The organism is Streptomyces sp. H39-S7, assembly GCF_027158205.1.
Classification (GTDB): Bacteria; Actinomycetota; Actinomycetes; order Streptomycetales; family Streptomycetaceae; genus Actinacidiphila.
In genome coordinates, this window is the sequence record NZ_JAPVLU010000037.1 from 1 (window position 1) to 56613 (window position 56613).

The 56613-nt window shown below is 73.0% G+C and carries 51 protein-coding genes (1 of these 51 only partly in view); 26 read left to right on the forward strand and 25 right to left on the reverse strand.

Going from position 1 to position 56613, the window contains the following annotated elements:
• The 6 genes from O3X23_RS29875 to O3X23_RS29900 form a co-directional block, all read left to right on the forward strand.
• The coding region (locus O3X23_RS29875; protein WP_269274971.1) for a glycosyl hydrolase at window positions 1-884 on the forward strand (884 nt) is incomplete at its 5' end.
• A gap of 48 nt (window positions 885-932) precedes the next feature.
• Window positions 933-1877, forward strand: a complete 945-nt coding sequence (locus tag O3X23_RS29880) for a glutathione S-transferase family protein (protein WP_269274973.1) — start codon at window positions 933-935, stop codon at window positions 1875-1877.
• Window positions 1878-1909: 32 nt separating this feature from the next.
• Window positions 1910-2359, forward strand: a complete 450-nt coding sequence (locus tag O3X23_RS29885; RefSeq protein ID WP_269274976.1) for a GNAT family N-acetyltransferase — start codon at window positions 1910-1912, stop codon at window positions 2357-2359.
• A gap of 289 nt (window positions 2360-2648) precedes the next feature.
• Window positions 2649-3827, forward strand: a complete 1179-nt coding sequence (locus tag O3X23_RS29890; protein ID WP_269274978.1) for a hypothetical protein — start codon at window positions 2649-2651, stop codon at window positions 3825-3827.
• Complete coding sequence (locus O3X23_RS29895; protein WP_269274980.1) at window positions 3824-5947, forward strand: tetratricopeptide repeat protein; 2124 nt, start codon at window positions 3824-3826, stop codon at window positions 5945-5947. The genes O3X23_RS29890 and O3X23_RS29895 overlap by 4 nt, the downstream gene beginning before the upstream one ends.
• 96 nt (window positions 5948-6043) lie before the next feature.
• Window positions 6044-6661, forward strand: coding sequence for a DUF6629 family protein (locus tag O3X23_RS29900; protein WP_269274981.1), 618 nt, complete (start codon window positions 6044-6046; stop codon window positions 6659-6661).
• 75 nt (window positions 6662-6736) lie between these two features.
• Here the strand turns inward: O3X23_RS29900 and snpA are convergent, their stop codons facing one another.
• Complete coding sequence (gene snpA, locus O3X23_RS29905; RefSeq protein WP_269274982.1) at window positions 6737-7396, reverse strand: snapalysin; 660 nt, start codon at window positions 7394-7396, stop codon at window positions 6737-6739.
• 258 nt (window positions 7397-7654) lie between these two features.
• Between snpA and O3X23_RS29910 the strand changes: the two genes are divergently transcribed.
• Window positions 7655-8641, forward strand: coding sequence for a LysR family transcriptional regulator (locus O3X23_RS29910; RefSeq protein WP_269274984.1), 987 nt, complete (start codon window positions 7655-7657; stop codon window positions 8639-8641).
• 16 nt (window positions 8642-8657) lie between these two features.
• Here O3X23_RS29910 and meaB read toward each other — a convergent pair whose 3' ends face one another.
• The 4 genes from meaB to O3X23_RS29930 all read right to left on the reverse strand — a co-directional run bounded on the left by meaB (window position 8658) and on the right by O3X23_RS29930 (window position 16083).
• On the reverse strand, window positions 8658-9650 hold the full coding sequence (gene meaB, locus O3X23_RS29915; RefSeq protein WP_269274987.1) for a methylmalonyl Co-A mutase-associated GTPase MeaB: 993 nt from the start codon (window positions 9648-9650) through the stop codon (window positions 8658-8660).
• 4 nt (window positions 9651-9654) lie between these two features.
• Window positions 9655-11904, reverse strand: coding sequence for a methylmalonyl-CoA mutase (gene scpA, locus O3X23_RS29920; RefSeq protein ID WP_269274989.1), 2250 nt, complete (start codon window positions 11902-11904; stop codon window positions 9655-9657).
• Window positions 11904-13808 (reverse strand): methylmalonyl-CoA mutase small subunit, encoded by a 1905-nt coding sequence (mutA, locus tag O3X23_RS29925; RefSeq protein WP_269274991.1) that lies wholly within the window; start codon window positions 13806-13808, stop codon window positions 11904-11906. Before mutA ends, scpA begins: the two co-directional genes overlap by 1 nt.
• 238 nt (window positions 13809-14046) lie before the next feature.
• Window positions 14047-16083 (reverse strand): ATP-binding protein, encoded by a 2037-nt coding sequence (locus O3X23_RS29930; protein ID WP_269275133.1) that lies wholly within the window; start codon window positions 16081-16083, stop codon window positions 14047-14049.
• 476 nt (window positions 16084-16559) lie between these two features.
• On the opposite strand from O3X23_RS29930, the gene O3X23_RS29935 reads away from it, so the two are divergent.
• Together O3X23_RS29935 and O3X23_RS29940 are read left to right on the forward strand one after the other, a co-directional pair.
• Window positions 16560-17501 (forward strand): sigma-70 family RNA polymerase sigma factor, encoded by a 942-nt coding sequence (locus O3X23_RS29935; protein ID WP_269274993.1) that lies wholly within the window; start codon window positions 16560-16562, stop codon window positions 17499-17501.
• A gap of 190 nt (window positions 17502-17691) precedes the next feature.
• Window positions 17692-18051: an STAS domain-containing protein gene (locus O3X23_RS29940; protein ID WP_269274994.1), complete on the forward strand. Its 360-nt coding sequence runs from the start codon at window positions 17692-17694 to the stop codon at window positions 18049-18051.
• Window positions 18052-18123: 72 nt separating this feature from the next.
• On the opposite strand, the gene O3X23_RS29945 is transcribed toward O3X23_RS29940, so the two are convergent.
• The 6 genes from O3X23_RS29945 to O3X23_RS29970 all read right to left on the reverse strand — a co-directional run bounded on the left by O3X23_RS29945 (window position 18124) and on the right by O3X23_RS29970 (window position 24349).
• Window positions 18124-19149 (reverse strand): LLM class F420-dependent oxidoreductase, encoded by a 1026-nt coding sequence (locus tag O3X23_RS29945; protein ID WP_269274996.1) that lies wholly within the window; start codon window positions 19147-19149, stop codon window positions 18124-18126.
• A 46-nt stretch (window positions 19150-19195) separates the two neighbouring features.
• Window positions 19196-20827, reverse strand: a complete 1632-nt coding sequence (locus O3X23_RS29950; protein WP_269274998.1) for an ABC transporter substrate-binding protein — start codon at window positions 20825-20827, stop codon at window positions 19196-19198.
• Window positions 20828-20905: 78 nt separating this feature from the next.
• Window positions 20906-21688 (reverse strand): ABC transporter ATP-binding protein, encoded by a 783-nt coding sequence (locus tag O3X23_RS29955; protein ID WP_269275000.1) that lies wholly within the window; start codon window positions 21686-21688, stop codon window positions 20906-20908.
• Window positions 21685-22503, reverse strand: coding sequence for an ABC transporter ATP-binding protein (locus O3X23_RS29960; protein WP_269275002.1), 819 nt, complete (start codon window positions 22501-22503; stop codon window positions 21685-21687). The genes O3X23_RS29955 and O3X23_RS29960 overlap by 4 nt, the downstream gene beginning before the upstream one ends.
• Window positions 22500-23402, reverse strand: a complete 903-nt coding sequence (locus tag O3X23_RS29965) for an ABC transporter permease (protein WP_269275004.1) — start codon at window positions 23400-23402, stop codon at window positions 22500-22502. Before O3X23_RS29965 ends, O3X23_RS29960 begins: the two co-directional genes overlap by 4 nt.
• Complete coding sequence (locus O3X23_RS29970) at window positions 23399-24349, reverse strand: ABC transporter permease (protein WP_269275006.1); 951 nt, start codon at window positions 24347-24349, stop codon at window positions 23399-23401. Before O3X23_RS29970 ends, O3X23_RS29965 begins: the two co-directional genes overlap by 4 nt.
• 647 nt (window positions 24350-24996) lie before the next feature.
• Here O3X23_RS29970 and O3X23_RS29975 point away from each other — a divergent pair.
• From O3X23_RS29975 to O3X23_RS30005, 7 genes are all read left to right on the forward strand, one after another.
• The gene (locus O3X23_RS29975) at window positions 24997-25923 is read left to right on the forward strand and encodes a response regulator transcription factor (protein WP_269275008.1); all 927 of its coding nucleotides are present in this window, start codon (window positions 24997-24999) and stop codon (window positions 25921-25923) included.
• Window positions 25924-26212: 289 nt separating this feature from the next.
• Window positions 26213-27067, forward strand: coding sequence for a hypothetical protein (locus tag O3X23_RS29980; RefSeq protein WP_269275010.1), 855 nt, complete (start codon window positions 26213-26215; stop codon window positions 27065-27067).
• A complete protein-coding gene (asnB, locus tag O3X23_RS29985; protein WP_269275012.1) occupies window positions 27067-28896 on the forward strand; it encodes an asparagine synthase (glutamine-hydrolyzing) in 1830 nt (609 codons plus the stop codon). The genes O3X23_RS29980 and asnB overlap by 1 nt, the downstream gene beginning before the upstream one ends.
• Window positions 28893-29471 (forward strand): flavin reductase family protein, encoded by a 579-nt coding sequence (locus O3X23_RS29990; protein ID WP_269275014.1) that lies wholly within the window; start codon window positions 28893-28895, stop codon window positions 29469-29471. The genes asnB and O3X23_RS29990 overlap by 4 nt, the downstream gene beginning before the upstream one ends.
• Complete coding sequence (locus O3X23_RS29995; RefSeq protein ID WP_269275016.1) at window positions 29468-31012, forward strand: 4-hydroxyphenylacetate 3-hydroxylase family protein; 1545 nt, start codon at window positions 29468-29470, stop codon at window positions 31010-31012. Before O3X23_RS29990 ends, O3X23_RS29995 begins: the two co-directional genes overlap by 4 nt.
• Window positions 31009-31872: a class I SAM-dependent methyltransferase gene (locus tag O3X23_RS30000; RefSeq protein WP_269275019.1), complete on the forward strand. Its 864-nt coding sequence runs from the start codon at window positions 31009-31011 to the stop codon at window positions 31870-31872. Before O3X23_RS29995 ends, O3X23_RS30000 begins: the two co-directional genes overlap by 4 nt.
• A gap of 52 nt (window positions 31873-31924) precedes the next feature.
• Window positions 31925-32797 (forward strand): helix-turn-helix transcriptional regulator, encoded by an 873-nt coding sequence (locus tag O3X23_RS30005; protein WP_269275021.1) that lies wholly within the window; start codon window positions 31925-31927, stop codon window positions 32795-32797.
• Window positions 32798-32857: 60 nt separating this feature from the next.
• Here the strand turns inward: O3X23_RS30005 and O3X23_RS30010 are convergent, their stop codons facing one another.
• From O3X23_RS30010 to O3X23_RS30035, 7 genes are all read right to left on the reverse strand, one after another.
• Window positions 32858-34099, reverse strand: a complete 1242-nt coding sequence (locus O3X23_RS30010; protein ID WP_269275023.1) for an MFS transporter — start codon at window positions 34097-34099, stop codon at window positions 32858-32860.
• Between the two features lie 359 nt (window positions 34100-34458).
• The gene (locus O3X23_RS30015) at window positions 34459-35688 is read right to left on the reverse strand and encodes an LLM class flavin-dependent oxidoreductase (RefSeq protein ID WP_269275025.1); all 1230 of its coding nucleotides are present in this window, start codon (window positions 35686-35688) and stop codon (window positions 34459-34461) included.
• Entirely contained in the window at window positions 35685-37079 is a 1395-nt protein-coding gene (locus O3X23_RS30020) for an NtaA/DmoA family FMN-dependent monooxygenase (protein ID WP_269275027.1), read from the reverse strand. Before O3X23_RS30020 ends, O3X23_RS30015 begins: the two co-directional genes overlap by 4 nt.
• A 21-nt stretch (window positions 37080-37100) precedes the next feature.
• A complete protein-coding gene (locus O3X23_RS30025) occupies window positions 37101-38342 on the reverse strand; it encodes an LLM class flavin-dependent oxidoreductase (RefSeq protein WP_269275029.1) in 1242 nt (413 codons plus the stop codon).
• Window positions 38343-38418: 76 nt separating this feature from the next.
• Window positions 38419-38547 carry a putative leader peptide gene (locus tag O3X23_RS44330; RefSeq protein ID WP_443048015.1) on the reverse strand — a complete coding sequence of 43 codons (129 nt, stop codon included), beginning with the start codon at window positions 38545-38547 and terminating at the stop codon, window positions 38419-38421.
• 110 nt (window positions 38548-38657) lie between these two features.
• Window positions 38658-39578: an NADP-dependent oxidoreductase gene (locus O3X23_RS30030; protein ID WP_269275031.1), complete on the reverse strand. Its 921-nt coding sequence runs from the start codon at window positions 39576-39578 to the stop codon at window positions 38658-38660.
• Window positions 39579-39629: 51 nt separating this feature from the next.
• Window positions 39630-40373, reverse strand: coding sequence for a GNAT family N-acetyltransferase (locus tag O3X23_RS30035; RefSeq protein WP_269275032.1), 744 nt, complete (start codon window positions 40371-40373; stop codon window positions 39630-39632).
• Between the two features lie 171 nt (window positions 40374-40544).
• Between O3X23_RS30035 and O3X23_RS30040 the strand changes: the two genes are divergently transcribed.
• On the forward strand, window positions 40545-40985 hold the full coding sequence (locus O3X23_RS30040) for a protein-tyrosine phosphatase family protein (protein WP_269275034.1): 441 nt from the start codon (window positions 40545-40547) through the stop codon (window positions 40983-40985).
• Window positions 40986-40996: 11 nt separating this feature from the next.
• Here O3X23_RS30040 and O3X23_RS30045 read toward each other — a convergent pair whose 3' ends face one another.
• Window positions 40997-41503: a DinB family protein gene (locus O3X23_RS30045; RefSeq protein WP_443048016.1), complete on the reverse strand. Its 507-nt coding sequence runs from the start codon at window positions 41501-41503 to the stop codon at window positions 40997-40999.
• A gap of 48 nt (window positions 41504-41551) precedes the next feature.
• A complete protein-coding gene (locus tag O3X23_RS30050; RefSeq protein WP_269275035.1) occupies window positions 41552-42628 on the reverse strand; it encodes a TetR/AcrR family transcriptional regulator in 1077 nt (358 codons plus the stop codon).
• Window positions 42629-42802: 174 nt separating this feature from the next.
• Between O3X23_RS30050 and clpX the strand changes: the two genes are divergently transcribed.
• The 4 genes from clpX (at window position 42803) to O3X23_RS30070 (ending at window position 47563) form a co-directional block, all read left to right on the forward strand.
• Entirely contained in the window at window positions 42803-44110 is a 1308-nt protein-coding gene (gene clpX, locus O3X23_RS30055) for an ATP-dependent Clp protease ATP-binding subunit ClpX (RefSeq protein WP_269275036.1), read from the forward strand.
• 14 nt (window positions 44111-44124) lie between these two features.
• The gene (locus O3X23_RS30060; RefSeq protein WP_269275038.1) at window positions 44125-44850 is read left to right on the forward strand and encodes a class I SAM-dependent methyltransferase; all 726 of its coding nucleotides are present in this window, start codon (window positions 44125-44127) and stop codon (window positions 44848-44850) included.
• 108 nt (window positions 44851-44958) lie between these two features.
• Window positions 44959-45657, forward strand: a complete 699-nt coding sequence (locus O3X23_RS30065) for a response regulator transcription factor (protein WP_269275040.1) — start codon at window positions 44959-44961, stop codon at window positions 45655-45657.
• The gene (locus tag O3X23_RS30070) at window positions 45647-47563 is read left to right on the forward strand and encodes a sensor histidine kinase (RefSeq protein WP_269275042.1); all 1917 of its coding nucleotides are present in this window, start codon (window positions 45647-45649) and stop codon (window positions 47561-47563) included. The genes O3X23_RS30065 and O3X23_RS30070 overlap by 11 nt, the downstream gene beginning before the upstream one ends.
• Window positions 47564-47988: 425 nt before the next feature.
• On the opposite strand, the gene O3X23_RS30075 is transcribed toward O3X23_RS30070, so the two are convergent.
• Both O3X23_RS30075 and O3X23_RS30080 read right to left on the reverse strand, forming a co-directional pair.
• A complete protein-coding gene (locus O3X23_RS30075) occupies window positions 47989-48792 on the reverse strand; it encodes a CAP domain-containing protein (protein ID WP_269275043.1) in 804 nt (267 codons plus the stop codon).
• Window positions 48793-49034: 242 nt separating this feature from the next.
• Complete coding sequence (locus tag O3X23_RS30080) at window positions 49035-49580, reverse strand: hypothetical protein (RefSeq protein ID WP_269275044.1); 546 nt, start codon at window positions 49578-49580, stop codon at window positions 49035-49037.
• A 35-nt stretch (window positions 49581-49615) separates the two neighbouring features.
• Here O3X23_RS30080 and O3X23_RS30085 point away from each other — a divergent pair, with 35 nt between their 5' ends.
• A complete protein-coding gene (locus tag O3X23_RS30085; protein ID WP_269275045.1) occupies window positions 49616-50332 on the forward strand; it encodes a response regulator transcription factor in 717 nt (238 codons plus the stop codon).
• The gene (locus tag O3X23_RS30090; RefSeq protein WP_269275046.1) at window positions 50329-51750 is read left to right on the forward strand and encodes a sensor histidine kinase; all 1422 of its coding nucleotides are present in this window, start codon (window positions 50329-50331) and stop codon (window positions 51748-51750) included. Before O3X23_RS30085 ends, O3X23_RS30090 begins: the two co-directional genes overlap by 4 nt.
• A 36-nt stretch (window positions 51751-51786) precedes the next feature.
• Here the strand turns inward: O3X23_RS30090 and O3X23_RS30095 are convergent, their stop codons facing one another.
• Window positions 51787-51993: a hypothetical protein gene (locus O3X23_RS30095; protein WP_269275048.1), complete on the reverse strand. Its 207-nt coding sequence runs from the start codon at window positions 51991-51993 to the stop codon at window positions 51787-51789.
• A 125-nt stretch (window positions 51994-52118) separates the two neighbouring features.
• Between O3X23_RS30095 and O3X23_RS30100 the strand changes: the two genes are divergently transcribed.
• Entirely contained in the window at window positions 52119-52511 is a 393-nt protein-coding gene (locus tag O3X23_RS30100; protein ID WP_269275050.1) for a signal peptidase I, read from the forward strand.
• A 22-nt stretch (window positions 52512-52533) separates the two neighbouring features.
• On the opposite strand, the gene O3X23_RS30105 is transcribed toward O3X23_RS30100, so the two are convergent.
• Window positions 52534-53388 (reverse strand): helix-turn-helix domain-containing protein, encoded by an 855-nt coding sequence (locus O3X23_RS30105; RefSeq protein ID WP_269275051.1) that lies wholly within the window; start codon window positions 53386-53388, stop codon window positions 52534-52536.
• Window positions 53389-53534: 146 nt separating this feature from the next.
• Here O3X23_RS30105 and O3X23_RS30110 point away from each other — a divergent pair, with 146 nt between their 5' ends.
• Window positions 53535-54152, forward strand: coding sequence for an NADPH-dependent FMN reductase (locus O3X23_RS30110; RefSeq protein ID WP_269275053.1), 618 nt, complete (start codon window positions 53535-53537; stop codon window positions 54150-54152).
• Window positions 54153-54340: 188 nt separating this feature from the next.
• Complete coding sequence (locus tag O3X23_RS30115) at window positions 54341-54796, forward strand: hypothetical protein (protein WP_269275055.1); 456 nt, start codon at window positions 54341-54343, stop codon at window positions 54794-54796.
• A 3-nt stretch (window positions 54797-54799) separates the two neighbouring features.
• Here O3X23_RS30115 and cas3g read toward each other — a convergent pair whose 3' ends face one another.
• Window positions 54800-56613: the 3' portion of a type I-G CRISPR-associated helicase/endonuclease Cas3g gene (gene cas3g, locus O3X23_RS30120; protein ID WP_269275057.1), read on the reverse strand. The gene runs 1114 nt beyond the window's last position; 1814 of the gene's 2928 nt are visible here — the last part of the coding sequence; its start codon lies off the right edge, out of view; it ends in the stop codon at window positions 54800-54802.

The window sequence follows — 56613 nt, forward strand, 5'->3', positions numbered from 1 at the left end:
CGTCCGCAGCCGCCACCCCGCTCTCCGCGACGCCGTCGGCCCCGCCGGCCGCGACGCCCACCCCCTCCCGCAAGCCCGCCCCCACTCCCACCGCGACCGGCACCCCGTCCCGGCAGCCGGTGCCCGCGGCCACCGTCCCCGTCGCGCGTTCGGCGAAGAAGGGCGTGGGCGTCTGGACGTTTCCCGGGGTGGACAAGGCGCTGCAGCAGTCCGGCGCGAGCTGGTACTACACCTGGTCCACGCAGCACCAGGGGGTCGCGGGCTCCAGTACCGCGAACTTCGTGCCGATGATCTGGGGCGCCGCCTCCGTCACCGACACCGCCCTGGCGCAGGCCCGCGCCGCCAGCCCCTACCTGCTGGGCTTCAACGAACCCGACATGGCCGAGCAGTCCAACATGACGGTGGAGCAGGCACTGTCCCTGTGGCCGCGGCTGGCCACGGCCGGCCGGACGCTCGGCAGCCCGGCCGTCGCCTACGGCGGCGACACCGCCGGTGGCTGGCTCGACCGCTTCATGTCCGGGGCCTCCGCGCGCGGCTACCGGGTCGATTTCATCGCGCTGCACTGGTACGGCGGGGACTTCTCCACCCCCAACGCCGTCAGCCAGCTGAAGTCGTATCTGCAGGCCGTCCACGACCGGTACCACAAGCCGATCTGGCTGACCGAGTACGCCCTGATCGACTTCTCGCACGGCACCCGCTTCCCCACCCCCCAGCAGCAGGCATCCTTCGTCACCGCCTCCGCCTCCATGCTCGCGTCGCTGCCCTACCTGCAGCGCTACGCCTGGTTCGGCCTGCCGGCCTCGGACACCGCGCCCAGCAGCGGCCTGTTCCGCAGCGGCGCCGTCGCGACGGAGGCGGGCCGGGCGTTCCGCGCCACGCGCTGAAGCGCCGAAGCGCGGCGGGCGGGTGGCGCACTGGGTACTGTCGGAGGCATGGCAGCACAGTTCGTACGGGAGACGGGCACCAAGGGCGAGTTCACCCGGCAGGCGAACCGCTTCACCGACCGGATCACCGCCGACGGTTCGAGCGGCCGCACGGCTGAGGCGGGCCGCTACCGGCTGGTCGTCTCGCTCGCCTGCCCCTGGGCGCACCGCGCGATCATCGTGCGGCGGCTGCTCGGCCTGGAGGACACGATCAGCCTGGGTGTGGTCGATCCGATCCGTGACGAGCGGGGATGGCGTTTCACGCTCGACGAGGGCGACCGCGATCCGGTGCTCGGGATCGGCCTCCTCTCCGAGGCGTACCTGCGGACGGATCCGGGGTACGAGGGCCGCGTCACCGTCCCGTCCCTGATCGACACGGAGACCGGGACGGTCGTCACCAACGACTACCCGCGGATCACCCTCGACCTCGAGACCGAATGGAGCGCGTTCCACCGGCCGGGAGCGCCCGACCTCTATCCGGCGGACCTGCGCCCCGAGATCGACGCGATCGGCGACGAGCTGTTCCGTGACGTGAACAACGGGGTGTACCGGTGCGGGTTCGCCGCCTCCCAGGAGGCGTACGAGCAGGCGTACGACGCTCTGTTCGACCGGCTGGACGCGCTCACCGACCGGCTGGCGGGACAGCGGTACCTCGTCGGCGACCGGATCACCGAAGCGGACGTGCGGTTCTTCACGACGCTGGTGCGGTTCGACGCGGTCTACCACAACCACTTCAAGTGCAACCGGAACAAGCTCACCGAGAACCCGGTGCTGTGGGCCTACGCCCGCGACCTCTTCCAGACCCCGGGCTTCGGCGACACGGTCGACTTCGACCACATCAAGCGCCACTACTACGCCACCCACGAGCAGCTGAACCCGTCCCGCATCGTGCCCAAGGGCCCCGACCCGTCCGGCTGGGCCACCCCGCACGGCCGCGAGGCACTCGGGGCCTGAAGCCGCTCCGATTCCCGTGTGAGGATGGCGCCATGGTGGAGATCAGTCCCTTGCGTCCCTGGGACCGGGTGAGGTGGGAAGCGCTGGCGCGCGGTTACAAGGCGTTCTACGAGACGGTGGTGCCCGACGCGGGGTACGAGGAGACGTGGCAGCGGCTCATCAACGGCGGTGAGCTGTACGGGATCGCCGCGCGGGTGGACGGCGAGGTCGTCGGCATCGCGCACTACCTGTTCCACGCCAACGTCTGGTCGGCCGGCGCCTGTTATCTGCAGGATCTGTACGTCGACGAGGCGGCGCGGGGCCGGGGGGCGGCGCGGGCCCTCATCGAGCAGGTGGCCGACGCGGCGCGGGAACGCGGGGTGCCGCGGCTGTACTGGCACACCCAGCAGGGCAACGCCCAGGCCCGCGCGCTGTACGACAAGGTGGCGCGTTTCCGCGGATTCATCTGCTACGACGTGCCGCTCGACGAACCCCGGAACTGACAGTCACCGTTCCTGTTTGACGGTACGTGTCCGGCCGCGCACACCGTGCTGAGCTGGGAATCCCGCAGGACCTGAGTGTTTCTGCAGTGTGAACGTACACGGTCATCACCTTCCGCCTGAGGAGGTGATGACATGAAGAAGATCACTGTCCGCAAGAACGGCCCGGTCAAGCTGACCTCGGCTTCGTCCCAGTACGGGACCTGGCCCTTCTGCTGATCCGAGTTCCGCTGTTGGCCCGTGCGCGGGAAGCCTCCCGTGCGCGGGCTCAGGCCGTCGCAGGAGACGTGTGATGACAGCACCGCATCCGGAATTCCATGAACTGACCTTCGTGGCCGAACGCGACGAGGTCACGGTGGGACGCCCGGACATCGAGTCCTACGTGACGTTCCCGGCGGACGGCGCCGAACTGCTGCGACGCCTCATGGACGGCATGGAGACGACCGCCGCGGCCCACTGGTACGAGCAGACCTACGGCGAACCGGTCGACATCACCGACTTCCTCAGCACCCTCGACGACTGCGGCTTCGTCCGCACCGAGGGCGAGGCCACCGCCCGTCCGGCCGTCGTGCGCCATCAGCGCCTGGGGCGGTGGCTGTTCTCCCCGCCGGCCTGGATCGTCTTCGCCGCGCTGACCGCCGCCGGAATCGTCGCGATGGTCCGCGAGCCGCAGGCGCGCCCGCACCCCCACGCGATCTTCCTGGCGGACTCGCTGCTGCTCACCCAACTCGTCCTGCTGCTGGGCCAGATACCGGGTCTGCTGTGGCACGAGTCGTTCCATGTCCTGGCCGCCCGCCGGCTCGGCGTCGGATCCCGGATGACCGTCGGGCGCCGGATGTACTTCCTCGTCCTGGAGACCCATCTCGACGGCCTGCTCGGCGTACCGGGCCGGCGCCGCTACCTGCCCTTCACCGCCGGAGTCCTCGCCGACGTCCTGCTCTTCTCGGCCCTGACGGTGGCCGCCGCGGCCGACGCCGCCTCCGGCGGCCTGTCCTGGCCGGGCCGCCTCGCCCTGGCGTTCGCCTTCCCCACCCTGTTCAGGATCGCCTGGCAGTTCTTCTTCTTCCTGCGCACCGACCTCTACTACATGGTGACGACGGTGCTGGGCTGCACGGACCTGCACGAAGCGGCGACCGCCCGGCTGCGCGGGCAGTGGCGGTGGGTGCCCGGGGTGCGCCCCCGGCCGGCCGACGCCGGGCCCTGGTCACCGCGCGACGCCGCCGTGGCGCGCTGGTACGCGCCCGCGATGATCGGCGGCGTCATCCTGCTGCTCGGCTGGGCGGCCCTCGCCATCATTCCGGCGCTGGTGGAGTTCGCGGACCGGATGGCCGCCGGGCTGACCGGCGACGGCGGCACCGACCCGCGCTTCTGGGACTCCGTCGGCTCCGCGACCCTGATCCTCGCCCAATTCGCCCTGCCGTTCCTCCTGCCGGCCAGGAAGAGCGCCCGCAGAGAGGAACGTCCCCTATGAGCAGCAACCGCCAGACGCCCCGCCACCGCTGGCTCAGCGGACCCGACCGCACGGTGCGGGTGGCGACGGCCGGAGAACTCGCCGCCCCCGGGCACCTCACCACCGTCGACAGCCACCGACGGCTGCGCGGACCGTACACCGCGGCGGGCAGCCTGCTGCGCGCCATCGTGCCCGACGTGCTGCGGAGCAGACCCGCGCTCGTCGCCCGGCACGCCATTGAGATCCTTTCGGTCGCGCCCGAACTGCAGGACATCGTCGACGCGCCACCGCAGACGCTGACGTCCCTGGCGTCGCCGACCGAACGGACCCGGTACTACTCGCCCCTGCGCACCCGCAGGATCGCCCATGGACTCACCGAGTTCCTCAACGCGTGGGCCCAGGAGGCCGGTACGACCGCAGGCCGCCCGCAACTGGTCCTGTTCGACAACCTGCACGCCGCCGACCCCACCGACCAGGAGCTGATCGCGGTCCTGCTGCGCCGCGCCAGGACCGAGGTCCTCACCATCGCGATCGGCACCAGCTCCGCCCCGGACCTCCCCGAGACCCTGGCGCGGGAACTGGACCGCCACGCGCTGCGCACCGAGCTGCCGGCCGCGTCCGCGGCACCCGACCCCCGTGTCCCGAACGAACTCCTCCAGGCGTACATCACCTCCGACGGCACCAGCGACAACCCGGCCGAGGCGGCCGCCTACCGGAACGCCGACCCGCGGGTGCGCGCAGGACTGCACCGCGTCCGCGCCGTCGAACTGGAGGAGGACGGTGCCTGGAGCCTGCGGCTCGGCGCCATCGCCTACCACCGCGCGCACGCGGGCGCCCGGACCGACGACGAGTGCCGCGACCTGCTGACCGCCGCCGACTACTGCCTCCGGATGGGCTACTACGACGCGGCCATCGAGCTCGCCGGCCAGGGCCGGGAGAGCTTCGACCCGGTGGAGCGGGAGCGGCTGTACTGCGTGGCCGGCGGCAAGACGGCCCAGGCGCTGGGCGCGCTGGGACGCACCGTCGAGGCCGAGGCGATCTACCGGGAGCTGCGCGGCCGGTACACCGACCCGGTGGTGCACATGGTCTCCAGCTATGCCCTGGCCATGCTGTACACGCGGATCCACCCCGAGGAGCTGCTGGACCCGGACCTGGCCAAGCAGTACGTCAACAACTCCATCGCCATCGCCCAGCAGCTGCCCGACCCCGCCGAGCGCGCCTTCCACACGGTCTTCCACCAGAACGGACTGGCCCTGGTCGAACTGCGCCGGGGCCACCCCGAGACCGCCCTGCGGCTGGTCACCGAGGGACTCGCCCGGCTGGACCGCGAGCTGGAGGCGGGGGCGCACTCACTGCACCGCTCGGTACTGCTGCACAACCGGGCCCAGGTGAACGTGGCCCTGGGACGGCTGGACGACGCACTGGAGGACTTCGACGGGGTCCTCGCCCTCGACCCGTACTACCCCGAGTACTACTGCGACCGTGCCGCGCTGCAGTACAGGCGGGGTGATCTGGAGGCGGCGCTCGCCGACTACGACACGGCCGCCACCCTCACCCCGCCCATCCACGAGCTGTACTACAACCGGGCCGACGCCCGAGCGGCCGCCGGGGACACCGACGGCGCACTGAGCGACCTGCGGTACGTGCTGGAGCTCGAACCCGACTACCTCGCCGCACGGGTCAACCTCGTCTCCCTGCTCATCGACGCGGGCGACACGGACCTCGCCGCCGTCCACCTCGCGCAGGGCCTGGAACTGCACCCGGACGAACCGGACCTGCTGTGCACGCGGGGACTGCTCGCCATGGAGCGGGACGACGCGGCCGAAGCCCTGCGCGCCTTCGACGCGGCGCTCGCCGCCGACCCGCTGCGCTCGGCGGCGCTGGCCAACCGCGCCGTCCTGCACTACGAGGCCGGTGACCACGCCGCGGCCGTCGAGGACCTGACCCGCGCCCTGGCGGTGTCCGGGGACGACGCCGATCTGCTGTACAACCGCGGCTACGCCCATCAGGCGGCCGGAAGTTGGCGGTCCGCCATCGCGGACTACCGGCGGGCCCTGGACCTGACCGGGGCCGACCGCGACGCGATCGAGTGCCAACTCGCCGAGTGCCAGACCGCCCTCGCGGTCGCGGTCGCGGGCTGACGGCGCGGGGCGCCTGATCCGTCCGGCGCCTCCCGGGTCGTACGGTGGAGAAAGTGATGATGTGACACCTTTCTCCACCGGAACCGGGATGACGCCATGTGCTGGAGCGCGACCGCCGACCTCGTGGCAGGTTCCGGTATCGCCGCGATCGGGGTGGCCTGTGTGGCGCGGGTACGGCGGGTCCGCGATCTGCCGATCGCGGCGCTGCCGCTGCTGTTGGGCGTCCACCAGGTCATCGAGTCCGTCGTCTGGCGTTCGCACGGCGACGCGGAGCCGGCGATCACGGCCTGGGCCGTCATCGCCCTGCCGGTGCTGCCGTTCTGGGTGCCGTTCGGAGTGCTGCTCGCCGCGCCCAGGAGCGCTCGGCGGCAGCTGCTGATCCCGGCCGCCGTGGGCCTGGTCACCGCCGTCACGCTCGCCTACCTCCTCGCCACCCGCCCCGTGAACGCCATCATCCGCGGGCACACCGTCGGCTACGGCATCGACCTGCCGCGATCGTCGCTGATCATCGCGGGCTATCTCGTCGCCACCATCGGTTCCCTGCTGCTGAGCGGCGACCGGTGGCTGCGGCTGCTCGGCGGACTCGTCGCGGCCGGGGCGCTGATCTGCCTGATGGCGTGGCGGTTGGAGTTCGTCTCCACCTGGTGCGCCTTCGCGGCCGCCGCCTCCGTCGTCATCCTCGCCTGGGTGCCCCGCAGGCCCGCCGGCCCATGAGACTTGGCGCGGGCGAACGCCGGAAGGCCCCCGCACCGTGCGTGCGGGGACCTTCCGGGCGTCAGGCGGGACGGATCAGCCGCGTGCCGCGATCCCGGCGGCCAGGCCGTTGACCCACAGCCGGTCCACGCGGGCGCGTTCCGTCGCGTTGGGAACCTGGTTGCGGCAGGAGGTGCCGGGGCCGCCGCCCGACATCAGTTCGCTGCACGGGCCCGAGTAGTGGTCCGGGAGGCCGAGCACGTGCCCGGTCTCGTGGGCGACGACCCGGGTCGAGTCGTACTGCTGGTTCTGCCGGTAGTCCAGGAAGATGTAGCCGTTGCCGTGTCCGTCGGTGCTGGCGTACGAACCCTGGCTGGAGTTGCCCTCGTAGTAGGCGAAGTCCGCGTTGCTGCCTTCCGCCAGCTTCACGTTCTTCTCCGCGGAGTTCCAGATCTGCGCACTGCGCGATATCTGGGACCGGAACGAGGGCGCGTTGCCGGTGCTGTAGATCAGCGTGACGGTCTGCAGGGCCGGGTTGGCCGCGCGCTTGGCCGCGACCGACCGCTGGACCGCTTCGAAGAACGCCTTGTTGGCAGCCGCGTTCTCGTTCGATCCGGCATAGGCGGCGTAGGACGCCGAGGCCTCGGCCGCGGAACGGTCCGCCTGGGGGGCGGCGGCGATGGCGGGCACGGTGCCCAGGCTCGCAGCGAGGCCGATGCCCAGCACTGCCGAGAGCAGCACCTTGGGGTATCGCATGGGGGGTCTCCTTCTCCTCCGAGAAGCCGTCGGTCGCCGTCGGGTGGAGCTGAATTGGGGGGAACGGCGACCGGGGCTGGGGGATGAACTGCTGATGCCGGTGAGTGTGCGGGAGGCGCGCACCGCCGCGGATGATGTCAGGGGCCGATAGGCCGGGGACATCACCCGATCCGGGGGGTCGACTCGTAGGTGAAAGACGGGTATTGCTGCGATTCGGGACCCTGGTGCGACGTACTGATGCCGCCATATCCTCCGCTCATGGAGCTCGAGGTGAGGCACCTTCGCGCGCTGTGCGCCATCGCCGATACCGGCAGTGTCCGCAAAGCGGCGCGGCAGCTGGGGATGACCCAGCCGTCCCTGACGACACAGCTCCGACGGATCGAGAGCGCGCTCGGCGGCCAGCTGTTCTCCCGGGAGCGCACGGGCAGCCGCCCGACGCCGCTGGGCCGGACCGTGCTCTGCCGGGCGCGGCCCCTCGTCGCCGAGATGAACACGCTGGTGGCCGAGACGAAGGCGGCCGTGATCAGGGCCGCGGGGCCGCACCTGCGGATCGGCGGCACGGCGAGCCGCGCCATGGCCGGCTGGGTCAGCAGGGTGCACGCCCGGCTGCCGGACTCGGAGACCACGATCCGGGTGGACGTGTCGGCCAACGCGCTGCTGCAGATGGTCGCGTTGAACCAGCTCGACGTCGCGTTCGTCCACGAGGTCGAGGGCGCGCCGCTCCGCATCCCGGACGGTCTCGAACGGCGGGTCCTGGTCGCGCGGGAACCGCAGTTCATCGCCCTGCACGCGCACCATCCGGCCGCGCGCAAGAGCGTGGTGTCGCTGTCGGACGTCGCGGGCGACCGCTGGATGGTCGACCCGAGCGTCGACGGCGAGTGGGACGGTGTCCAGCGGGCGCTACGCGCGTCGGGGTTCACGCCGCGCGTTGCGTACGGGGACTATCTCACCGCCGCCGACATGGTCGCCGCCGGTGAGGCGGTCGCGCCCTGCCAGCCGACCTCGCAGCCCCGGCACGGCATGGCCATCCGGCCGCTGCGCGGCGACCCGATAGCGGTCGAACTCTTCATGGCCTCCCGGGCGCTGCCCGAAGGCTCCGCCGGGGTCGACGCGCTCTACTCCGACCTGGTGGCGGCCTACCGGGAGGCGGCCGCCGCGGCCACCACGTACCGGCAGTGGCTGGCCAGGAACAACAGACCGCTGCTGCACGAGGACGAGCTGTCGCGCACCGCCGGCTGCGCCTGACGCCGCCGGAACAGGCTCAGGCGTCCGGCGGCTGGAAGGCCGCGAGCAGCCGTTCGGCGGCCAGTGTCGCGGTGAGGGTGCCCTCGCGGACCTGCCGTTCCACGTCGGGGGCGAGGGAGCGGACGTCGGGGTGCTCGCGCACCCGGGCGAGGAGTTGGTCACGGACCATGGACCAGGTCCAGTCGATCTGCTGGTCGCGCCGCTTCGCCTCCAGGCGGCCGTCGGTCAGCAGGACCTTCCGGTGCTGCTCCAGGCGCTCCCAGACGGCGTCGAGTCCGGTGTTCTCCCGCGCGCTGCAGGTGAGCACGGGCGGCGTCCAGCCGGCGTCCAGCGGCTGCAGCAGCCGCAGCGCGCCCGCCAACTCCCGCGCGGCCGAGGCCGCTTCGCGCTCGTGCGGGCCGTCCGCCTTGTTGACGGCGACCATGTCGGCGAGTTCCAGGACGCCCTTCTTGATGCCCTGCAACTGGTCGCCGGTGCGGGCCAGGGTGAGCAGCAGGAAGGAGTCGACCATGTTGGCCACGGCGGTCTCGGACTGGCCGACACCCACGGTCTCGACGAGCACCACGTCGTAGCCCGCCGCCTCCATGACGATGATCGACTCACGGGTGGCCCGGGTGACGCCGCCCAGCGTGCCGGAGGTGGGGGAGGGCCGCACGAAGGCCGCCGGGTCCACCGCCAGCCGCTCCATCCGGGTCTTGTCGCCCAGGATGGAGCCGCCGGTCCTGGTCGAGGACGGGTCGACGGCGAGGACCGCGACCCGGTGGCCGAGGCCGGTCAGCAGGGTGCCGAGCGCGTCGATGAACGTGGACTTGCCCACGCCGGGCACCCCGCTGATGCCGACCCGGCGTGCGGTCCCCGAGTGCGGGAGCAGCTCGGTCAGCAGCCGCTGGGCCAGCTCGCGGTGGGCGGGGCGGGTGGACTCGACGAGGGTGATCGCCCGGGCGATGTGCGGCCGCGACCCGTCGAGGACGCCCTTGATGTAGCCGTCGATGTCGATCGTGGGTGCCATCGGCTCACAACTCGTGGCCGAGAGCGGCGGCGAGGGACTTCAGCACGTCGTACGCGGCGTCCGGGATGACCGTGCCGGGCGGGAACACCGCTGCGGCGCCCGCCTCGTACAGGGTCTCGATGTCCTGCGGCGGGATGACGCCGCCGACGACGATCGTGATGTCCTCCCGGCCCGCCCCGGCGAGCTCTTCGCGCAGCGCCGGCACCAGCGTCAGGTGGCCGGCCGCGAGCGAGGAGACCCCGACGATGTGGACGTCGGCCTCGACCGCCTGCCGGGCCACCTCGGCCGGCGTCTGGAACAGCGCGCCGACATCGACGTCGAATCCCAGGTCGGCGAAGGCGGTGGCGATCACCTTCTGGCCGCGGTCGTGGCCGTCCTGGCCCATCTTGGCGACCAGGATGCGCGGGCGCCGGCCCTCCGCGTCGGCGAACGCGTCCGCCAGCTTGCGGGTGCGCTCCACGCCGGGTGACGTTCCTGCCTCGTCTCGGTACACACCGGTGATGGTACGGATCTGGCCGACGTGCCGCCCGTACACCTCCTCCAGGGCGTTGGAGATCTCGCCGACGGTCGCCTTGGCGCGCGCGGCGTTCACCGCGAGCGCGAGCAGGTTGCCCTCCAGGCCGCCGCCGGGCCGGTTCCCGTCCCGGGCGGCCGCGGTCAGCGCGCGCAGCGCGTCCTGGCAGGCGCCCTCGTCGCGCTCCGCGCGCAGCCGCCGCAGCTTCTCGATCTGCTGGGTGCGGACCGAGGAGTTGTCGACCTTGAGGACGTCGATCTTCTCGTCCGTGCCCACGCGGTACTTGTTGACGCCGATCAGCGCCTGCCGGCCGGAGTCGATACGGGCCTGGGTGCGGGCCGCGGCCTCCTCGACGCGCAGCTTCGGGATGCCCGCGTCGATGGCCTTCGCCATGCCGCCGGCGGCCTCGACCTCCTCGATGTGCTGCCAGGCGCGCCGGGCGAGGTCGTGGGTGAGCTTCTCGACGTACGCGCTGCCGCCCCACGGGTCGATGACCCGGCAGGTGCCCGACTCCTGCTGCAGGAACAGCTGGGTGTTGCGGGCGATGCGGGCGGAGAAGTCGGTGGGCAGCGCCAGCGCCTCGTCCAGTGCGTTGGTGTGCAGCGACTGGGTGTGGCCCTGGGTGGCGGCCATCGCCTCGACGCAGGTACGCGGCACGTTGTTGAACACGTCCTGCGCGGTCAGCGACCAGCCCGACGTCTGCGAATGGGTGCGCAGCGACAGCGACTTGGGGTTCTTGGGGTCGAAGCCCTTGACGAGTTTGGCCCACAGCAGCCTGGCCGCCCGCAACTTGGCGACCTCCATGAAGAAGTTCATGCCGATGGCCCAGAAGAACGACAGCCGCGGTGCGAAGGCGTCCACGTCGAGACCGACCGCCAGCCCGGCGCGCAGGTACTCGACGCCGTCGGCCAGTGTGTAGGCCAGCTCCAGGTCGGCCGTGGCCCCGGCCTCCTGGATGTGGTAGCCGGAGATGGAGATGGAGTTGTAGCGCGGCATCTTCTGCGAGGTGTACGCGAAGATGTCGGAGATCACCCGCATCGACGGCTGCGGCGGGTAGATGTAGGTGTTGCGGACCATGAACTCCTTGAGGATGTCGTTCTGGATGGTCCCCGCGAGCTTCTCCGGGGGCACCCCCTGCTCCTCGGCCGCGACGATGTAGAGGGCGAGGACCGGCAGCACCGCGCCGTTCATCGTCATCGACACGCTCATGCGGTCCAGCGGGATCCCGTCGAACAACTGCCGCATGTCGTAGATGGAGTCGATGGCCACGCCCGCCATGCCGACATCACCCGTGACCCGGGGGTGGTCGCTGTCGTAGCCGCGGTGGGTGGGCAGGTCGAACGCGATCGACAGCCCCTTCTGGCCGGCCGCGAGGTTGCGGCGGTAGAAGGCGTTGGACTCCTCGGCGGTGGAGAAGCCGGCGTACTGCCGGATGGTCCACGGCTGGTTGACGTACATGGTCGGGTACGGCCCGCGCAGGTACGGCGCGATCCCCGGGTACGTCTCCAGGAAGTCGACACCGGCCAGGTCGTCGGAGGTGTAGAGCGGCTTGACGGCGATGCCCTCCGGGGTCTGCCAGAGCAGGTCCTCGTCGTCCTTGCCGGTGCTCTCCCGCACGGCCGTCCGCCACTGCTCCGCGGTGACGCCGTCACCGGAGGCGGCACCGGCCGGACCGTCCGGGATCAAGTCGATGTCCGCGAAGTCCGGAATCGGTCCCGGCTGCCCCGTGCTGCCCTGCATCACGCCACTCCCATGCGGTCGAGGACGGAGGCGAGGACGGCGACCGCGTCGCCGCCCGCGAAGACGAACTCGTCGACTCCGGCCCGAAGATACGTTTCTCGCTGCTCGTCGCCGGGACGTCCCGCGAGGAAGACCCGCAGCGCGCCGGCCGAGACCAGGGCGGCCGCCACGTCCGCGGCCTGCTCGGCGTACAGCTTGTCGCTGGAGCACAGGACCGCCACGGTGGCGCCGCTGCGCCGGAACGCCTCGGCCGCCGACTCCGCGTCGACCGTCACCGGGTCCTGGACGGTTTCGATGCCGCCCGCCTGGAAGAGGTTGGCGGCGAAGCTCGCCCGGCCGGTGTGCGCCGCGGCCGGGCCCAGGGCGGCCAGGAAGGCGCGGGGGCGGGAGCCGGTGGCCGCCAGCCGGGCGTCGGAGCGGGCCCGCAGCGCCTCGAACGCGTCGTCGCGCCGGACCGTCGGCAGTCCGCCGCCCTCGCTCGTGAGGATCCCGGCCGGTTCGGGAGCGGCCTCGCGCTCCACCGACTGCTCGGCGAGGTTGGGGAACTCGCTGACGCCCGTGATCGGCTCGCGGCGGTGCGCGAGGTCCGCGGACCGCTCCTCCCAGGTGGCCGAAAGGCGCTCGGCGATCAGCCCGGAGCGCAGGGCCGCCGCCTGGCCGCCCGCGCGTTCGATCTCCTGGAACCACGACCAGGCGGCGTGCGCCAGTTCGTCCGTCAACCGCTCCACGTACCAGGAGCCGCCCGCCGGGTCGATGACCCGTGCCAGGTGCGACTCCTCCATCAGGATCGACGAGGTGTTGCGGGCGATCCGCCGCGCGAAGTCGTCCGGCAGGCCGAGCGCGTCGTCGAAGGGCAGCACGGTGACGGTGTCGGCGCCGCCCACACCGGCCGCCACGCAGGCGACGGTGGTGCGCAGCATGTTCACCCACGGGTCGCGCCGGGTCATCATCACCGGCGAGGTCACCGCGTGCTGGCGCTGCGCCCCCGCGGCGGGGGCCGCCCCGCTCGCCTCGGCGACCCGGGCCCACAGCCGCCGCGCGGCGCGCAGCTTGGCGATGGTCAGGAACTGGTCGGCGGTGGCGGCGTAGCGGAATTCCAGCTGGGCGCAGGCCGCGTCGACGGTCAGCCCGGCGGCGGTCAGCGTCCGCAGGTAGGCGACGCCGGTGGCGAGGGAGCAGCCCAGTTCCTGCGCGGTCGAGGCGCCGGCCCCGTGATAGGGCAGTGCGTCCACGGTCAGGGCCCGCAGTCCGGGGTACTCCCGGTGGCACAGCGCGGCCAGTTCCGCGGCCTCGGCGGACCGGGTGTCCAGGGCGGAGTGCTGTCCGGTGCGGACGGCCAGGCCCAGCGGGTCCGCGCCGAGGTTGCCGAGCGCCGAGTGCGCCGGCACCCCGCGCGTCCCGTAGAGGCGCAGCAGCTCACGGGCGGCGGCGTCGAACTCGGCGCCGGCGTCCAGGACGACCGGCGCGAGGTCGAGGTAGACGCCCTCGAGGGCCGCCGGGATCCCGGACACGGGCAGGCCGGTGCCGCCGACGAGGAGCCACAGCGAAGTGACGCCGTTCTCCAGGTCGGTGAGTACGGCCTCGTTGGTGCGCTTCGGATCGGGCCGTGCGTGGCGCTGGCGAACGTCCCATCCGGCGCGCGCCGTGCCCTCGGGCCGTCCGGCGCGGGTGAACGGCGGGAAGCCGGGATAACCGGGCTCCGCGGAGCTGTCCTGCGCGGTGTACAGCGGACGGGTGGCGATCCCGTCCTGAAGCGTGGTGGACAGCGTTTCCTCGGCCGGGGTGCCCGGGAGCGCTGTGCCCGCTTTGTGGAGAACGCCTTCGACAAGGCGTTGCCACTGCTCGCGGGAAGCGTCCGGGAACTCGTCGGCCAAGGGGAGTCCGTGATCAGGCAGGACCGTCATGGGGAAAGGCTAGGGCAGCCGCTAAAGGCAGGGCAGGCCCACGACTGTGACCTTGCCCTCGTTGGTCGTCCCCACCGTCCTGAACTGGGGCTTTTGGGCCTTCGCCGGAGGGATCCCGCGGACGGTCAGGGGGCCGGCCGGGTGCGTCCCAGGGGGTGAGTGGGGAACCGGAACGCGTCCGGGACGACGGGCAGCGGATCGTTCATGGGCCGAGGACGCCGTCCGGGGCGGGGCCGCGTCAGGCCTCTATCGGGGAGGCGGCGTCCAGTACGGAGGCGAGAGCGGTCTGCAGGTCGGCGGAGGCACCGCGCCGGAAGGCGCGCTCGTAGGCCTCGTCGCCGATGCCGGCGCGGGCGCTGCGCTCGCACTCCTCCCGGATCGGACCCAGTTCCGGCGTTCCGCGCTGGGAGTGGCCGACCGTGCGCCAGAAGGCCTGTCCGACGCCGAAGACCCCCGCGGCCCGTTCGGCCTCGCCCTGGGCCGCGATGGCGGCGGCCAGCACGTCGAGGCCCAGGGCGATGCCGAAGTTGTCGCGCAGCAGCCGTTTGCCGTCGAGCATCGTGCGGGCGTGGCAGGCCGCGGCGGTGGGGTTGCCCGCGAGGAGGGCGACTATGGAGAGCTGGTAGTCGAGGTAGGAGCGGGTCCAGCACTCGTCGAGCTCGACACACCGGTCGCGCAGCGCCTCCGCCTCGGCCCGGGCCTCGGGCAGTTTGCCGAGTCCGATGAGGGCGAAGACCCTGACCAGCCGGCAGCGGAACCGGGCGGCCGAGACGAAGGGCCGGCCGGGCTCGACCTCCAGCGCGTGGTCGGCCGTCACCTGTGCGGCGAGCGGCTGCCCGGTCAGCACGGCGATCAGGCCGCTGATATTGGCGGCGGCGACGACCGCCTCGTTGTCGCCGTCCTCCCAGGCCGCGCGGGCGGCGTCCACGCTCAGCCGGCGGGCGTCCTCGTACTGGCCCTGGAGCGTCACGGTCAGGCCCAGCACCCAGAGCGCCCGGGTCCGTTCGCGGCCGTGCGTCCGGTATCCGGCGAGGCCCTGTTCCAGGTAGGCGCGGGTCTCGTGGAGATGGCCGGATCCGCTCCAGAAGAAGCCGATCAGTCCCGCGAGGTCCAGCGCGTACCGGGGGGCCGTGACCAGCAGGTGGTCCAGGGCGGTGCACAGGTCGGTGCGTGCCGCGTTGACCCAGCGGTACCAGCCGGCCTGGTCGGCGCTGAGCCATCCCGCGTCGGCCTGACGTGCCAGCCGCAGGTAGTGGTAGGCGTGGCGGTCGGCCAGCGCGGATTCCTCGGACAGCGCCCGGAGCCACCACTGGCCGTACTCCCGGATGGTGTCCAGCATGCGGTAGTGCTCGCCGTCCCGGCGGACCACCGACTGGGCCGCCAGCCGTTGCAGCACCGGGCCCACGGCCTCGGCGCTGAGCGGACCGCCCGAGCACACCGACCGGGCCGATTCGAGGTCGAAGCCACCCCGGAAGACGGTCAGCCGTGCCCAGAGCAGCCGCTCCACCGGATGACAGAGCTCATGGCTCCAGCCGATCGTGGTCCGCAGGGCCCGGTGCCGTTCCGGCCACACGGCGAGGGACCGGCTCACCAGGTCGAAGCGGGAGCCGAGACGTTCGGAGACCTCCTGGACGGTGGCCCGGCCGACCTGGGCGGCGGCGAGTTCCAGTGCCAGGGGGATGCCCTCCAGCCGGCGGCAGATCGCGTCGACGGCCGCGTCGGCGCCGGCCTCCGTGAGCCGGCCGCCGGCTCCCGCGGCGGCGGTACGTTCCTTGAACAGGGACCGCGCGTCCTGGCCGTCGATCGCCATCGGCAGGACGTCCAGCACGTGTTCGGTGTCCAGGCCGAGCGGCTGCCTGCTGGTGGCGAGGACGGTCAGTCCCGGCACGGTGGTCAGGAGATCCCCCACGAGGTTCCGGTAGCTGTCGACCAGGTGTTCGCAGGAGTCCAGCACCAGCAGCAGCTCCTTGCCGGAGAGCCACTCGCACAGCGTCTCGACCGGCATGCGGGAGGTGTGGTCGGCGAGGTCGACCGCGTCCGAGACGGTCGCCAGCAGCAGCCGTTCCCCGTCCAGGGACGACAGGTCGGTCCACCACACCCCGTCCTGGTACCGGTCGGCGGCTCGGGCCGCCGCCCGTAACGCCAGCCGGGTCTTGCCCACGCCACCGGTACCGGTCAAGGTGACCAGCCGATGTCCGGTCAATGCCGTATCCAGGCAGGTCAGTTCGCTGCCGCGTCCGACGAAACTGGTTGATTCCTCGGGAATGTGCCCCATCACGGGCCCAGTCTGACACTCAGGGGAAGCGCGGGCGGGCGGGACGGGGAATCCACCTGTCCGGAACGCGGCCTACCGCTTGCGCGGCCGGCCCATCGGGAGGAATCCGGTCAGGACGAGCGCCGCCCGCGCTTCGCGCAGATGCATCGGGTGCGGTAACACCGCGGGCAGACCACGCGCACAACGGCGTTGAGCAACAGGCGGGATGAATCCACGGCACACCTCCGGGTCTCGTGGGGGACACTCGTCGCCCGTCGCGTACCCCCTTCCGAAGGGGTCACGCCCTCCCACGGTGCTTACTCGAACACCGGTGACGGCCACCGGAGCCGGCGTGTACGCCGGCCGGCGCGGGGTCGACGTCCGGGCGCGGCGATCCGCCGTCGGGGGCGGGGAGGCGCACCACGTCGGCCGGCCCGGATGTCACACTCCGGCCGTCCGCACCGCTCTCGGGTGGCACCAGCGACAGGAGACCCGCCATGTCCGACATCCCGCCCGCCGGCAGCGCCCGCGAAACGGCGGCGGACGAGGCCACGAAGGTCTTCGTCGACCACCGTGAGCTGCTGTTCTCCATCGTCTACGACATGCTCGGCAGCGTCGCCGACACCGAGGACGTCCTCCAGGAGACCTGGCTGGCGTGGACGTCCCGGGCGGGGGCGCCCGGCGCGGAGCCGATCGCCGCCCCGCGCGCGTACCTGGTGCGGATCGCGGTGAACAAGGCACTCGCCCGCCAGGCCGTGATCAGCCGGCGACGCGAGACGTACATCGGGCCGTGGCTGCCCGAGCCGCTGATCACCCCCCTGGCCGCCCCGCCCGCCCCCGGCGACGGGGCCGAGGCGGCCGAGCGCACCGAGTCGGTGTCGATGGCGCTGCTGGTCGTCCTGGAGACCCTGACCCCGCTGGAACGCGCGGTGTTCGTCCTGCACGAGCTGTTCGGCTACGCCCACACCGAGACCGCGGACATCCTCGGCCGCACCCCCGCGGCGGTCCGCCAGCTCGCCCATCGCGCCCGCGAGCACGTCCACGCCCGGCGCCCCCGCTACCGTGCCGACCCGCGGCTGCGGCAGCAGGTGACCGAGCGGTTCGCCGCCGCGGTGTCGGGGGGAGACCTGCAGACCCTGCTCGAACTGCTGGCGCCCGACGTGACGCTGTGGGCGGACGGCGGAGGCAAGGCCACCGCCGCCGGGCGGCGGCCGGTCCACGGTCGCGACAAGGTGGCCAGGGTGCTGTCGGCCGGCGCGGGCCGCACCGGCCGCGGACTGGACATCCGCTACGAGCGGATCAACGGGGGCCCTTCGGCGGTGCTGTTCCGTGCCGGATCGCCCTTCGCGGTGCTGGTCGTCGACCTGGTCCCGAACAGCGCCCAGGTGCAGGGCATCTACTTCGTGACCAACCCCGACAAGCTCTCCCGCGTCGGCTGACCGCGCGCGGCGCGGCCGGCGCGTCTGCCCGTCCAGCGCAGAGCGGACCCGCCTTTACCACGGTCGGCATCCTCGCCGCAGCTTTTCGGTGAACGAGGTCCGGATAGCATCGATCGCACGTACGGTGGCTCACGTCGACCCTGACCCTGTCGGTGCCCTGCACGATCGTCCCGTATCCGAGGGAGCCGTCGTGGAAGAGTCCAGCACGCCTGTGTTCATACCGGACCAGACCCACACCCACGGGGACTGCACCGTGGTGCCGCTCCGCGGCGAGATCGACCTGTTGACCGCCCCTGACCTCACCCTTTACCTGGACACCCTGACCGCGGGCCGCCACCCCGACCTGCTCATCGATCTGCGGCAGGTCGAGTTCCTCGACGGCAGCGGCATCACGACCCTGGTGCGCGCCCGCAGCCGGGCGGTCGCCCGCCAGGGTCGGTTGCGGCTGCTCTGCGACCACCCGCCGCTGCTGCGCGTCCTCCGGCTCCCCGAACTCCGGCTGGACTTCGACGTGCTGGAACACATGCCGGCACCAGAACCGGCCACGTAGCCCCGGGAGGGACACCCGGCCCCGCGGACTCCCGTCCGGCGGGGCCGGTGGCCGTGGACCCGAACCGCCGGTTCATCCGGCGGCGGGCCCCAGCCGGGCCAGTGTGTCGAGCAGTTTGGCGCGGCTGACGAAGACCTCCGGCGGCAGCGAGACATACAGCTGGATCGTGGTCACCCCGGGGAGGTGGTACCGCAGAATGCGCTCCCGGCACTCCTCGGGCGACCCGCTGATGAACAGACCGTCCACCACCTCGTCCGGCAGCGCCTTCTGGGCGCCCTCGGGGTCCCCGGCCTCCCAGCGCTCGTGCGACTCCCGCAGCAACTCGCCGTGCCCGAGCCATTCGTGGAATTTGCGGTACGGCTCGCGGTTGAGGATCCACGCCAGGAAGGGGCGGGTGGCGCGATGGGCGTAGTCGGTGTCCTCGGTGGGGCACACGAACACCTTGACCACGAGCTCCTTGCCGGCCGGCTGCGGCCCGACCGCGTTGAGCACGGTGGGCACGTCCTCCGGGAAGAGGAGATTGGTGATCGCCCCGTCCCCTTCGGTGAAGCCCAGCCGCAGCATGCCCGGACGCAGCGCGCCGAGAATGACCTTGACCGGCGCGGCCGGCGGGTGCGGCAGTTGGAAGCCGGTGATGGAGAAGGTGTCGAAGTCCCCGGAGACGTGCTCGCCACGCAGCGCCCGGGTGGTGAACCGCAGGACGTCCCGGGTGCGTTTGAATGGCTCGTCGAACGGGATGCCGTTGATGTCGGTGACATGGGCGGGCACCGAGGCGCCGATCCCCAGCAGTACCCGCCCGGGGGCGAGTTGCGCGAGGGTCGCGGCGGTCTGGGCGAGCACCGCGGGACCACGGGTGTGCACCGGGACGATGCCGGTGCCGATGCGCAGCGACGAGGACCAGGCGGCGGCCGCCGCCAGGGGGGTGAAGGCGTCGGTACCGCCGCCCTCGGCGCTCCAGACATCGGTGTAGCCGAGGTCGGGGAGCCGTTCGACGATGAAACGGTGCCGGTCGATGGTGAGCCCCGGCAGCGGCAGGGTGATGCCCCACCGCGGTGGGGCCGCCGCGGTGCGCGCGGGCGGTTCGTGCGGGGCGGTCATGGGACGACGGTCCTCTCGTGGCGGGTGAACGGTGGGAAGGCGCTGCCTACTTGACCCAGACCGTCGTCAGGTCCAGGAACCAGGACTGCGGCTGCACCAGCCCGCGCACCTTGGGCGACAGCGCCCGCGGGTTGCGGTCGTTGACCACGAAGAGCCACGGCGCGTCCTTGGTCACCAGATCCAGCGCCTGCCGGTAGTCGGCCCGCCGCTTTACCTGGTCCGTCGAGGCCGACGCGGAAGCGAGCAGGGTGTCCACCCGCGGGTTGGTGTAGTGGCCGGTCCAGAAGGGGCTCTTGCTGCCGATGAAGAGCGGCAGCAGCGCCTCGGACTGGAAGAGGGTGGTGGACTGCGCGATCGCGTCGGAACCGAGGGCGACCTGGCCCTTGGCCTCGGCGCTGATCAGCGTCGACCAGTCGGTGGTGCGGAGCTGCACCTTGATGCCGACGGCGGCGAGGTCGTGCTGGATCGCCTCGCTGATCGGGACCGGGAGCAGATTGCCCGAGCCGCCGGTCGGAACGGTGACGGTGGTGCTGAAACCGCCCGTCTTCCCCGCATCGGCCAGCAGTTGCTTCGCCTTGGCCGGGTTGTAGGAGTAGGCGTCGCCCGCCGGATCGAACGCGAAGGTGGCGCGCGGCGCGGCCTGGTAGGCCGGGTCGGCGGTGCCGTGCAGCAGCTTCTCCGCGATCGCCTTGCGGTCGATGGCGAAGTTGGCGGCCTGCCGGACCCGCGGGTCGTTCCACGGCGCCTTGGACGTGTCCAGGATCCAGTACCACAGGTGGTCGTAGCTGTTGGTGGCGAGCTGCACCCCGTCGGCCTTGAGGCTGTCGATGTCGTCGGGGTTGGGGTACTCGATCCAGTTCACGCCGCCGGAGCGCAGCGCGGCGGTGCGGGCGGCGACGTCCGGCAGCGACTTGACCACCAGCCGGTTGAGCTTGGGCGCGCCCCGCCAGTACCCCTTGTTGGCCACCAGGGTGATCTCCTGCCCGGCGGTCTGGGAGCTGAAGGCGAAGGGCCCGGTTCCGACCGGGTGCTGCCCGAAGTCGGCCGTCCCGTACTTGCGGACGGCGGTGGGGCTCGCGATCAGGACATGGGCGAGGTCTTCGGGGAAGTGCCCGTTGGGCGCGGTGGTGACCAGTTCGACGTGGTCGGCGTCGACCTTGCGGTAGGTGGCGATGTCCCCGGCGTACTCCTGTGCCGCCGCGCCGAGCGCGTCGGTGTACTGCGCGCTGTGCTTGTCCAGGTAGCGGTCGAGGTTGAAGACGACCGCCTCGGCGTCGAAGGGGGTGCCGTCCTGGAACTTCACGCCCTTGCGCAGGGTGAAGGTCCAGGTCTTGGCGTCGGCGGCGACCTTCCAGGACTCCGCGAGCGCGCCGGTGATCTCCGGAGGCGCGTTGGTCTTGGACAGGTCGTAGCGGGTGAGCCCCTCGTAGAGCTGGAAGCTGACCAGGCGCTTGCCCTCGAATCCGGCGCCGCCGATGACGGTGTCGGGGTTGGGCAGTTTGCCGGTCGCGCCGATGACCAGGGTGCCGCCCCGGCCGGCGGCGTCGGAGGCACCCGCGCTGTCGGAGCCCGTCGTGGAGGCGGCCGATCCGCAGCCGGCCGCTGCGAGCAGCAGTCCCGCGGTCAGCAGGGCCCCGGTTCTGCGCCGGAGGCGGGGTGTGGGGTGGTGGTGCGTCATCGTGAGTCCTCGGGTTCGGATTCGGATTCGGGTTCGGTGGAAGGCCGGACAGGTGCGAAAGGCCGGAGGGTTCCGCTGTCAGACGAGATCGGCCGGGGCGTCGTCGGCCGCGGCGAGCAGGGCGCGGGTGTAGGGATGACGAGGTGCCCGCCACACGTCGGCGGCCGGTCCCTCCTCCACCACACGTCCGTGCCGCAGGACCAGCAGCCGGTCGGCGAGGTGCCGGACGACCGCGAGGTCGTGCGAGATGAACAGACACCCGATGCCGGTGCGGTCCTGCAACTCCACGAGCAGGTCCAGGACCTGTGCCTGGACGGTGCGGTCCAGCGCGGAGGTGGGTTCGTCGCAGACCAGCAGCTCGGGCCCGGGGGCCAGGGCGCGGGCGATGGCCACGCGCTGCAGCTGTCCGCCGGACAGCTCCCTCGGGTACCGCCGGGCGAGCGCGGGATCGAGTCCGACCTGCTGGAAGAGCGCGGCCACCGCCTGCGGGCGGTCCCGCCGGGCGGTGCCGTGCAGGCGCAGCGCGAACGCGACCGCGTCCCCGGCCCGCAGGGCGGGGTTGAGCGAGCCCCCGGGATTCTGCGGAACGAACTGCAGGCGTCCGCGTACCGCCCGCGCTCCGCGGCCGCGGAGCCGGTGGGGGTCGTGGCCGGCGAAGCGGACCGAACCGGTGTCGGGTGCGAGCAGCCCCAGCGCCAGCCGGGCGAGGGTGGACTTGCCGGAGCCGGACTCGCCGACCAGGCCGACCGTCTCACCGCGCCCGAGGCCCAGGCTGACCCCTTGCAGGGCCAGCCGGCCGCCGGGGTAGTTCTTGGAGACCCGGTCGAGGTGCAGCAGGGGGGTGTCCGCAGGGGTGCTCATCGGCGTACCCCCGCCCGGGCCGCGACGAGTTCGGCGGTGAAGGAGTGCGCCGGCCGGGAGAGCACCTGGTCGGTGGTGCCGGTCTCGACGATGCGTCCGGTGCGCATCACGGCCACCTGCCCGCCGACCCTGCGGGCCACCGCGAGGTCATGGGTGACGAGCAGCACCGCGAGACCGAGCCGGCTGCGCAGACTGCCGAACAGATCCAGGATCTGCACCCTGACCAGGGCGTCGAGTGCCGTGGTGGGCTCATCGGCGATCAGCAGTTCCGGCTCGCAGGCGACCGCGAGGGCGATCGCCGCCCGCTGGCGCAGCCCGCCGGAGAGCTCATGCGGAAAGCTGCGCGCGATGCGCTCCGGCTCCGGGACCCCGGCCGCGGTCAGCAGCCCGGGTACGGCGTCCCGGGCCGCGCGGCGGGTGGTGGCCACGCGGTGGCGGCGCAGGACCTCGGCGATCTGCGGGCCGATGCGGCGCAACGGGTCGAGCGAACCGGTGGGATCCTGCGGCACGTAGCCGATCCGGCTGCCGCGCACCCGGGAGAACTCCCGTTCCGTCAGCGCGCGCAGATCGGTCGGGCCCAGGTGAATCCGGCCGGTGACCCGGGCGTTGCGGCCGGGCAGTCCGAGCACGGTCCTGGCGAGTGTGGTCTTGCCGCTGCCCGACTCGCCGAGCAGCACCAGGGCGCCGCCCGGTTCGACGGAGAGCGACACCGTGTCCACGGCGTGCACGGCGGCGTCCCGCCCCGGGTAGCGGACGGACAACTCCTCGACGCGCAGCACCGGACCGCCGGGTCCTGCTGGTTCGCGGGGGGTCATCGGAGCGCCTCCGGTGCGAGGTCGCGGGAGTCGCCGATCCTGCGCCGCAGGGCCTCGCCGAGGGTGTTGAAGACCACCGAGACGAGGAGGATGGTGATGGCCGGAAGGACGGCGGTACCGGGGTGGGTGAGCAGGCTGGGGCGCAGTTCGTCGAGCATCGCTCCCCATTCGGCGGTGGGCGGGGGAACGCCGAGTCCGAGGAAAGAGAGCCCGGCCGCGTACACCACGGACAGCCCGATCAGGGACGAGGCGTAGGCCAGGATCACGGGTGCGACGACCGGCAGGACCTGGCGCACGGCGACGGTGGTCCGTCCGGCGCCGCTGACCCTGGCCGCCTCCAGGTACTCGGCGGTGCGGATGCGCGCCACCTCGGTGTGGGCGACCCGGGCCACCGCCGGGGTGAGCACGACCGACAGTGAGAACACCGTGGCGCCGAGCCCTGCGGGCATCAGGGTGGCGATGGTCATCGCCAGCAGGATGCCCGGGAAGGCGTACAGCACGTCGAGCGATCGCAGCAGCGTCTGCTCGGTGACCCGGCCGCCGAGCCCGGCGGCGATGCCCAGCGCGGTGCCGGCCGTCGCGGCGATCGCCACCGGGACGAATCCGCCGATCAGGGAGGGACGGGCGCCCCAGACGAGCCGGCTGAGCACATCGCGCCCCTGGCCGTCGGTTCCCAGGAGGTGACCGGGGCTGCCGGGGTCGAGCAGGCGTACCTGCAGGGATCCGGCGACCGGGTCGTACGGGGCGAGCAGGGGGGCCGCGACGGCCAGCAGGAGCAGCAGTGCGGCGAGCGCGGCGGGCAGCAGCAGCCCCACGTCGCGTCGCAGCGCGGCACCGGCCCGCAGAGCCCGGAAGGTGAGTCGCCCGCGGGCGGGGACCTCGGAACGCAGCACGGTCATCGGGGGCTCCGGACCCGCGGGTCGATCCAGGCGTGGGCGGTGTCGACCAGGATGTTGACGCCGACGAAGGCCACCGCGACCACCAGGACCCCGCCCTGGACGAGGGGCAGGTCGCGTGCGGTGAGCGCGTCGTAGAGCAGGTGCCCGAGGCCGGGCCAGGCGAAGAGCGTCTCCACGAAGACCACGCCCTCGAGCAGGTAGGCCAGTTGGAGGCCGCCGATGGTGAGCAGCGCGGGGGAGGCGTTGTGCACGCAGTGCCGCAGCACCGCCGCCCGGCTCAGGCCGCGCGCTCGCAGGCTGTCGGCGAGATCTCCCGCGAGCACCGATCCGAGGGCGGCCCGGAACACCTTGGCGGTGAGCCCGAGCGGCACCAGGGCGGCCGCGACGGCGGGCAGGACCAGGTGGCGCAGCAGGTCCCGCGGGCCGCCGTCGCCGAAGACGTCGTGCGTACCGCCGGCCGGCAGCCAGCGCAGCCGCACCGCGAAGACGGCGATCAGCAGCAGCGCCACCGAGTACTGCGGGGCGGAGACCGACACGGTGCTCAGCGCGCCGGACAGCCGTCCGAGCGGCCCGCGGGGCCGCAGGGCGCCGATGGCGCCGAGGACGGTTCCGCCGATCAGGACCAGCGTGAACGCGGCGGCCGACAGGAGCAGGGTCTGGCCCAGCGCCGGCAGCAGCAGTTGGTCGACGGGGCGCTGGCCGGCGATCGAGGTGCCGAGGTCGCCGTGCAGGGCGTGCGTCAGCCAGTCGGCGTACTGCACGGGCAGCGACCGGTCGAGGCCGAGGCGCTCGGTCAGCTCCCGGCGCGCCTCGGGCGGCGCCCCGGGGCCCAGGAACGCACTGACGGGGTCGCCGGGCACCAGGGCCACGGTGGCGAAGACCACGAGCGTCACCCCCACGAGGGTGGGCACGGCGAGCAGCAGCCGCCGGATCAGGAACCGTCTCATGCGGGCACCGGCCGGAGCGGGGCGCCCGGTGGCCGGGCGGCGGAGGGGCGGGCGGGGGCAGGCATGAGCGTGGTCCTTCCAGGGCCGGTCCGGTCACTCCGGCCGATGGGAACGAAGGTGGCCCAGCGGGCGGTCGGCAGCCAGTCAGGCGTTCATGCTGTTACCTGGGGTCATAGGATCGGCGGTGCGGATCAGCCCGCTGCCCCGCAGCGGCGGTCGTGGACCGACCTTGACCCGTACTCGCGTACGGAATTACCCTGCGCGCATGGCTATCCGGCGCACCGACTTCACCTTGGTCGGCATCTGCGGCTCGTGGCACCGCAGGTGCTTCGACGAAACCTGTCGCCCCGGCGCCCCGCGCTGACCGCCCAGCCCCTGGCTGCCCGGCAGCGCCCCTCCTCCAGCAGCGCTTGGCCGCCCCTCTGATGATTCGTCAGTGACGTTCCCCCGACCACGGAACCGTCATGCAACGGGGTGGAGCCCGCGCCGTTATCGCCGCCTCATCCCGACAGGGATCGGCTCCGTCACCTCCGAGGGGACCGCACCGCCATGCCGCACGACATCCGTGACCTGACCCGTCGACCAGCCGGCCGGGCCGGACAGCCCGCCCGCACCGTCAACCCGCCGCGCCCGGCCGGGGGTTCCCGATGGGAACGCTGACCGAGCTCGCCGACCCCTGCTCCGGACGCAACCGGCGGCCGTCCGCGCGACGCGGACCGTCCGCGCCGGCCCGGCCGGACACGACGAACGCGCTGCACATCGAGATCGACAATCCACTGGACCTCATCGCGGGGCACCAACTGCTGGCCGAACCCGACGCGTTCTCCGCGGGAGGCATTCCCGCCCGCCGCCCCGCCGCCGAACCGGCCTGCTCCTGCGGACATCCGCTGTGCACCGTGGCCGCGGACCGGGCCTCCGACACCACCCGGGTCTTCCTGGTGGAGCGGCACCCGGTGGCCAGCGCCGGACTGCGCAGCGTCCTGGCCAGCGTGCCGGGGATGACCGTGGTGGGCAGCAGCACCGGTGATCCGCTGCGCGCCGTCGAGGGCGTGCGCCGGGTGCAGCCCGACGTCATCCTGCTGGGCGGTGGCGCGACGCTCGCCGACGACCTCGCCGCCGTGGTCGAACTGCGCGGGCCCGACGGGGCGCCCGACGCGCGGGTGCTGCTGCTGCGCCGGGCGGAGAGCACGGCGGAGGCCAGCCGGATGCTGCTGACCGGGGCGAACGGCTGCTTCCCGCTGGACCTGCCGGAGGACCGCATCATCAGCGCGGTGGCGACCGCCGCCGCGGGCGGAGCGGTCTTCCTGCCCGCGCCGCCCTCGGCCCGGGTACACCTGGCCAGCCTGGCCGGGCACGCGGCGGAGTCACCGCCGCAGCACTGCGGACTGACGGACCGGGAACGCGACGTGCTCTCCCAACTGGCGCGCGGCCTGGGCAATGCCGAGATCGGGCGCGAGCTGGCGCTGGCCGAGGCCACCGTGAAGAAGCACCTGACCCAGGCGATGCGCAAGATCGGCCAGTCCGACCGGCTGCGTGCGGCGCTCTACGCGCACCGGCACGGCCTGGCGGGCTGAGCGCCGGCCGAACTCCACCCGAAGGCGGGCACCGCAGCAGGTGCCCGCCTTCGGCATGTCCGGGACCCGCCGGAGCCGGGGCGACCTTAGGAGCAGCCGGGGGCTCCGTAGGTCGCCCCCGCCCGCTCCGTTCGGGGCTTCTGGCCTCGGGGTGCCGCTCCGTAGCGTTGCCGAGGACCGAGACCGCCGCGGCCAGCACCCCGGGTCCGCGTAGCGCGGCGGCCGCACGGCCCCGGGCCCGCGGTCCCGCACGACCCGTCCCGTCGCGAACCTGTAGAAGGAGACCCTGATGAGCGATGCGCCCGAGGCAGCCATCGCACGGACCGGACCCCAGGAACCCACTCCACGCGGCGCGGGCGCCGGGACCGTCCCGGGACCGCGCACCGCGGTGCTGGGGGAGCAGCGCTCCGGGGACGGCGCGGCGGCGCTCGCGTCGCCCGGCGCCGCGTACGACCTGCCCTACCCGGCTCCGTACCGCCCCGCGTACCGGTCGATGCCCGAGGACGAGCGCTCGGCCCTGTGGCGCCAGCGGCTGCACGAGGCGGAGGCCGGACTCACCTCGTTCCTGGTGGCGCGGGGCGACCACTTCCACCTGACCGACTGGTTCGCGCTGCAGGCCGAGCTCTTCGCCGACCTGCCCGGTCCGCGGGACACCGACTCGACCGCCTGGCAGCGGGTGTTCTTCCGCGGCCAGGCGCTGATGGAGCGCTTCCTCGTCGCCCGGTACGGCGAGGAGGTGCTCGCCGGATGGGCCGGCGCCAACGCCGAGGTGTACCGCACGGTCGAGCCCGACCACGGGCGGGGCGCCGCCGACCCGATCCACCGGATCGCCCGGCAGGCCGAACTGTACGGATCCGACTACGAGTTCGACTCCGACGAGCCCGAGGGTCCGGGGCACGCCGCGCTGACCATCACCCACTGCGCGATCTGGGACTACCGCGAGAAGGCGCGCCGCAGCGGGGTGCGCATCACCCTGGCCTCGCCGTGCACCTACTGCACGGAGGCGCTGTCCGCGAACATCCGCGCCAAGGGGTACCGCCCCTCGCACCGGCTGCGCAGCGGGCCCACCGGGCACGGCTGCCGCTGGGAGGCCGACGCCCCGGCCGGCGACACCACCCCTCCCACCACCCCGCGGGAGGCGTGATGTGCGGCATCACCGGATGGGTCGACTGGAAGACCGACCTGCGCACCAGGGAACAGACCGTGCGCGCCATGACCGAGACCCTGGCGTGCCGGGGACCTGACGCCGACGGTGTCTGGCTCTCCAAGTACGCCGCACTCGGGCACCGCAGGCTCTCGGTGATCGACCTCGACGGCGGTGTGCAGCCGCTGCGGGACCTGCCCCTTCCGCGCGCCGTGCTCAGCTACAACGGCGAGCTCTACAACTACCGCGAGCTGCGCGCCGAACTGCGCACCCTCGGGCACGAGTTCCGCACCGCTTCGGACACCGAGGTCGTGCTGCGGGCCCATCTGCAGTGGGGCGACCAGGCACCCCGCAGGTTCAACGGCATCTTCGCGTACGCGCTGTGGGACACCCGCCGCGAGGAACTGCTGCTGGTCCGCGACCACCTCGGGATCAAGCCGCTGTACTGGCACGCCCACTCCACCGGTGTGCTGTTCGGCTCCGAGCCCAAGGCCGTCCTGGCCAACCCGCTCTTCCGGCCCGAGCTGGACGCCGAGGGCATCGCCGAACTCTTCGCCCTGCCGGCCGCACCGACAGCGGGCCACGGACTCTTCCGCGGTCTGCACGAAGTGCGCCCGGGAACCGTCGTGACGGTCGGCCGCGCCGCGACCCGGCAGTCGACGTACTGGGCCCTGGAGTCACGGCCGCACACCGATGACGCGGCGACCACCCGGGAGACGGTCCGCACGCTTCTGGCCGACAGCGTCGAGCGCCAACTGCTCAGCGACGTCCCGCTGTGCACCCTGCTCTCGGGCGGCGTCGACTCCAGCGCCATCACCGCGCTGGCGGCCGCCGCCCGCGAACGGGCCGGCCACGGCAAGGTGACCAGCTTCTCGGTGGACTTCCCCGGCAGTGCCGAACGCACCCCGGACGCCTGGCGCACCACCCTGGACGCCCCGTACGTCCAGGCCGCCGCCGAGCACATCGGGACCCGGCACACCTCCGTCCTGGTCCCCGACGACGACATGCTCGACGCCCGCGACGCGGTCCTGCGCGCCCGCGACCGCCCCGGCTGGGGCGAGATGGACGCCTCGCTGCACCTGCTCTTCCGCGAGGTGCGGCGGCACTCCACGGTGGCGCTCTCCGGCGAGGCCGCCGACGAGATCTTCGGCGGCTACCCCTACTTCCACGACGCGTCGGCGCTGGCCGCCGACACCTTCCCGTGGCTGCACGGCCGCACCACCCCGGCCGCGCTGCTGCGCCCCGAGGTCCGCGCCGAGGTGCGCCCCGACGAGTACACCGCCGAGGCGTACCGGCGGTCGCTGGCCGCGGTGCCGCGGCTGGACGGCGAGACCGGAACGGACCGGCGGCTGCGGGAGGTGTTCCACCTGGCACTGACCCGCTGGCTCCCACCGCTGCTCGACCGGGTGGACCGGGTGAGCATGTCGGTGGGCCTGGAGGTGCGGGTGCCGTTCTGCGACCACCGGCTCGTGGAGTACCTGTGGAACGTGCCGTGGGACCTCAAGTCCCCCGGCGGCCGCTCCAAGGGGCTGCTCCGCGACGCCGTCCGCGACCTGCTGCCGCCGCAGGTGACGGACCGGCCGAAGAGCGGATACCCGTCCACACCGGCGGTCCGCTACACCGAGGTGCTCACCGCCCGCGCCCACGAACTGCTGGCCGACCCGCAGGCGCCGGTCTTCGACCTCGTGGACCGGGACGTGGTGCGCCGGGCGCTCGCCGAAGGACGCCCGCTGCCCAGTCCGCGAACGGCTCCCAACCCCGTCGGCGGCCTCGACCACCTGGTCCAGGTCGACGAATGGCTGCGGGCCTACCGGGTGGGGCTGCGATGACGCCCGGTGCGCAGCCTGCCGCCCGTACGCAGGCACCCGCCAGCCGCCCGCGGACCGATCCGGTGCTGGGAGCGGACGCCTTCCGCGCCGCGGCCCGGCACTGGACCACCGGGGTCGGCGTCCTGACCACCCAGTACGGCGAGGAGGTCTTCGCCAAGACGGTCTCCTCGCTGAGCCCGCTGTCGCTGGATCCGCTGCTGGTCAGTGTCGCGGTGGACCGCCGCAGCCCGCTCGTGGACGCCGTCCGCGGCAGCGGCCGCTTCGCCGTGAGCGCGCTGAGCCGTGAACAGGAGCACATCGCCCGGCGGTTCGCCGCCCCGGGCGCCGGTCGCGCCCTGGGCTTCTTCACCACGGCGCCGATGCGGGCCGAAACCACCGGTGCGCCCGTCCTGGAGCACTGCCTGGCCTGGTTCGACTGCCGGCTGCACAGCGTCCTGCCCGGTGGCGACCACGCGATCCTCGTCGGGCAGGCGGTCGCCGCGAACACCGGTGACGGCGAACCGCTGCTCTACCACGACGGACGGTACCGCTCCCTCGACCGCCAACCGATCACCCCGACTGGAGTGCACGCATGACCCTGCTGGACACCACCGACACCGGACGGGGGCTGCTCACCGCCGACCGGTACCGGGCCGAACTCGACGACGGCCGCGAGCTGTACCTCGACGGGAAGCGCATCACCGACCCGGCCGGCCATCCGGCGTTCAAGCCCGCCGCCGACGAGATCGGCCGGCTGCTCGACCTCCAGCACCACCCCGACCACCGGGACCTGCTCACCTGGGAGGACCCGGCCACCGGTCAGCGGCTGGCCCGCGCCTACCAGCCGCCGCGCACGGTGGAGGAACTGCGCGTGCAGCGGCGCAGCGCCGAGTTCTGGCACGCGGAATCCCTCGGCCAGCACGGGCGCTCGCCCGCTTTCATGGCCTCCATCGCGGTCGGGCTCTACGACTTCCGCCACCAGCTGGAACGGGCCCGTACCGGCTTCGGCACCAACGCCGAGGCCTGGTACCACCACACCTCCCGCAACGACCTGGTGCTCTCGCACGCGCTCGGCGACCCGCAGATCGACCGCTCCACGGACCCGGTGGACGATCCCGATCTCGCGCTGCGCGTGCTGTCGGAGAACGAGCGCGGCATCGTCGTGCGCGGCGCCAAGCAGCTGACCACCCTGGCGCCGCTGGCGCACGAGGTGCTGGTCTACCTGTCGGCGTCGTTCGCCCACCGCCGCGGCGAGCAGTTCGTCGTCTGGTTCGCCCTGCCGCTGAACACCCCGGGCCTGGTGACGCTCTGCCGTGAACCGCTCGGCAGCAATCCGTGGGGGCACGCCCATCCGCTCGGCGCGCGCTTCGACGAGCAGGACGCCATGCTCTTCTTCGACGACGTCCTGGTGCCCTGGGACCGCGTCTTCCTGCTGCGCGAGAGTGAACTGGCCAGGACCGGCCTGGGCCGGATCAACGCGTGGAGCGCCTACATCGGCCACGTCCGCTACCGCGAACGGCTGCGCACCCTGCTGGCCACCGCGACCCTCGTGGCCGAGAGCATCGGCGTGGACGGCTTCCGCAACATCCAGGAGGACCTGGGAACGCTCGCCGGGTACGCCGAACTCACCGAGTACTTCCTGGACGCCGCCGAAGCCCGTGCCACCGTCACCGACAGCGGCCTGCTCGCGCCGGGCGACACCGCGGCCAGCCGGGTGTGGTCCGCCGAGGTGGCGGGGAAGGCGGTCGACATCGTCCGCGGCATCGGCGCCTCCGGGCTGCTGATGCAACCGACGGCGAACGACCTGGCCAACCCGCGGCTGCGGCCGCACCTGGACCGCTACATGCGCGGGCGCGGCATCGACGCCGAACACAAGTCCCGGCTGTTCCGGCTCGCCTGGGAACTGACCGGGGACGGCTTCGGCCAGCGCCAGGACCTCTACGAGTTCGTGCACCGCGGCGACCTGGCCCGCAACCGCATCAACCTGTACCGGCGCTACGACCAGAGCAGCGTGCGCGAGCGGCTGCTGAGCCTCATCGACAGTCCGGCCGACCCGGCCGCACCCGTCACTCCCGCCGACACCGACACCGGCGCCGACGCCGTACTGTCCACCACCACCCCGGAGGTCCGGAAGTGACCGCGTCAGCCGTCGAGATCCAGGCCCGGACGCTGTCCGGGTACGCGGACGCCAGCAGGCTCCGGCAGGTCCACGACCGCGACTGGGTGCTCGACCAGGTACCGGGCGAGCCCGAGGTGCTGCTCGATCTCGGCAGCGGCATCGGCCAGTTGCTGCGCTCCGCCCTCGACCGCCACCCGTCGCTGCGGCTGGCGGTCGGCCTGGAACGCTCGGAGCACCGCATCGCCGAGGCTGCCGGACGGCTGCGCCCCTACGGCGACCGGGTCGCACTGCACCAGGCCGATCTGACGGTGCCGAAGCCGCTGGAGTACCGGCCGGACGTGGTCACCATGACGTCGGTACTGCACTGGCTGTACCCCGACGAGAACCGGATCCTGGCCTGGGTCGGCGACCACCTCGCCCCCGGCGGCCGCTTCCTGCTGACCACCTACCACCCGGCGCGCGACGAGCATGGCCTCGGCGGTGAGGACGACCTCGTCCGCGACGCCCTGGTGGCCCTGGGCGCCGAACGGGACTCCGTACCGGCCGTGTTCGCGGCGGGGGAGGAGGGCGGGGAGGGCGCGGTGCTGCCCATCGCCACCCGCACCCGGACGGTCGACGACCTGGCCGGGCTCCTGGAACGTTATTTCCAGGTCGAGTCGGTCCTGGACCGGGACGCGGTGGTGCACGTCGAGGACGCGGGCCAGTACAGCCACTTCCACGCCGCCACCTTCGGCGACTACTACAGCCGCCTCGTCCCGCCCGAGCGCCGCGAGGAGTTCTTCCGCGCGATCGGCGAAGCGGCGTGGCGACGGCAGGGGGAACGCGGCTGGGTCAGCAACATGCCCGTACGACTGTGGAAACTCCAGCATCGTGATTGACCCCTAGTCTGGAAGTCCCGTACCGACCCCGCCGGCCGAGGAGTCACCTCCGATGTCCACCCCCCTCCCCAGCCAGGAACTCGGCGCCTTCCTGCGAGCCCACCGCGAACTGCTCCAACCGGCGGACGTGGGGCTGCCCGCCAACTCCCGCCGCCGCACTCCGGGCTTGCGGCGCGAGGAGGTCGCGTCGCTGTCCGGAGTGGGACTGGCCTGGTACACCTGGTTGGAACAGGGCCGCGTGACCGCTTCCCGGCAGGTGCTGGAGGCGGTCGCGCGGGCGCTGCGGCTCGATCCCGCGGGGCTGCGGCACGCCATGCGGCTGGCGGGCCACCACGAGCCGACCGGTCCGCTGGTCACCGACCGGTCGGGGAACCTCGCGTCGACCGTGCAGCCGGTCCTGGACTCCTGGCCCACCAGCCCGGCCGTCCTGCTGGACCGGCACTTCGACCTGCTCGGGTGGAACACCGCGTGGAGCGCGCTGTGGGGAGCGCCCGAGGCGGTGCCGGCGGACCGCCGCAACCTGATGTGGCTGATGGTGGCGGGCCGGCAACTGCGCGCGGTGCTGCACGACTGGGAACCGCTGGCGATGAACGTCTTCCAGCACTTCCGCGCCCAGGCCGGCACCTCCCTGTCCGACCCCAGGACCGGTGAGGTCTACCGCCGCCTGGACGAGGACGCCCCGCAGTTGCGCCACTGGTGGGGCTGCCACTCGGTGGCGGAGCTGACCGCGCGTGCCGTCGTCGTCGAGCCCCCGGGCATCGGCCGGATCGAGCTGGCGCTGTCCTCGTTCCACCCGGTGGACGATCCCTCGGCGCTGGTCCTGCTCTTCACCCCGCGCACCGCGGAGGACCACTCCCGCATGTCGGCGCTGACCGGCCGCCCGCTGCGCGCGGTCACCGGACTGGACGAACGCCAGGCCGGCTGAGCGGTTGCCGGCATGGGTGGGGGCCACGGCTTACGCCGTGGCCCCCACCCATGTTCGTGGTCAGATGCCTTCGGCGGCCTTGACAGTGGCCGCCGGCGTGCGCAGCCCGTGGCTGACCGCCAGGCCTCCCAGCGCGCCGAGCAGGGCGAGGCTCACCCCGATGACCAGGGTGCCCGTCGAGACGTTCCCGAAGGCTCCGACGGCCCACGCCCCCACACCTGTTCCGGCGTACATCGTCGAGGTCAGCCAGGCACTGGAGGTGGCGCGCAGCTCCGGCGCGACCGTGCCCGCGAGGGTCTGCTGGTCGGTCACGAAGCCGCCGCTGGCCACGAACCACACCGTCACCCCGACGAGTGCCGCGATCAGACCGGGACCGCCCGCGGTGAGGGCGACACCCGCGGCGAGCAGCACACCCCACAGCCCCAGCAGCGGCAGATGGGACCGCCCGGCCGCCCGCGCCCGGTCGCCGAGGCGCCCGGCGCCGAGCGAGCCGGCCACACTGCCCGCGCCGACCAGGATGCCGACCATGCCGAGTTGGGCCACCGAGAGGTCGAACCGGTGGACCAGCAGGGCGCCGAGGAACGTGTACGCGCCGAGGTTGGCCGCGTGGAAGACGGTGTTGACCACCAGCGCCCTGCGCAGTGCCGGGTCCGTCCAGCCGGCCAGAATCGCCTTGACGGCGCCGATCGGCGCCGCCGTGCGCGGCGTCGGCGCGACCTGCCGCAGGAGCAGGGGCAGCGCCGCGGCGGTGCCGATCGCCAGCGCCACGAAGGCCGAGCGCCATCCGGCGATCCCGGCCAGCGCACTGCCCAGCGGCACGCCGACGACCTGCCCGCAGGAGAACAGCGCCATGCCCAGCCCGAGCGCCCGGCCGCGGAAGCGGTCCGGGGCCGTCTCGGCGATGTGCGCCCAGATCGCGGGCCCGGCCGCCGCCGCGGCCAGCCCGGCGACCGCCCGGGAGAGCACGAGTGGTGCCAGTCCCGTCGACAGCGCGGCCGCCGCGTTGGACGCGATGAACAGCGCGGTGCCCGCGAGCAGCGTCTGCCGACGGCCGATCCGGTCACTGAGCAGGCCGAGGAAGGGCGCGCAGACGGCGTAGACCAGTACGTAGGCGGTGACGCTGGAAGCGGCGGCCGCCTCGCTGACACCGATGTCCTCCGCGATGGTCGGCAGCAGTGGGGAGACCAGGAACGTCTCGGTCCCGAAGAGGAACAGCAGCGCGAACACGCCGGCATAGCGCAGCCAGTCGTAGGTCTCGGGCGCGGCGGCCGGCTCAGCGGGTGCGCCGGAAGTGCGGCTCAAGGGAATCACAGCCTTTTCGAGCGTGGGTCCGGAGCCGGGGGTACCCGGGCCCGCTCCCGGCGGCGCTCTGCGGCGCGGCGGGGCGGGGACGGGAGCGGGACGGCGGAGTGCGGCTCCGGTGGGGACGGGGCCGTCCGGCCCCACCATCGTGTGCCGCCGCCCGCCGCTCAGCCAGACAGGCAAACATCCTGTGACCGCAGCTCATAGGCTCACCCGACGAGGGGCCACGACCTGTCGGCCGTGACCCCTGATCCATGCCGTTGGTTCGTGGCGTCGGACGGCCTCGTCGTCGGTGTCAGTTTGAGGATGATGTCGCGGGTGCCCGGCAGCCGTTGGCGAGGTACGGCTCGGTGGCGGTGTCAGCGGACAGGGGACTCCTCGGGGTGGCGCGGACGGGCTGCCGGTGCGGAGCGCCAGGCGTCGGCCAGGAGGTCGAAGGAGCGGACACGGTCCTGGTGGTCGTGGGTGATGGTGGTGACGAGCAACTCGTCCGCATCGGTGGCCTGTTGCAGGACCCGCAGCCGCTCGACGACGGTCTGCGGCGAGCCGGTGAACTGCGTGCGCACCCGGTCGTCGACGAGGGCGCGCTGCTCCTCGGTCCACACGTGCGCGGCGGCGTCCTCCGGGGTGGGGAACGGGATCGCGCCCCGGCCCGAGCGGATGCTGTGCACCCACAGGGCGTACGGGCTCGCGAGCCGGCGCGCGGTGTCGTCGTCCTCGGCCACCACCACGTCGGCGGAGACCAGGACGTGCGGCCGGTCCAGCACCGTCGAGGGCTTGAACGCCTCGCGGTAGGCGGCCACGGCCTCCAGCACCGCGGCCGGGCTGACGTGGTAGTTCGCCGCGAAGGGCAGGCCCAGCGCGCCGGCGGCGCGGGCGCTGGCCCCGGCGCTGCTGCCGAGGATCCACACCTGCAGGTCGGCTCCCTCCCCAGGAACGGCGTGGGCCTCGAGACCGCCCTCGGTGCGGTGGTCGCCGCGGATCAGGGCCAGGATCTGCTCCACCTGGTTCCGGTAGTCGGGGAGTTCGGCCCCGGGGAACTGCACGAGTTCGGTGTAGCGGGCGAACAGCGGGGAGCCGATGAGCCGGCTGATGTCGTAGGGCGCCGGGATCAGCAGCCCCTCGGGGGTGTAACGGGGCACGGTGGGCTTCGGTGCGGCGGCCGGTGGCGGCGCGGCCTGCCCGGTGGCGCCGGGCTTCCGGAACCCCGAGCGGCCCAGGCCGAGGTCGATCCGGCCCGGGTGCAGGGCGTCGAGCAGTCCGAACTCCTCCACCACCGACAGCGGGGTGCGGTGGCCCAGTTGCACCGCGCCGGCGCCGACCCGGATCCGCTCGGTCGCGGCCGCGACGAGCTGGATCAGCAGCGCCGGTGACACCCCGGCGACTCCGGTGGTGAGGTGGTGCTCGGCCAGCCAGTAGCGGTGGTATCCGGCGGTCTCGGCGCGCTGCGCCAGGTCGACGGTGTTCCGCAGTGCCTGGGCCGCGGTGGATCCGGAGCTGATGGGCGCCAGGTCGAGTACGGACAGCGGTACGGGGGTTTCCCCGCCCGTGGTGCCGGGCCGAGCGTGATCCGAGGGGAGTTCCGTCACGACGCCGCCTTCTTCGTGCTGTCGTTGCTTCGCGTGCTGTTCCCGGCCGGTGGCCGGTCCAGGCCGAGGTGGTCGCGCAGTGTGCTGCCCTCGTAGTCGTGCCGGAAGACGCCCCGTTCCTGGAGCAGGGGGACGACCGTGTCGGCGAACGCGTCGAGGCCGCCCGGGGTGACGTGCGGGACGAGGATGAAGCCGTCGCTCGCGTCGGTCTGGACGAACTCGTCGATGGTGGCGGCGATGGTGGAGGGGGAGCCGACGAAGGTCTGGCGGCCGGTGGTCTCGATCACGAGTTCGCGGATGGACAACCCGCCGGCCTCGGCCTTCTGCCGCCACTCCTTCGCGGTGGCCAGCGGGTCCCGGAACATCCGGACGCTGGCCCGGCCCCGCGCGACCGTGTGTTCGCCCGGGTCGGGGTCGATGTCGGGCAGCGGACCGTCCGGGTCGTAGCCCGACAGATCGCGGTTCCACAGCTGTTCCAGGTACTTGATCGCGGTCTGCCCGCTGACCTGCGCCCTGCGGACGTCGTGCGCGTGGTCGCGTGCCTCGGCGTCGGTGTCACCGAGCACGAACGTCGCCGCGGGCAGGATCAGCAGCTCGTCGCGGGTGCGGTGATGGCGCGCGAGACGGTCCTTGACGTCGGTGTAGAACGCCCGCCCGGCGTCGAGGGTGCTGTGCCGGCTGAAGATCGCGTCTGCGGTGGCCGCCGCGAACTCGCGCCCCTCCTCCGAGTCGCCGGCCTGGAAGATGACGGGCCGGCCCTGCGGGCTGCGCGGGACGTTGAAGCGGCCGGCGATGTCGAAGTGCTGGTCGCGGTGGTGGAACGCACCCGCTCGCGGGTCGCGGAGGTACCGGCCGGACTCCGTGTCGGCGATGATCTCGTCGTCCTGCCAGGAGTCGAACAGTTCCCACGCGGTGCGCAGGAACTGCTCGGCGCGCGAGTAGCGGTCGTCCTTGGCGAGGAAGCCGCCGCGCCGGAAGTTCTCTCCGGTGAAGGCGTCCCAGGAGGTGACGACGTTCCAGGCGGCGCGGCCGTCGGAGAGGTGGTCGAGGCTGGCGAACTGACGGGCGACCTCGTAGGGCTCGTTGAAGGTGGAGTTGATCGTGCCGGTCAGGCCGATGCGTTCGGTGACGGCGGCCAGGGCGGCGAGCACGGTGAACGTGTCGGGGCGGCCCACGACGTCGAGGTCGTAGATCTCGCCGCCCTGCTCGCGCAGCCGCAGGCCCTCGGCGAGGAACAGGAAGTCGAACTTGGCGCGCTCGGCGGTGCGGGCGAAGTGCGCGAACGAGCTGAACTCGATGTGGCTGCCCGCCTCCGGGTCGCTCCACACGGTGGTGTTGTTGACGCCGGGGAAGTGCGCCGCGAGATGGATCTGCTTGAGGGGCTTGCTCATGGTCGGTCGGATCCCTCCGGCTCAGGCACTGACGGTGTCGGCGGCGCCGCTGACGCCGGCGGTGGCGTAGCGGTTGGCGGGGCGCGGGAGGCCGAGCAGCCCGCGCAGTGTGCGGGCCTCGTAGGAGCGGCGGAAGGCGCCGCGGGCCTGGAGTTCGGGTACCAGCGCGCGCGTGATCGCCGGCAGGTCCCGGCTGAGGGTGGCGGGGCGCAGCCGGAAGCCGGTGAGTCCGGACCGCTGCCACTCCAGGAGCAGATCGGCCAGTTCCGACGGTGTCCCGGTGAACACCTCGGCGTCGCTCGTCCAGGCCTCGCCGGACAGGGCGTCGAGCCGGTCCCGGCGCGACCGCGCCACTCCGGGCCGCTCGTCGAGGAAGACCACCAGGTCGCCGAAGACGTGCAGGAGGTCGTCGGTCCGCCCCGCGGCCTCCTGTTCGGCGCGGACCGCGTCGAGGATGGTGCGGGCCTCGTCGGCGTCGTGCGGGGTGACGTAGCCGACGTCGGTGGCGCGCGCCACCAGCCGGTACGGGACGGCGGCGTGGGCGAGGGCGGTCACGAGGGGCTGACCCTGGGGCGGGCGCGGCGTGATGGAGGGGCCCTTCACGTCGAAGTGCCGCCCGCGGAAGTCGGCGTAGTGCAGCTTGCCCCGGTCGATGAACCGGCCGGTGGCCACCTCCCGGATCTCCGCGTCGTCCTCCCAGCTGTCCCACAGCCGGCGCACCACCTCGACGTAGTCGGCCGCCTCGTCGAACAACTCGTTCGCCAGGTCGGGCGGTTGCGGCTGAGTGGGGTCCGCGGCCCCGAGCAGCGACGGGAAGGAGCGGCGGCCGAAGTGCGCTGCCTCGTCCGGACGTGCCGACACCTTGACGCGTACTCCGGCGCGGCCGGAGCTGACGTAGTCGAGGGTGGCGATCGCCTTCGAGAGGTGGAACGGCTCGGTGTGGGTGGCGACCGCGGTCGGTACCAGCCCGATGTGCGTGGTCAGCGGGGCGACCCGGGCGGCGACGAGGACCGCGTCCAGCCGGCCGCGCACCTGGTCGGTGCGGTCGTCGGGTCCGCTGCGGTCGGCGGACTGCAGGCTGAGGGAGTCCTCGAACGTCACGAAGTCCAGCAGCCCGCGCTCGGCTTCGAGGACGGCGTCCGCCCAGTAACCGGCGGTGAGCAGTTCCCGGGGGCGGGCGCCGGGCTCCCGCCAGGCGGCCGGGTGCCAGCCGGCGTCGTCGAGGGCGACGGCGAGGTGCAACGGGTTCAGGGATGCGGACATGGTGCGGTTGCCTTCCTGAGGTGACCGGATGAGGACGCACCGCCCCGGAGGCGTGGTGCGTCAGCAGGGAGTCAGATCAGTGACAACAGAGGGAGCCGGCGACCCGTTGCAGATCGATGTGCTGGCGTCCGTACAAGTGGACGACGGGCCCGCGGGGAACGAGAGTGCCGACGACGACACGATCCTGTGCTGCACGCATCGTCATCACCTCTTTCCGGTGCTTCCTGGTTCGGAGGCCGGTGGCCTCGTCACCTCACATCGACGCTATCCCGCCGGGATCGCCCGGCGCAATGGCCGTCGGCCGCCCGTCCCGGTCTACCGCGAGACCTCGATCACGACTTTGCCGCGGGTGTGGCCCTCCTCCACGGCGCGCAGCGCCTGAGCGGCCTGCTCGAAGGGGAACGTTCGCGTCACGAAGGGGTCGAGGACGCCCTCGGCGACCAACCTCGCGACGGCGTCGAGTACTTCGGTGTTCCGCTTGCGCGCCACCGTCGATCCGCCGAGCTTGACGACGTTCACCTTGTCGGGTCCGCTGATCAGCCGAGCCGGGTCCGTCAGCAGGACGGCCACGTCCTCCAGGGACGCGCCGCCGACGAGGTCGAAGACCGCGTCGACGCCTTCGGGGGCCGCCGCGCGGACCCGGTCCGCCACGCCAGGGCCCGACTCGACGTGCACGACGCCAAGGGACTCGGCGAACTCCTTCTTCGCGGCGCTCGCGGTGCCGATCACCCGCAGGCCCCGGTGCGTCGCGATCTGTGCGGCGGCGGTGCCCACTCCGCCGCCGACACCGTTGATCAGGAGGGTCGTACCGGCCGGCGGGTCGAGCTGCTGGATCCCGTCGTAGGCGGTGGCCACGGCGACCGGCAGCGTCGCCGCGTCGGCCCAGGACACTCCGGCGGGCTTGTGCGCGGTGCTCACCGCGGGCAGCAGCGTGTACTCGGCGTACCCGCCGGTGAGGGGGTTGCCGAACACGGCGTCCCCCACCCCGTACCCGTCGACGCCCTCGCCCACCTGCTCCACCACACCGGAGACCTCACCGCCCATCACGGCGGGCAGCTCCACTGCCGGCGCGTTGGCCTGGACGTATCCCGTCCGGCGCTTCCAGTCGACCGGATTGACCCCGGCCGCCCTGACCGCCACGAGGAGTTGGCCGGCGCCGGGTACCGGGCGCGGCACGTCGGCGAAGGACTCGGTCTCGGGACCGCCGAACCGGGAGAACACATAGGCCTTGGGCATCGGAAACTCACATCTCTGGTCGAGGAGGCGGGGTGGGCGGGAGCACGGGTGTCACCCGGTGGGCTGTGCGGTTTCCGGGATCCGGGCGAAGGTGAAGAGGATTCTGCGGCGGACGGTGAAGCCGATCGACTCGTACAGGCCGATGGCGCCGGTGTTGGTCTCCGCCGCTTGCAGGAACGGGGTGTCCCCCCGGTCGCGGATGCCGGCGGCGGTGTGGCGGAGCAGGCGGGTGGCCAGCCCGTGGCCGCGGTGATCCGGGTCGGTGCACACGGCGCTGATCTCCGTCCAGCCGGGGACCCGCAGCCGCTCCCCGGCCATCGCGGCGAGCCGGCCGCCCCGGCGGATCCCGTAGTAGGCGCCGAGTTCTATCGTGCGGGACTGGAACGGGCCAGGCCGGGTACGGGCGACGAGGTCCAGCATCTCCGGGACGTCGGCCGGGCCCAGCCGCACCGCCTCCGGCTCCGATGCCGCGCGCAGCGTCTCGTCGACGAGTTGCACGCCGTGGATGGAGTTGACGATCTCCCAGTCCCCGGGAACAGCCGCGGTTCCGATGACGGCGATGGTGACGCCCGGCTCCACCAGCTGCGCCAGGTCCTTCCAGGCGCGTGGATCCTCGGCGTCGGCGAGCGCCACGAACGGCGACATGCCGGGCTGGTAGCGGGCGGCGCCGCCGAGCAGTTCGGCGAGGTGGCGGTGCGGGCCGGTCAGCGCGGCCCACGCGAGGTCGTCCAGGACGTGCGGCCGCGCCGCCGCGTTCTGCTCGGAGTGATGCGGGGGATGGAGACCAGAGGGCATGGCGGGGTGACTCTCCGTTCCGGCACGGTGCTGAGGCTTCTGTCGCTACGGGTTCTGCGGGACCGCGGGAACCGTACACGCCCCAGACTCCAGCAGGGTTGCCGGCCCGTCGAGGATGCGTTGCGGTCCGAACGCGAACCGGCCGTCCTGGGCGGCGGTTACCGTGTGCGGGTGACGGACACCTGGAGCGGCACCGACGCCGGAGTCATCCGGCTTCCCTCCGGACGGATGGTGCGCGGCCGGGCGCTGCGCAAGCCGCTTCCGGCGGGGCCGGTACCCGACTTCGCGGTCCATCTGCTCGGCAGGCGGCCGCCCGAGGTCCCGTGGGAAGCGCGCTGGCTGCGCTGGCCCGACTTCCGGCTGCCCGGCGACGACGCGGAAGCCCGGTCCGTCCTCGCCGAGGCGCTGGACCGGGCCGGAGGCCGGCGCGTCGAACTCGCCTGCGGCGGCGGCCGTGGACGCACCGGTACCGCCCTGGCGTGCCTGGCCGTCCTCGACGGCGTCCCGCCCGGCGAGGCGGTGGCGTTCGTGCGCCGCCACTACGACGCCCACGCCGTGGAGACCCCCTGGCAGCGGCGCTACGTGCGCCGCTTCGGGACCGTCGGGGCCTGACGGCTGCGCCCTCAGGCCCCGACGGTCCCGTCAACGCCCTCCCGCAGGAGGTCGGCGTGGCCGTTGTGCCGGGCGTACTCGAGCGTCACATGGAGCATCACCAGCCGGAGCGAGACCTGTTCGTCCCCCTTGGGCTCGTGGACGGTCACCTCGAGCGACCGCGCCTCACGTTCGATCCGGCGCGCGTGCCCGACCTCCGCCCGCCAGGCGTCGAACGCTTCCGTGCGGGTGGCGGAGCTCGCGTCGTACGCGACCTGGAAGTCCCGCTCGTCCGACCAGACGAGCGGTATGTCCTCCCCGTTGACGATCCGGCGGAACCAGGCGCGCTCCACCTCGGCCATGTGCCGCACCAGACCGAGCAGGGAGAGGGAGGAGGGCGGCATCGACCGGCGGCGCAGCTCCTCGTCCGAGAGCCCGTCGCACTTCATGGCGAGCGTGGCGCGGTGGTAGTCGAGAAAGGCGCGCAGCATCTCGCGCTCATCCGCGACCGCGGGCGGGCCGATGCGTTCGGTGGGCAAGGCGAGTCCTCTTCCATGGGCGTCGTACGAGCGGTCGGCGGAGCCGCGTCACGGGTCGAGGGCGGACGCGGTCGCGTGGCAGGCGCCGCGGCCGTCGGCGCGGGCGGTGATGCGGCCGGCCCGGATACGGACGGCGATCTCGGTTCCGTCGCTGACGGAGGGCACGCCGGCCGCCGCGGCGAGGGCGCCAGACTCGTCGAAGACCACCTGCAGGCGCGGCCAGGCCGACGGCGGGAAGGCCCGGCGCAGGCAGCCGCAGAGGTCCGCGACGGCCAGCCGGGCCAGCGGTGCCAGCTCGTCGGGGTCCCCGGTGACCAGGACGGCGGTGACCGTCGCTCCGGGCGGCGCCGCCCGGACCGCCTCCTCCACCGCCTCGAGGCGGTGCAGTCCGAGCACGGCCACCACGCCGTCGTCCGCGAGCCGCGCGGCTCTGCCGCGCACCGCGTCGACCGTGGGCGGCGGGGCCCACAGCTCGTCGGTCGGCCACGCCTGGGTGATCACGTGCGGAGGCGGCCACCACTCGTTGAGGTCCAGGTCGGCCAGTCGCTCACAGGCACTGACGACGTTGAAGGGTTCGACGAAACCGGGCGCGACCGCGGCCAGCTGGGCGGCGCCGTGCAGGGTCGTCAGGACGGCTTCCGCGACCCGCACCAGGCTGCCGGCCGGCGCTCCGGGCGCCCGAAGGCCCTCCAGCGCCAGTCCGAGCAGCAGCGCGTCCAACTTCATCAGCTGCGCGAACGGCCGCCGGATGCGCTCCTCGACGAGGATCTCGGGCATCAGGTACATGCCCAGCCGGGCTGTGCCGTGCGGCTCGTCGGTGTCCGCGAGCGGGAGCCGCGCGACCCACGCGCGGGCGAGCGCCCCGAGCGCCGCGGAGGCGGTGGTGCCGGGCCCGGGGTGCGGCGGCTCGGGGGCGCGCTCGGCGAGAGCGGCCAGGACGGCGAAGTACAGCGCGCGTTTGCTGGGGAAGTTGGAGTAGACGGCGCCGCGGGTGAGGCCGGCGCGGCCGGCGATACGGTCCACCTTGGCGTCCCGGAAGCCGTGCTCGGCGAACTCGTCCCGGGCCGCGGTCAGTACCTTGGCGCGGTTGCGCTCCTGCAGCTCCACCCTGCTGGGCCGGCCCATTGCCCTCACTCTTGCCTTCGCGCTTCCGCGTTGCGTCCGTCGCGGCTCAAGATACCTTGACCATTCAAATGGTGACGTCATATGGTCGCAGCATTCGAGTGACCTTCCCCGGCTTCCGAGTCCTCGCCTGCGGGGCCATTCGACCGGAACGACCGTTTGAGGAGACATTTCCGCGTGGCACGCATCGGTGATGGCGGTGACCTGCTGAAATGTACGTTCTGCGGGAAGAACCAGAAGCAGGTCGGCAAGCTCATCGCGGGACCCGCCGACATCTGCATCTGCGACGAGTGCGTCGAGCTCTGCAACGAACTCCTCGTGGAGGAGACCGGCGACCCCCACGGGACCGGGTCGCCCGCGCTGCCGACCCCGCGCGAGATCCACGCGTTCCTCGACGGGTACGTCATCGGCCAGGACAGCGCCAAGAAGGCGCTGTCGGTGGCGGTCTACAACCACTACAAGCGGGTGCGGGCGCCGGCCGCGGGCAGCGGGCAGCAGCGCGGTGCGAAGGGCGAGACGGTCGAGCTCGGCAAGTCCAACATCCTGCTGATGGGCCCGACCGGCTGCGGCAAGACGTACCTCGTCCAGACCCTCGCCAGGATGCTCGACGTCCCGTTCGCCATCGCGGACGCCACCGCCCTCACCGAGGCCGGCTACGTCGGGGAGGATGTCGAGAACATCCTGCTCAAACTGATCCAGGCCGCCGACCACGACATCGGCAAGGCCGAGCGCGGCATCATCTACATCGACGAGATCGACAAGATCGCCCGAAAGAGCGCCGGGCCGTCCGTCACCCGTGACGTCTCCGGCGAGGGCGTCCAGCAGGCGCTGCTGAAGCTGCTGGAAGGCACCGTCGCGAGCGTTCCGCCGCAGGGCGGCCGCAAGCAGCCGCGCCAGGAGTTCCTCCCCTTCGACACGAGCAATGTCCTCTTCATCGTCGGCGGCGCCTTCGCCGGGCTGGAGCGGATCATCGAGCGGCGCGCGAGCCGCGCCGGCATCGGATTCGGCGGGGAGGTGTCGACCACGGAGCAGCGGCGGAAGCGGGACGAGGACGCCTTCGCCGACGTGATGCCCGCGGACCTCGTCGAGTTCGGGCTCATCCCGGAGATCGTCGGCCGGCTGCCCATGGTGACGACCGTGCAGCCCCTGGACCGGGCGGCACTGACCCGGATCCTGACCGAGCCGCGCAACGCGCTCGTCAAGCAGTACCAGAAGCTCTTCGAACTCGACGGTGTCAAGCTGGAGTTCACCGAGGACGCCGTCGCCGCCGTCGCGGAGCAGGCCCTGCTGCGCCGCACCGGCGCCCGAGCGGCCCGCACGATCCTCGAAGAGGTACTGCTCAACGTGATGTACGAGGTGCCGAGCCGCAGCGACGTGGCCCGTGTCGTCGTCGACCGCGACACGGTGCTCGACAACGTCAACCCGACGCTGATCCCGCGCGACCGCCCCGCCCCCGCACCGGAACCCGGCGAACGCACCGCCTGACTACGCTGGGGCCGGTGTTCACCTCCCAAGGACCTACGTTCCGCGAACTGACCGTGCAGGCGCTCTCCTCGATCGAGCACGGCTACGACCTGCTCGCGCCGAAGTTCGACCACACGCCCTTCCGCACCCCCGACCGCTTCCTGGACGCGGTGACCGGCGCGCTGCGCCCGCTCGGGCCGTTCGGCGCGGGGCTCGATGTCTGCTGCGGTACGGGCGCCGGGGCCGGGGTGCTGCGGGAGCTGTGCGAGGAGCGGGTCACCGGGGTCGACTTCAGCGCCGGGATGCTGGCCGCCGCCAGTGGGACGGTCCCGCCAGGGCAGGGGCCCGTGGTGGAGTGGGTGCGCGCGGACGTGCGGGCCCTGCCGTTCACGGCGGCGTTCGACCTGGCCGTCAGCTTCGGGGCGTTCGGGCACTTCCTGCCCGCCGAGCGACCCGGCCTGTTCGCCGGGGTCCACCGCTCGTTGCGGCCGGGCGGCGTGTTCGCCTTCCCCCTCGGTGCGCCGCTGCCCGTCCGCTCCCCGCTGTACTGGGCGCTGTGCGGCTTCGACGCCGTCATGCGCGTCCGCAACGCGCTGTGGCGTCCGCCGTTCGTCATGTACTACCGGACCTTCCCGCTGGGTGAGGTCCGCGACGACCTGGTCCGGGCCGGGTTCCGGGTGGAGCTGCTGCCGCTGGAGGAGTTCGGCAGCCGCCCCGACGGCAGCCCGCACTGCCGACTGGTGGTGGCCCGGCGCGTCTGACCCCCCGCGAAGGGCGCATTCTCGCGGGGGGATATGAGGAAAGTGTCAGGGTGCGGGAAAGATCTCCCGGCGGTATTCCTGAACACCAGTGCGTTTAACATCCCAGGGATGTGCGCACATATTCTGGTCGCGGAAGACGACGAAATGCAGGCGGAACTGGTACGCCGGTGCGTGGAAGCGCACGGCCACACCGCGACCGTCGTCCATGACGGCCGCTCCGCCGTCGACGAGGTGCGGCGGAGCCGGCCCGACCTGCTCGTCCTGGACGTGATGCTGCCGGAGATCGACGGCTGGGGCGTGTGCAGAATCCTGCGGCCCGGCAGCGACCTTCCGGTGCTGATGCTCACGGCCCGCTCGCACGAGGACGATCTGCTGCTCGGCCTGGAACTGGGCGCGGACGACTACATGACCAAGCCCTACAGCCCGCGTGAACTGATGGCCCGCATCCACGCCCTGCTGCGCCGCGTCCAGCGCCCGGCGGTGGCCGCCGACGGCGTCCTGTGGGTCGACACCCTGGCGGTGGACCCCGCCCGGCGGGCGGTGACCTGCGCGGGGGAGCCGGTCGTCTGCACGCCGGGGGAGTTCGAGATCCTGCGGGCACTGGCGGCCGAACCGGACCGGGTCTTCACCCGCGGTCAGCTGCTGGAGTGTGTCAGGGGCTACGAGCGCGCCATCTCCGAGCGCGCCATCGACGTCCACATCCTCAACCTCCGCAAGAAGATCGAGCTCGATCCGCGCAAGCCGGCGCGCCTGCTGACGGTGTTCGGGGTCGGATACAAACTCACCGGAGGCCGCCGTGGGCCGTAACGTCCCGCTGCGCAAGAGCCTGCTGGCCCGGCTGCTGGTCACCTCGATGCTGATCGCGGTCTGCTCGATCGTCGCCACCGCGTGGCTCGCGGTGCAGACCACCACCCGGGCCATCCAGCAGGAGCAGGGCCAGATCCTGTCCGACGACGCGATGATCCACGACACCCTGACCGGCTACGCCGCCGAACACCAGACATGGGGCGGCGTCCAGCCGACGATAGAGCGGCTGGCCCGCGCGACCGGCCGCCGCGTCGCGCTCACCGACCAGGACCGCCACGCGCTCGCCGATTCCGCGCCGAAGGGCCCCGGGCTGCCGCCGCGGGCGTTCGCCGTCATCGACGCCCTGCGGACCGACACCCCCCTCCCGGGGCAGAGCGCGACACAGCCCGTCTCCCGCATCGATCCGCGCGCCGTCGGACCGTACCGGCTGCCTGCCGCCGAACACGCGGAGCTGGCGCAGCTCGCCGGCAAGGTGCTGGCGTGCCTGCGCGATGAGGGGTGGACGGGGAAGGTGGTTGACGGCCCCAGCGGGCGGCCCACCGTGCAGGTGTCCCGCGAAGGAGAGACGACGCGCGACGCCTACGGCTTCGACGACTGCGGTCTGATGGAGCTGAACCGGCCCACCGCCACCGAGCGGCGCGCGCTGACCGGCCTCGACATCCTGGTGAATGCCTGCCTGTCCCGCCAGCGGTCCGTGGTCGCGGGCTATGTGACCCTGTCGGCCGACTTCACCTGGGCCAAGGGGCTCAAGGCGGCGCCGGACTACCAGGTGCTGCAGGAGTGCATCGACGCCAGCCGCCGGGAGCAACTGCGCACCTTCGTCGCGCCGGCCGCGCAGCTGTTCGTCAGCGACACCGGGACCAGCCCGCCGCGCTTCGACCTGTCCCGGGCCAACACGACCCGGATCGCGGGCGTGACCGGACTCGTGCTGCTCCTGACCGTCATGGTGACGGCCCTGATCGCCACCCGGCTGGTCCGACCGCTGCGGGCCCTGACCGACGCGGCGCAGCAGCCCACCGAACGGCACACCCGCGTCCCGGTCACCACGAGCGACGAGACCGGCTTCCTCGCCGCGGCCTTCAACGACCTGTCCGAACGCCGGGAGCGCACCGAGACCCAGCGCAAGGCCATGGTCAGTGACATCGCCCACGAACTGCGGTCCCCGCTGACCAACATCCGCGGCTGGCTGGAGATCGCCAAGGACGGCATCGTCGTGCCCGACCAGCGGCTGCTGTCCTCGCTCCACGACGAGGCGCTGCTCCTGCAGCACATCATCGACGACCTGCAGGACCTCGCGTCCGCCGATGCCGGCACCCTGCGGCTGCACCCGGAGCCGGTGCGGCTGCACGATCTGCTGCACCAGGTCGCCGACGCGAACCTCGCCCACGCACAGGTGGCGGGGGTGAGCATCGAGTGCCGGGTCGAGGGGGATCCGCAGCTGAGCGCCGACCCCGTCCGGCTGCGCCAGGCCGTGGGTAATCTGGTGTCCAACGCGCTGCGGCACACCCCATCGGGCGGCAGCGTCCGCCTGCACGCCCGGCGGAGCGACGACATGGTCGTGATCGAGGTCGCCGACACCGGTTCCGGGATCGCGCCCGAGGATCTGCCCAACATCTTCGACCGTTTCTGGCGGGCGGAGAGGTCCCGCAGCCGCCGCACCGGCGGCAGCGGACTGGGGCTGGCCATCGTCCGCCAACTCGCGCAGGCCCATGGCGGCACGGTGAGCGCTCGCAGCGTCCCCGGCGAGTCCACCGTCTTCACCCTGCGGCTGCCCCCGCGACCGGTCGCCGAAGCGGCGGCCGAGGCGGCCGGCCCGGCATCAGCGGGACGGGTACCTGGCGACACCGCCGTGCCACGCGGACGTTTCCGGCGGGAGCGCCCGCGCGACCGTCACCGCGGTCACTGACCTGGCCGGGGCGCCGGCCGTGTCGGCCGTGTCGGGTGCGTCGGGTGCGTCGGGTGCCAGGACCACCCGTGACGCCCTGACACCGCCCGCCCCGGAACCGGCACAGCCGGTCACCGCGGCCAGGACCGTGAAGGCGGTGGTGGCCAGCGCCACGGACCGCCACATCTGCGGCCGGTCGGGCGTCGATCGCTTCAGCGCACTCATCATGCCGAGCAGTTTCGTCGACACATTTTAGGAAGTTGTCAGGGTCCGCCGCCGAATCGCGCGCCGTCCGCAACGGTCGCGGAGGCCGGAACAGCCGCGACAGCGACCGCCACCGAGGTGGCGGTCGCTGTGCGGTTCCGCCGCGACGGGGAGGCGTGCGCTGCGGCGGCGCATATCCGCCATCGCGTCGTCTTCCCCGTTGCGGAGCGTGACGCGGAGGCTCAGTTGGAGAAGTCCTGGGTGAGCCAGACGGTGCCCGAACCGTCCCGGAATACCGCGATACCGATGTGGGTGAAGGACGAGCTCAGCATGTTGCGGCGGTGTCCGTCCTCGGGCGGCCGCTCGTCGAGCATGCTCTGGGTGAGTCCGAGTGCCATCTTGGCGATGGCCTGCCCGGTGTTCGCGACCGGCCCGCCGTCGCCGATGTTCTCTCCCGCCGACATCCACTGCACGCCCTGCGCCCGCTCGCGGTCGCCGAACGCGGGCTCGCCGGGGCACTGGTGGGACAGTCCGCAACCGGCGGACATCACCTTGTTGTGCGCCGCCGCACTGCGGTTCAGCCCTTCGAGGAGGGTGTAGGCCGGCAGTCCCTGGGCGGCCCTGGCCTGGTTGACCTTGGCCAGCACCTGCTGCACCGCGTCGCCGGAGACCGGCGGATTCGACGGGGCGGACGTGGTGGGGGCGGGCTTCGCCGGGGTCGTGGCCGGCGCGGGCCGGGGCGGCGTGGTGCGGCGCGGGGGAGTGGGGGTGGGCTTCGCCGGCGGTCGGGCGGGGCGCGTCACGGGCGTCGCGGGCCGCGTGTCCGGCCCTGGCGTGTGAGTGCCCACCGCTGCGGTGGGGGTCGCAGCGGTGGGCTGTCCCGGGGAGTGGCCGGAGCCGCCGCCTATGCAGGCGAAGGCCGTCCCGCCACCCAGCGCGGCGATGACGGCCGCGCCCATGACGGCTTTGCGCAGTCGGGGCCGACGCTGTGCGCGGTGCTGCGGCGAGGGGCCGCTGGGCAGATCGACGCGGCGGTGCGAGCTCATGTGGGGAGGACCTCGGGGGATCGGAGGCGGGGACCGGCGCGGCACACAGGGGGATGCACCGCGCCGGAAGTGTCACGACCGGTCGGAGGGGTGCTGCTTCGGTGACCGGGCGAAATCGAACTTAGGCGCTCTCCGGCCCCTGTCACACACCCCGACCGGGAACCTTAGGTTCTCCTAAGGTTCCCCACAGGTTCCGCTCGGTTCCGGCCCCCTCCTCAGCCCCCCGCGGGCAACGGCCGCGGCTACCAGGACACTTCGCGGGTGACCGCCTGGGGCTGCGGGTGGATGGTTCCCGTGGTCTCCGAACGGTGCGTCGCGCTGAGGAAGGTCACGGTCAGGGTGTCCGGTGCGTCCTGATCGGTGCTGGTGGTGAAACCCGGCGCCGGCACCGCGGAGACCAGGCAGATCGCGTCGGCCCCCATGTTGAACGTCACCCGGCCACCCACCGACTGCATGCTGTGCACCCCCGCGCCGCCCCGGCAGCTGCTCGACGTGTGCCCGCCGGTGGTCGCGGCAGTCGTCGGAGGCCGGGTGGTGGGCGCCTTGGTGGACGGCGTCACTGTCGGGGTCTTCCGGGTGGGAGCCGGCGGGGTCCTCGGTGCCGAGGTGGCGGGGACGAGCGGGCCCGGAGGGGAGGTCGGCGTGCTGAAGACCGTCGGCAGCGCACGGGCGGTCGGCGGCAGCGGCGCGGTCGAATGCACCACAAAGCGCACGGCCAGGAAGGCGGCGGTCACGGTCAGGGCCGTGCAGCACAGCCAGATCATGAGGTAGCGCAGCGGACGGGGCACGGCACCATCATGGCTGATCCGTTACGGTGTGCCGCATGGCCAGCGTCCTTGTCGTGGAAGACGACCCCGCCATACGCGCGGCACTGATCGAGATCCTGACCGGTGACGGGCATGTGGTGCGCAGTGCCGCCGATGGTTTCAGCGGACTGAGAGAGGTGACACAAGGGCCCCTCGACGCCGTGATCCTGGACCTGGGCCTGCCCGACCTGGACGGAAGTGACGCGCTGCGCATGATCCGTGGCATTTCCCAGGTGCCGGTGCTCGTGGTCACCGCCAGGGACGACGACGCCGAGATCGTCCGGCTGCTCAACGCGGGCGCCGACGACTACCTCGTCAAGCCCTTCTCCAGCGGGCAGTTGACCGCCCGGCTGACCGCGGTACTGCGACGTGTCGGCCGGGCCGTCGCCTCCGTCCCCGGCGGTCTGCACGAGGGCCCGACCGCGACGCAGGGCCCGATGGTCGTGGGTGAGCTGCGGGTGGACGCGATGGCCCGCACCGCGCACCTCGCCGGCCGGGAGCTGCAGCTGACCCGGCGCGAGTTCGACCTGCTCGCCTTCCTGGCGGGCAACGCCGGCCGCGTCGTCTCCAAGCGCAAGATCCTCACCGAGGTGTGGCGCGAGTCGTATGTCGACGATGCGACGATCGATGTGCATCTGTCCGCCCTGCGCCGCAAACTCGGTGAACGCGCGATCCGTCCGAAGTACCTGCACACCGTGCGCGGTGTCGGCATCAAGCTGGTGACGCCGCCGTGAGACGCACGCTGGCAGGGGTGGCACTGGCGGTCACCTCCATGGTGGCCCTGTCCTTCCTGATACCCCTCGCCCTGCTGGTGCGCTCCGAGGCCCGCAACCAGGCGATCACCGCCGCGGAACAGCAGGCTGCCGCCCTCGCCCCGGTGCTGGCCCTGACCGACGACATCCCCGACCTGCGCCAGGCCATCTCGGTGCTGGCCCCCGGCGAGGACCTGAGCGTCCACCTGCCGACCGGACAGGTCGTCGGACCGACGCACGCGCCCGCCGCCCTGCTGCGGCGGGCCGCCCGCGACGGCGAGGCCATCGCCCAGAACCGGCCCGGCGGCTGGGTCTACCTCCAGCCGGTCGTCCTGGGTCCCGGGCGGGTGGCGGTGATCGAGGAGTTCGTCCCCAAGGAACGGCTCAACCGGGGGGTGGCCGCCTCCTGGGGAGCCATCACGCTGCTCGCGGTGGCCCTGGTGGCCGGCTCCACGCTCGTCGCGGACCGGCTCGCGGCCCGCGTCGTGCGCTCCTCGCACAACCTGTCGCGCGCCACCTACGCCCTGGGCCGGGGGGACCTCGACGTCCGGGTGGACCCGATGGGACCGCCCGAGCTGTACGAGGCGGGCCTGGCCTTCAACGCGATGGCCGACCGCATGCTGGAGCTGCTCGCCGTCGAACGCGAACTCGTCGCGGACCTCTCCCACCGGCTGCGCACACCGCTGACCGCGCTGCGCCTGACCGCCGACCGGATGGGGCCGACCGCCGACGCGGAACGCATCTCCGCCGCGATCCACCACCTCGACACGGAACTGCACTCCATCATCACCGCCGCCCGCACCCCGCTCGCCGTGGGCCCGATGGGACGCGGTCTGCGGCCGCTGTCGGGGGCCGCGACCCCGGGCCGGCCGTCCGCCCCGGGCCCGCCCGCGGAGGGCTGCGCCGCCGCCGCGGTGATCCGCCGCAAAGCGGCTTTCTGGGCCGTCCTGGCCGAGCAGCAGCACCGGCCGTTCCACGCGGACATCACCGCCGAGGAGGCGCTGGTCGACCTGCCCGAGGACGACCTCGCGGCCGTCTTCGACGCCCTGGTCGGCAATGTGTTCCGGCACACCGCCTCCGGCACCGCCTTCGCGGTGCGCCTGGAGCGGGGCGCGCAGAGCGTGGTGCTCACGGTCGAGGACGCCGGTCCCGGCATCCCGGATCCGGACGGTGCCGTGGGCCGCGGGGTCAGTACGGTCTCCACCGGCCTCGGGCTGGACATCGCCCACCGGGCGGCCGCTGTGACCCGCGGAGCGGTGGAGATCGCCCGGAGCCGGCTGGGCGGCGCCCGGGTCCAGGTGACCTTCGGGCTCGCCGCCGCCCACAGCAGCGGCGGCCGCAGCAAACGCCGACGGCGCACCGGCGCCTCCCGGGGCGCGCGCTGGTGGACCCGGACCTGAGCCCGTCACGCCGCGCGCCATCGGCCGTACGGGTGCTCAGCCGAGGAGCACCGACACCACCGCCGCCGCGATCGTGACGACCGCGAAGCCGAGCATCGCCCCGCGCGCCCGCCGGGCCGGATCCACCCGCGGCAAGGGCTCGCGGCCGCCCCACAGCCGCTCGTGCGCCGCGCCCTCCGGGCCGTACGTGCTCAGCCACCGGACGACGAGCGGGGTCCGGTCCATGTTGTCGACGTCATGCATGTCAGTGCCAACGAACCGGCCGGGGACGGGAAACGCGCGCGGCCCCACCGCAACCGGATCGTCACCGCTCCCCGCCGCGAGGGCCGCGTCCGAGCGGAGACGGCCGGCTGCTACCGTCGGGAATCATGAACGACAGCGTGTATGTGGGCAATGCGGGCGTCGACGCCGCACTGGACCGGGGCTGGTTGCTCGGTCATTTCAAGGACGGATCCGACCCCCGGCACAGCGAGGACGTCGAGATCAAGTGGGGCGTCCACCCGCCGGGCGACGAGCGGGCCGTCTGGGTCACCGCCGAGGAGCGGACCGCGCTGCTCGTCCTCATCAAGGGCCGTTTCCGGGTGGAGCTTCCCGGACGGAGCGTCCTCCTGGCCGAGCAGGGCGACTACGTCGTGTGGGGCCGGGGCGTCGACCACTCCTGGTACGCGGAGGAGGAGTCCGTCGTGCTGACCGTCCGCTGGCCCTCCGTCGCCGGCTACAAGGTGGTCGAGGAGAACGACTCCGCGCGGGTGTCCGGCTGACGGCCGATCCCCGGCGCGGTCCTCAGCCGGAGACCGCGCGCAGGGCGCCGGGCCGGCGGCCGGTCAGGCGGTCGAGCGCGGCGGAGGTGGCGTCGTCCGCGGGAAGGTGGACGACGAGTCGCTGGTCGTCGTCGGCGGTCAGGTCGAGCGTCTCGTAGGCCAGGCGCAGCTCGCCCGCCCCGGGGTGGGCCAGCCGTTCGACGCCGTTGGACCGGGGAAGGCCCGGCAGGCGCTCCACCCGCCCGGCGAAGGCCGTCCCGGCGGTGACGGTCAGTTCGTCGGCGAGCGCGGCGACATGCGGGTCGGCCCGGAACGGGCCCTGCTTGAGAGCGGCCACCCGCTGGTCGGCGACGAGGTCCCAGTCGGGGTACACGGTACGGGCCCGGTCGTCGGAGAAGACGAAGCGCGTCAGGTTCGGGGGAGTTCCCTCCAGCAGGCCGAGGGGCCCCGCCAGCCGCTCGTACCCCGACGTCCAGGCGAGCACGTCGCTCAGCCGGTTGAGCAGCAGGGCGGGAACGGGCTCCAGGCGGTCGAGCAGCGCCAGCACGGAGGCACGCACGGTACGGGCGGGCGGCGCGCCGGCCAGACAGCTGAAGCCGGGGGCCGCGCCCTTGGTGAGACGGTGCAGGTGGATCCGCTCGTTCGCGGTCAGCCGGAGGGCGTCTGCCAGCGCGGAGAGCACCTGCGGGGACGGCCGCCGGTCACGCCCCTGCTCGAGCCGGGTCACGTACTCGACGCTGACACCCGCGAGCATGGCCAGTTCGGAGCGGCGCAGACCCGGGGTGCGGCGGCGGGTTCCGGTGGGCAGCCCCACCTCGCCGGGCGCGAGACCTTCACGGCGCACGCGCAGGAACAGGCCCAACTCGTTGTCACTCACCCGTCGAACGTAGCAGCCGCGCCCGGCCGGATCGTGGCCCTGCCACTACCAGTCCCGGCCCGGCCTTCCTGCCCGGCCGGCGGCCGGGCAGGTTGGGAGCCGTGACCCGCTGGGCCACCTCACGACGTACGACAGGGAGCACCGCCATGTCCGCACAGACCCGTCCCCGGCAGACCCTCCACCTCGCAGTGGTCATCGGCAGTGTCAGAGAGGGCCGGTTCGGCCCCGTGGTCGCCAACTGGTTCGTCGAACAGGCCGCGCTGCACGGCGGGTTCACGGTGGACCTGATCGACCTCGCCGACACCCCGCTGCCGCTCGAACTGCCACCCGTCCCGCCGGCGATGGCAGCGGAACCCGTCCGGCCCCCCGAGATGGCGGAGCTCACCCGCCGGCTCGGGGAGGCCGACGCGGTCGTGGTGGTGACCCCGGACTACAACCGCAGTTTCCCGGCCTCGTTGAAGGCCGCGATCGACTGGCACTACACCCAGTGGCAGGCCAAACCGATCGGGTTCGTGGGCTACAGCGGCGGCACCGGCGGCATCCTGGCCATCGAGCAACTGCGCCAGGTCTTCAACGAACTGCACGCCCACACGGTCCGCGACTACGTCTCCTTCCCCCGCTACTACCTGCTCTTCGGACCGGACGGCAGCCTGCTGGAGCCCGAGGGCCCCGACGCGGCCGCCAAGGTGCTGCTCGACCAGCTGCTGTGGTGGGGATCGGTGCTGCACGACGCCCGCCGGGACCGGCCCTACGTCGCGGCCTGAGTCCCGCCGGTCACGAGCGGAAGACCGTGACGCCGTGGTGGTGGGGGCGGGCGCCCTGGTGGTGAGCGGCGAAGGCCCGTGGGTGACCTGCTGTCGCCGTGGTCGTTTCCTGAGGTGAGAGGCCCGCACCACATTCCCGGGCCGGTGGTTACCCCAGGCGGCGGCAGGCCGCGGAACAGGACGACACGATGAGCAAGCACCAGAAGGGCCGCAGGCACCGGACGGTCAACCGCAACCCCCGTCCGGTCGGAATCGCGCGGCCCCCGGCCGCGCCCCGGACCCCGGCGGCGTCCGGCCCGGCCACCGGACGGACCGTCGTCGCGGACGAGCAGTCCGGTACCCGGGCACCGGAGACCTCGCAGCCGGCTGCCCGTCAGCAGCCGGCCACGCCGGAGAAGCCGGTGGCGCCGGACGCCCCCAGATCGTCCGAGGCGGTGCCGGACGGCGGCCTCGGCCACCATGCGGTGCGCACCTGGCAGGAGGTGCAGTCCGCCGGGGACGACGGCATCACGGTGGACGAGCTCTGCACGGCCGTCGGCTACCAGTCGCGCACCATCCTCAAGCACCTCAAGGTGCTGGCACAGGACGGTCTGGCCGAACCGCACGGCGAGCGGTGGCGCTCCACCGGCCAGAAGCTCTTCTAGTCGTCAGGTCTCGCGCTGGATGGAGCAGTAGATGTCGGCGAGCCGCACCATCGCCTCCAGCCGGGCCAGCCCCCACCGTCCGTACCGGAGGTTGAGCGCTTCGAACCGGGCGGGGCCCGCCGGGTCGACCGTCCGCGCGGTGTCCAGGGTCACCTCCCGACCGGCGATGGTCAGGCGGAGGACGCGGGGGTCCGGGTCGACGACCGGCGGCAGCAGCGGCCGGGCGAAACCGTGGTGGGACGCGACCAGATGGATGACCAGCTCGGTGTCGAGGTCGTCGCGGGCGGCCGTGTGCAGTGCGGCGATGCGGGCCGAGAGCGCCTCGTGCCGCATCCCCTGCGGATAGCCGGAGGCGCGCCGGGCCTTCCCGGACCCGGACCGGTCGGCCGGGTCCGTGCCGGACTTGGCGAGCGGCTCGGGTGCGGCGAGAGCGGCGGCGGCTGCGTCCTCGTAGCCGCCGTGCAGCATCGTCTGGAAGCGCGGGTCCCGCTTGCCCTCGTCGTGCAGGCCGGCCGCGAGGGCGACGGCGGCGACCGTACGGTCGTCCAGGCGGAGGTTGCGGGCGTAGCCCTCGGCAGCCGCGGACACCTCGGCCTGGTGCTCGGCGAGGGTCTGCGGCAGACCGGCCGTGGAGGGCTTGCCGAGGCTCGCCCGGCCGGCGACGAACAGCCGCAGGCCGCCGCCGACGGTGAGGAGCCGGCCGCCGCGGGCCAGCGCACCGAAGACCCTGAGGTGGGGGAGATCCCGGGGCGCCGCGCCGGCCAGTTCGGCGAAACGGCCGCGGTGGCGGGCTTCCCGTTCGAGGCCGAAGGGCGCGCTGTCGGCGCCGATCTCCGTGATCAGCCGGTCCACCGGGGAGGCGAGCGCGGGGTCGTAGGCGCGCACGGCGCTGCCCAGAGCCGGCCCGATCCGGACGACGGCCCGATCGTCGCCGCCGCCCACCAGGTCCGCCACGTCGACGACCGGGTCCGTGGAGCCGGGGTTCCAGCCGTACGCGTCGCACCCCCCGAAACCCGTCGGCAGGACGACGAGGTCCTCGGGCCCGAGCTCGTCGGGTGTGACGATCGCGGTGGCCGCGTCGAACCGGTACCGCAGGACCTCCACCCCGGACCCGGCGGGTGAGCCGTCGGCGGGCTCCTCGCCCGGCCCGGGGAACGCGTCGTCGTCGGAGATCGCGGCGGCGTTCGGGGCGCCGGTCAGCCACCGCCGTACGGCGTGCAGCGGCAGTTCGACGCTCTCCTCGGCGGCCGGCGGGAACAGGTTGACCGTGTCGCGCCACTCCTCGGCCGTCCAGGCCGCCTCGCGGGTCCGCCAGGCGACGCTGACGCGGGGGCGGACGTCCGGGCCGGTGCCGTGCAGGTACGGAGCGACCGGCACGTCGGTGTCCGGGACCGGCTCGGTGCGCACCCAGGCGTCCAGGGCCGCCGTGTGCACGGGGGTCAGGACCGGGCGGGCTCCCCGCATCGCCTCCCACTGCGCGGCGTCGGTATCGGCCGCCAACCGCCGCAGCGCGGCGGGGGAGACGGCCAGACCGGGGCCGGTGAGCTCGGGCGTCTCGCCGGGGGCGGTGACGAGCGGCGGGCAGAGCCCGGTCAGCCGGCGCCAGGTGGCGTCGCGCGCGTCGCCGCCGGCCCCGCCCGTGTCGTCCGGGGCGCGGACCACGACGGCCCGCGCCGCGGTGCGCCGCCCGACGCGGTTGAGCCGGCCCAGCCGCTGGATCAGCGCGGGGAGCGGGGCCGCCTCGGTGACCAGAGCGTCGAAGTCGAGGGCGGCGCCGACCTCGACGGTCTGGGTGGTCACCACGTAGAACGGGCCGT

What these genes read in the sequence shown, in the direction of transcription:
- O3X23_RS30100 (WP_269275050.1), top strand. Translation starts at nt 52,119, where the DNA reads ATGAACGACAGCGTGTATGTGGGCAATGCGGGCGTCGACGCCGCACTG.
- O3X23_RS30075 (WP_269275043.1), bottom strand. Translation starts at nt 48,792, where the DNA reads ATGAGCTCGCACCGCCGCGTCGATCTGCCCAGCGGCCCCTCGCCGCAG.
- O3X23_RS29900 (WP_269274981.1), top strand. Translation starts at nt 6,044, where the DNA reads ATGTGCTGGAGCGCGACCGCCGACCTCGTGGCAGGTTCCGGTATCGCC.
- mutA (WP_269274991.1), bottom strand. Translation starts at nt 13,808, where the DNA reads ATGACGGTCCTGCCTGATCACGGACTCCCCTTGGCCGACGAGTTCCCG.
- O3X23_RS29935 (WP_269274993.1), top strand. Translation starts at nt 16,560, where the DNA reads ATGTCCGACATCCCGCCCGCCGGCAGCGCCCGCGAAACGGCGGCGGAC.
- asnB (WP_269275012.1), top strand. Translation starts at nt 27,067, where the DNA reads ATGTGCGGCATCACCGGATGGGTCGACTGGAAGACCGACCTGCGCACC.
- O3X23_RS29895 (WP_269274980.1), top strand. Translation starts at nt 3,824, where the DNA reads ATGAGCAGCAACCGCCAGACGCCCCGCCACCGCTGGCTCAGCGGACCC.
- O3X23_RS30020 (WP_269275027.1), bottom strand. Translation starts at nt 37,079, where the DNA reads ATGAGCAAGCCCCTCAAGCAGATCCATCTCGCGGCGCACTTCCCCGGC.
- O3X23_RS30025 (WP_269275029.1), bottom strand. Translation starts at nt 38,342, where the DNA reads ATGTCCGCATCCCTGAACCCGTTGCACCTCGCCGTCGCCCTCGACGAC.
- O3X23_RS30030 (WP_269275031.1), bottom strand. Translation starts at nt 39,578, where the DNA reads ATGCCCAAGGCCTATGTGTTCTCCCGGTTCGGCGGTCCCGAGACCGAG.
- O3X23_RS30035 (WP_269275032.1), bottom strand. Translation starts at nt 40,373, where the DNA reads ATGCCCTCTGGTCTCCATCCCCCGCATCACTCCGAGCAGAACGCGGCG.
- O3X23_RS30005 (WP_269275021.1), top strand. Translation starts at nt 31,925, where the DNA reads ATGTCCACCCCCCTCCCCAGCCAGGAACTCGGCGCCTTCCTGCGAGCC.
- O3X23_RS29955 (WP_269275000.1), bottom strand. Translation starts at nt 21,688, where the DNA reads ATGAGCACCCCTGCGGACACCCCCCTGCTGCACCTCGACCGGGTCTCC.
- O3X23_RS29995 (WP_269275016.1), top strand. Translation starts at nt 29,468, where the DNA reads ATGACCCTGCTGGACACCACCGACACCGGACGGGGGCTGCTCACCGCC.
- O3X23_RS29975 (WP_269275008.1), top strand. Translation starts at nt 24,997, where the DNA reads ATGGGAACGCTGACCGAGCTCGCCGACCCCTGCTCCGGACGCAACCGG.
- O3X23_RS29950 (WP_269274998.1), bottom strand. Translation starts at nt 20,827, where the DNA reads ATGACGCACCACCACCCCACACCCCGCCTCCGGCGCAGAACCGGGGCC.
- O3X23_RS30065 (WP_269275040.1), top strand. Translation starts at nt 44,959, where the DNA reads ATGTGCGCACATATTCTGGTCGCGGAAGACGACGAAATGCAGGCGGAA.
- O3X23_RS30085 (WP_269275045.1), top strand. Translation starts at nt 49,616, where the DNA reads ATGGCCAGCGTCCTTGTCGTGGAAGACGACCCCGCCATACGCGCGGCA.
- O3X23_RS30095 (WP_269275048.1), bottom strand. Translation starts at nt 51,993, where the DNA reads ATGCATGACGTCGACAACATGGACCGGACCCCGCTCGTCGTCCGGTGG.
- O3X23_RS29970 (WP_269275006.1), bottom strand. Translation starts at nt 24,349, where the DNA reads ATGAGACGGTTCCTGATCCGGCGGCTGCTGCTCGCCGTGCCCACCCTC.
- O3X23_RS30115 (WP_269275055.1), top strand. Translation starts at nt 54,341, where the DNA reads ATGAGCAAGCACCAGAAGGGCCGCAGGCACCGGACGGTCAACCGCAAC.
- snpA (WP_269274982.1), bottom strand. Translation starts at nt 7,396, where the DNA reads ATGCGATACCCCAAGGTGCTGCTCTCGGCAGTGCTGGGCATCGGCCTC.
- scpA (WP_269274989.1), bottom strand. Translation starts at nt 11,904, where the DNA reads ATGCAGGGCAGCACGGGGCAGCCGGGACCGATTCCGGACTTCGCGGAC.
- O3X23_RS29880 (WP_269274973.1), top strand. Translation starts at nt 933, where the DNA reads ATGGCAGCACAGTTCGTACGGGAGACGGGCACCAAGGGCGAGTTCACC.
- O3X23_RS29890 (WP_269274978.1), top strand. Translation starts at nt 2,649, where the DNA reads ATGACAGCACCGCATCCGGAATTCCATGAACTGACCTTCGTGGCCGAA.
- meaB (WP_269274987.1), bottom strand. Translation starts at nt 9,650, where the DNA reads ATGGCACCCACGATCGACATCGACGGCTACATCAAGGGCGTCCTCGAC.
- O3X23_RS29910 (WP_269274984.1), top strand. Translation starts at nt 7,655, where the DNA reads ATGGAGCTCGAGGTGAGGCACCTTCGCGCGCTGTGCGCCATCGCCGAT.
- O3X23_RS30110 (WP_269275053.1), top strand. Translation starts at nt 53,535, where the DNA reads ATGTCCGCACAGACCCGTCCCCGGCAGACCCTCCACCTCGCAGTGGTC.
- O3X23_RS29930 (WP_269275133.1), bottom strand. Translation starts at nt 16,083, where the DNA reads ATGGGGCACATTCCCGAGGAATCAACCAGTTTCGTCGGACGCGGCAGC.
- O3X23_RS29945 (WP_269274996.1), bottom strand. Translation starts at nt 19,149, where the DNA reads ATGACCGCCCCGCACGAACCGCCCGCGCGCACCGCGGCGGCCCCACCG.
- O3X23_RS29990 (WP_269275014.1), top strand. Translation starts at nt 28,893, where the DNA reads ATGACGCCCGGTGCGCAGCCTGCCGCCCGTACGCAGGCACCCGCCAGC.
- O3X23_RS44330 (WP_443048015.1), bottom strand. Translation starts at nt 38,547, where the DNA reads ATGACGATGCGTGCAGCACAGGATCGTGTCGTCGTCGGCACTCTCGTT.
- O3X23_RS30050 (WP_269275035.1), bottom strand. Translation starts at nt 42,628, where the DNA reads ATGGGCCGGCCCAGCAGGGTGGAGCTGCAGGAGCGCAACCGCGCCAAG.
- O3X23_RS29885 (WP_269274976.1), top strand. Translation starts at nt 1,910, where the DNA reads ATGGTGGAGATCAGTCCCTTGCGTCCCTGGGACCGGGTGAGGTGGGAA.
- O3X23_RS29960 (WP_269275002.1), bottom strand. Translation starts at nt 22,503, where the DNA reads ATGACCCCCCGCGAACCAGCAGGACCCGGCGGTCCGGTGCTGCGCGTC.
- O3X23_RS29965 (WP_269275004.1), bottom strand. Translation starts at nt 23,402, where the DNA reads ATGACCGTGCTGCGTTCCGAGGTCCCCGCCCGCGGGCGACTCACCTTC.
- O3X23_RS29980 (WP_269275010.1), top strand. Translation starts at nt 26,213, where the DNA reads ATGAGCGATGCGCCCGAGGCAGCCATCGCACGGACCGGACCCCAGGAA.